This window comes from Pseudomonas sp. FG-3G, assembly GCF_901007645.1.
GTDB lineage: Bacteria > Pseudomonadota > Gammaproteobacteria > Pseudomonadales > Pseudomonadaceae > Aquipseudomonas > Aquipseudomonas rhizophila.
Genome location: NZ_CAAKGZ010000013.1, coordinates 163802 through 218320 on the forward strand (window position 1 = coordinate 163802; position 54519 = coordinate 218320).

The 54519-nt window shown below is 59.8% G+C and carries 55 protein-coding genes and 1 tRNA gene (2 of these 56 only partly in view); 35 read left to right on the top strand and 21 right to left on the bottom strand.

The window, feature by feature from the left end; all coding sequences use genetic code 11:
• From PSEUDOMOFG3G_RS06830 to PSEUDOMOFG3G_RS06855, 6 genes are all read left to right on the top strand, one after another.
• Positions 1-845, top strand: the 3' portion of a protein-coding gene (locus PSEUDOMOFG3G_RS06830) for a PLP-dependent aminotransferase family protein (RefSeq protein ID WP_047228229.1). It extends 595 nt beyond the left edge of the window; the window shows 845 of its 1440 coding nt (coding positions 596-1440); its start codon lies beyond the left edge, outside the window; it ends in the stop codon at positions 843-845.
• 89 nt (positions 846-934) lie between these two features.
• A complete protein-coding gene (locus PSEUDOMOFG3G_RS06835; protein WP_047228230.1) occupies positions 935-1411 on the top strand; it encodes a hypothetical protein in 477 nt (158 codons plus the stop codon).
• Between the two features lie 138 nt (positions 1412-1549).
• A complete protein-coding gene (locus tag PSEUDOMOFG3G_RS06840) occupies positions 1550-1804 on the top strand; it encodes a YkgJ family cysteine cluster protein (protein WP_047228231.1) in 255 nt (84 codons plus the stop codon).
• Between the two features lie 37 nt (positions 1805-1841).
• Complete coding sequence (locus PSEUDOMOFG3G_RS06845) at positions 1842-2450, top strand: START domain-containing protein (RefSeq protein ID WP_047228232.1); 609 nt, start codon at positions 1842-1844, stop codon at positions 2448-2450.
• A gap of 138 nt (positions 2451-2588) precedes the next feature.
• Complete coding sequence (locus PSEUDOMOFG3G_RS06850; RefSeq protein ID WP_047228233.1) at positions 2589-2825, top strand: hypothetical protein; 237 nt, start codon at positions 2589-2591, stop codon at positions 2823-2825.
• Between the two features lie 201 nt (positions 2826-3026).
• The gene (locus tag PSEUDOMOFG3G_RS06855) at positions 3027-3368 is read left to right on the top strand and encodes a ribonuclease E inhibitor RraB (RefSeq protein WP_047228234.1); all 342 of its coding nucleotides are present in this window, start codon (positions 3027-3029) and stop codon (positions 3366-3368) included.
• 95 nt (positions 3369-3463) lie between these two features.
• Here the strand turns inward: PSEUDOMOFG3G_RS06855 and PSEUDOMOFG3G_RS06860 are convergent, their stop codons facing one another.
• Positions 3464-4276, bottom strand: a complete 813-nt coding sequence (locus PSEUDOMOFG3G_RS06860) for a cytochrome c (protein WP_139049475.1) — start codon at positions 4274-4276, stop codon at positions 3464-3466.
• 617 nt (positions 4277-4893) lie between these two features.
• Here PSEUDOMOFG3G_RS06860 and PSEUDOMOFG3G_RS06865 point away from each other — a divergent pair.
• The 3 genes from PSEUDOMOFG3G_RS06865 (at position 4894) to PSEUDOMOFG3G_RS06875 (ending at position 9094) form a co-directional block, all read left to right on the top strand.
• Complete coding sequence (locus PSEUDOMOFG3G_RS06865) at positions 4894-6099, top strand: acetyl-CoA C-acetyltransferase (protein WP_139049476.1); 1206 nt, start codon at positions 4894-4896, stop codon at positions 6097-6099.
• Between the two features lie 25 nt (positions 6100-6124).
• Positions 6125-8269: a 3-hydroxyacyl-CoA dehydrogenase NAD-binding domain-containing protein gene (locus tag PSEUDOMOFG3G_RS06870; protein WP_139049477.1), complete on the top strand. Its 2145-nt coding sequence runs from the start codon at positions 6125-6127 to the stop codon at positions 8267-8269.
• A 90-nt stretch (positions 8270-8359) separates the two neighbouring features.
• Positions 8360-9094, top strand: coding sequence for an amidotransferase (locus PSEUDOMOFG3G_RS06875; RefSeq protein ID WP_139049478.1), 735 nt, complete (start codon positions 8360-8362; stop codon positions 9092-9094).
• A gap of 99 nt (positions 9095-9193) precedes the next feature.
• Here the strand turns inward: PSEUDOMOFG3G_RS06875 and PSEUDOMOFG3G_RS06880 are convergent, their stop codons facing one another.
• The 3 genes from PSEUDOMOFG3G_RS06880 to PSEUDOMOFG3G_RS06890 form a co-directional block, all read right to left on the bottom strand.
• A complete protein-coding gene (locus PSEUDOMOFG3G_RS06880) occupies positions 9194-10165 on the bottom strand; it encodes a magnesium and cobalt transport protein CorA (RefSeq protein WP_047228239.1) in 972 nt (323 codons plus the stop codon).
• Positions 10166-10379: 214 nt separating this feature from the next.
• Entirely contained in the window at positions 10380-11102 is a 723-nt protein-coding gene (locus PSEUDOMOFG3G_RS06885) for a 1-acyl-sn-glycerol-3-phosphate acyltransferase (protein WP_076383849.1), read from the bottom strand.
• 214 nt (positions 11103-11316) lie between these two features.
• The gene (locus PSEUDOMOFG3G_RS06890) at positions 11317-12006 is read right to left on the bottom strand and encodes a crotonase/enoyl-CoA hydratase family protein (protein ID WP_047228241.1); all 690 of its coding nucleotides are present in this window, start codon (positions 12004-12006) and stop codon (positions 11317-11319) included.
• 307 nt (positions 12007-12313) lie between these two features.
• Here PSEUDOMOFG3G_RS06890 and PSEUDOMOFG3G_RS06895 point away from each other — a divergent pair.
• Positions 12314-12403: transfer RNA gene (locus PSEUDOMOFG3G_RS06895), tRNA-Ser, on the top strand.
• Between the two features lie 269 nt (positions 12404-12672).
• A complete protein-coding gene (locus PSEUDOMOFG3G_RS06900; RefSeq protein WP_230682628.1) occupies positions 12673-13173 on the top strand; it encodes a nuclear transport factor 2 family protein in 501 nt (166 codons plus the stop codon).
• A gap of 76 nt (positions 13174-13249) precedes the next feature.
• Here the strand turns inward: PSEUDOMOFG3G_RS06900 and PSEUDOMOFG3G_RS06905 are convergent, their stop codons facing one another.
• The 4 genes from PSEUDOMOFG3G_RS06905 to PSEUDOMOFG3G_RS06920 form a co-directional block, all read right to left on the bottom strand.
• A complete protein-coding gene (locus PSEUDOMOFG3G_RS06905) occupies positions 13250-14317 on the bottom strand; it encodes an alpha/beta fold hydrolase (RefSeq protein ID WP_047228243.1) in 1068 nt (355 codons plus the stop codon).
• Positions 14318-14496: 179 nt separating this feature from the next.
• Entirely contained in the window at positions 14497-14973 is a 477-nt protein-coding gene (locus PSEUDOMOFG3G_RS06910; protein ID WP_139049479.1) for a GNAT family N-acetyltransferase, read from the bottom strand.
• Between the two features lie 104 nt (positions 14974-15077).
• The gene (locus PSEUDOMOFG3G_RS06915) at positions 15078-15428 is read right to left on the bottom strand and encodes a hypothetical protein (RefSeq protein ID WP_139049480.1); all 351 of its coding nucleotides are present in this window, start codon (positions 15426-15428) and stop codon (positions 15078-15080) included.
• Positions 15415-16515, bottom strand: a complete 1101-nt coding sequence (locus PSEUDOMOFG3G_RS06920; RefSeq protein WP_139049481.1) for an FAD-binding oxidoreductase — start codon at positions 16513-16515, stop codon at positions 15415-15417. The genes PSEUDOMOFG3G_RS06915 and PSEUDOMOFG3G_RS06920 overlap by 14 nt, the downstream gene beginning before the upstream one ends.
• Before the next feature lie 77 nt (positions 16516-16592).
• Between PSEUDOMOFG3G_RS06920 and PSEUDOMOFG3G_RS06925 the strand changes: the two genes are divergently transcribed.
• From PSEUDOMOFG3G_RS06925 to PSEUDOMOFG3G_RS06940, 4 genes are all read left to right on the top strand, one after another.
• Positions 16593-17048, top strand: a complete 456-nt coding sequence (locus PSEUDOMOFG3G_RS06925) for a GNAT family N-acetyltransferase (protein ID WP_107322037.1) — start codon at positions 16593-16595, stop codon at positions 17046-17048.
• A 138-nt stretch (positions 17049-17186) separates the two neighbouring features.
• On the top strand, positions 17187-17762 hold the full coding sequence (locus PSEUDOMOFG3G_RS06930) for a GNAT family N-acetyltransferase (RefSeq protein ID WP_139049482.1): 576 nt from the start codon (positions 17187-17189) through the stop codon (positions 17760-17762).
• Positions 17763-17837: 75 nt separating this feature from the next.
• Positions 17838-18239 (top strand): PaaI family thioesterase, encoded by a 402-nt coding sequence (locus tag PSEUDOMOFG3G_RS06935; protein ID WP_047228246.1) that lies wholly within the window; start codon positions 17838-17840, stop codon positions 18237-18239.
• A gap of 106 nt (positions 18240-18345) precedes the next feature.
• Positions 18346-18711 (top strand): VOC family protein, encoded by a 366-nt coding sequence (locus PSEUDOMOFG3G_RS06940; protein ID WP_139049483.1) that lies wholly within the window; start codon positions 18346-18348, stop codon positions 18709-18711.
• 56 nt (positions 18712-18767) lie between these two features.
• On the opposite strand, the gene PSEUDOMOFG3G_RS06945 is transcribed toward PSEUDOMOFG3G_RS06940, so the two are convergent.
• The gene (locus tag PSEUDOMOFG3G_RS06945; RefSeq protein ID WP_139049484.1) at positions 18768-19505 is read right to left on the bottom strand and encodes a GntR family transcriptional regulator; all 738 of its coding nucleotides are present in this window, start codon (positions 19503-19505) and stop codon (positions 18768-18770) included.
• Positions 19506-19672: 167 nt separating this feature from the next.
• Here PSEUDOMOFG3G_RS06945 and PSEUDOMOFG3G_RS06950 point away from each other — a divergent pair, with 167 nt between their 5' ends.
• Both PSEUDOMOFG3G_RS06950 and PSEUDOMOFG3G_RS06955 read left to right on the top strand, forming a co-directional pair.
• A complete protein-coding gene (locus tag PSEUDOMOFG3G_RS06950) occupies positions 19673-20497 on the top strand; it encodes an amidohydrolase (RefSeq protein WP_139049485.1) in 825 nt (274 codons plus the stop codon).
• A gap of 34 nt (positions 20498-20531) precedes the next feature.
• Positions 20532-21830 carry an SLC13 family permease gene (locus PSEUDOMOFG3G_RS06955; protein ID WP_139049486.1) on the top strand — a complete coding sequence of 433 codons (1299 nt, stop codon included), beginning with the start codon at positions 20532-20534 and terminating at the stop codon, positions 21828-21830.
• A gap of 266 nt (positions 21831-22096) precedes the next feature.
• Here PSEUDOMOFG3G_RS06955 and PSEUDOMOFG3G_RS06960 read toward each other — a convergent pair whose 3' ends face one another.
• Complete coding sequence (locus tag PSEUDOMOFG3G_RS06960) at positions 22097-22258, bottom strand: DUF2986 domain-containing protein (protein WP_139049487.1); 162 nt, start codon at positions 22256-22258, stop codon at positions 22097-22099.
• Positions 22259-22359: 101 nt separating this feature from the next.
• A complete protein-coding gene (gene glcC, locus PSEUDOMOFG3G_RS06965; protein WP_047228250.1) occupies positions 22360-23133 on the bottom strand; it encodes a transcriptional regulator GlcC in 774 nt (257 codons plus the stop codon).
• A 251-nt stretch (positions 23134-23384) separates the two neighbouring features.
• Between glcC and glcD the strand changes: the two genes are divergently transcribed.
• The 6 genes from glcD to PSEUDOMOFG3G_RS06995 all read left to right on the top strand — a co-directional run bounded on the left by glcD (position 23385) and on the right by PSEUDOMOFG3G_RS06995 (position 31786).
• A complete protein-coding gene (gene glcD, locus PSEUDOMOFG3G_RS06970; protein ID WP_139049488.1) occupies positions 23385-24884 on the top strand; it encodes a glycolate oxidase subunit GlcD in 1500 nt (499 codons plus the stop codon).
• A gap of 5 nt (positions 24885-24889) precedes the next feature.
• Entirely contained in the window at positions 24890-25948 is a 1059-nt protein-coding gene (gene glcE / locus PSEUDOMOFG3G_RS06975) for a glycolate oxidase subunit GlcE (RefSeq protein WP_171061339.1), read from the top strand.
• 2 nt (positions 25949-25950) lie between these two features.
• Positions 25951-27168 (top strand): glycolate oxidase subunit GlcF, encoded by a 1218-nt coding sequence (glcF, locus tag PSEUDOMOFG3G_RS06980; protein WP_047228252.1) that lies wholly within the window; start codon positions 25951-25953, stop codon positions 27166-27168.
• Between the two features lie 12 nt (positions 27169-27180).
• Positions 27181-27582: a heme-binding protein gene (locus PSEUDOMOFG3G_RS06985; RefSeq protein WP_047228253.1), complete on the top strand. Its 402-nt coding sequence runs from the start codon at positions 27181-27183 to the stop codon at positions 27580-27582.
• A gap of 79 nt (positions 27583-27661) precedes the next feature.
• Positions 27662-29839, top strand: a complete 2178-nt coding sequence (locus tag PSEUDOMOFG3G_RS06990) for a malate synthase G (protein WP_139049489.1) — start codon at positions 27662-27664, stop codon at positions 29837-29839.
• Between the two features lie 249 nt (positions 29840-30088).
• Positions 30089-31786 (top strand): L-lactate permease, encoded by a 1698-nt coding sequence (locus tag PSEUDOMOFG3G_RS06995; protein WP_047228255.1) that lies wholly within the window; start codon positions 30089-30091, stop codon positions 31784-31786.
• 140 nt (positions 31787-31926) lie between these two features.
• Here PSEUDOMOFG3G_RS06995 and PSEUDOMOFG3G_RS07000 read toward each other — a convergent pair whose 3' ends face one another.
• The 3 genes from PSEUDOMOFG3G_RS07000 to PSEUDOMOFG3G_RS07010 all read right to left on the bottom strand — a co-directional run bounded on the left by PSEUDOMOFG3G_RS07000 (position 31927) and on the right by PSEUDOMOFG3G_RS07010 (position 33491).
• Positions 31927-32205: a short-chain dehydrogenase gene (locus PSEUDOMOFG3G_RS07000; protein WP_139049490.1), complete on the bottom strand. Its 279-nt coding sequence runs from the start codon at positions 32203-32205 to the stop codon at positions 31927-31929.
• Positions 32206-32469: 264 nt separating this feature from the next.
• The gene (locus PSEUDOMOFG3G_RS07005) at positions 32470-33234 is read right to left on the bottom strand and encodes a Fic family protein (RefSeq protein WP_139049491.1); all 765 of its coding nucleotides are present in this window, start codon (positions 33232-33234) and stop codon (positions 32470-32472) included.
• Positions 33231-33491 carry a hypothetical protein gene (locus PSEUDOMOFG3G_RS07010; RefSeq protein WP_139049492.1) on the bottom strand — a complete coding sequence of 87 codons (261 nt, stop codon included), beginning with the start codon at positions 33489-33491 and terminating at the stop codon, positions 33231-33233. Before PSEUDOMOFG3G_RS07010 ends, PSEUDOMOFG3G_RS07005 begins: the two co-directional genes overlap by 4 nt.
• A 392-nt stretch (positions 33492-33883) precedes the next feature.
• On the opposite strand from PSEUDOMOFG3G_RS07010, the gene PSEUDOMOFG3G_RS07015 reads away from it, so the two are divergent.
• The 6 genes from PSEUDOMOFG3G_RS07015 to PSEUDOMOFG3G_RS07040 all read left to right on the top strand — a co-directional run bounded on the left by PSEUDOMOFG3G_RS07015 (position 33884) and on the right by PSEUDOMOFG3G_RS07040 (position 39149).
• The gene (locus PSEUDOMOFG3G_RS07015) at positions 33884-36076 is read left to right on the top strand and encodes a response regulator (RefSeq protein WP_139049493.1); all 2193 of its coding nucleotides are present in this window, start codon (positions 33884-33886) and stop codon (positions 36074-36076) included.
• 680 nt (positions 36077-36756) lie between these two features.
• Positions 36757-37173, top strand: a complete 417-nt coding sequence (locus PSEUDOMOFG3G_RS07020) for a glycine zipper domain-containing protein (protein ID WP_047228264.1) — start codon at positions 36757-36759, stop codon at positions 37171-37173.
• 193 nt (positions 37174-37366) lie between these two features.
• Positions 37367-37534, top strand: a complete 168-nt coding sequence (locus tag PSEUDOMOFG3G_RS07025; RefSeq protein ID WP_171061338.1) for a hypothetical protein — start codon at positions 37367-37369, stop codon at positions 37532-37534.
• A gap of 69 nt (positions 37535-37603) precedes the next feature.
• A complete protein-coding gene (locus PSEUDOMOFG3G_RS07030; protein ID WP_139049494.1) occupies positions 37604-37807 on the top strand; it encodes a hypothetical protein in 204 nt (67 codons plus the stop codon).
• A gap of 90 nt (positions 37808-37897) precedes the next feature.
• Entirely contained in the window at positions 37898-38257 is a 360-nt protein-coding gene (locus tag PSEUDOMOFG3G_RS07035) for a hypothetical protein (protein ID WP_139049495.1), read from the top strand.
• Positions 38258-38453: 196 nt separating this feature from the next.
• A complete protein-coding gene (locus PSEUDOMOFG3G_RS07040; RefSeq protein ID WP_047228267.1) occupies positions 38454-39149 on the top strand; it encodes an HAD-IA family hydrolase in 696 nt (231 codons plus the stop codon).
• Between the two features lie 210 nt (positions 39150-39359).
• Here the strand turns inward: PSEUDOMOFG3G_RS07040 and PSEUDOMOFG3G_RS07045 are convergent, their stop codons facing one another.
• From PSEUDOMOFG3G_RS07045 to PSEUDOMOFG3G_RS07055, 3 genes are all read right to left on the bottom strand, one after another.
• Positions 39360-40088: an aspartate/glutamate racemase family protein gene (locus PSEUDOMOFG3G_RS07045; protein WP_139049496.1), complete on the bottom strand. Its 729-nt coding sequence runs from the start codon at positions 40086-40088 to the stop codon at positions 39360-39362.
• Positions 40089-40150: 62 nt separating this feature from the next.
• Positions 40151-41680, bottom strand: coding sequence for an NCS1 family nucleobase:cation symporter-1 (locus PSEUDOMOFG3G_RS07050; protein WP_139049497.1), 1530 nt, complete (start codon positions 41678-41680; stop codon positions 40151-40153).
• Between the two features lie 453 nt (positions 41681-42133).
• Complete coding sequence (locus PSEUDOMOFG3G_RS07055; RefSeq protein WP_139049498.1) at positions 42134-42877, bottom strand: phosphoadenylyl-sulfate reductase; 744 nt, start codon at positions 42875-42877, stop codon at positions 42134-42136.
• Positions 42878-43050: 173 nt separating this feature from the next.
• Between PSEUDOMOFG3G_RS07055 and thrH the strand changes: the two genes are divergently transcribed.
• A complete protein-coding gene (gene thrH, locus PSEUDOMOFG3G_RS07060) occupies positions 43051-43668 on the top strand; it encodes a bifunctional phosphoserine phosphatase/homoserine phosphotransferase ThrH (RefSeq protein WP_047228272.1) in 618 nt (205 codons plus the stop codon).
• A 138-nt stretch (positions 43669-43806) separates the two neighbouring features.
• Here the strand turns inward: thrH and pabB are convergent, their stop codons facing one another.
• The 4 genes from pabB to PSEUDOMOFG3G_RS07080 form a co-directional block, all read right to left on the bottom strand.
• Entirely contained in the window at positions 43807-45150 is a 1344-nt protein-coding gene (pabB, locus tag PSEUDOMOFG3G_RS07065; protein ID WP_076383860.1) for an aminodeoxychorismate synthase component I, read from the bottom strand.
• Between the two features lie 277 nt (positions 45151-45427).
• Entirely contained in the window at positions 45428-46414 is a 987-nt protein-coding gene (locus PSEUDOMOFG3G_RS07070) for an alpha-L-glutamate ligase-like protein (protein WP_047228274.1), read from the bottom strand.
• The gene (locus PSEUDOMOFG3G_RS07075) at positions 46414-47946 is read right to left on the bottom strand and encodes an inactive transglutaminase family protein (protein ID WP_047228275.1); all 1533 of its coding nucleotides are present in this window, start codon (positions 47944-47946) and stop codon (positions 46414-46416) included. The genes PSEUDOMOFG3G_RS07070 and PSEUDOMOFG3G_RS07075 overlap by 1 nt, the downstream gene beginning before the upstream one ends.
• 5 nt (positions 47947-47951) lie before the next feature.
• Entirely contained in the window at positions 47952-48488 is a 537-nt protein-coding gene (locus tag PSEUDOMOFG3G_RS07080) for an ATP-dependent zinc protease (protein WP_092458841.1), read from the bottom strand.
• A gap of 283 nt (positions 48489-48771) precedes the next feature.
• Between PSEUDOMOFG3G_RS07080 and PSEUDOMOFG3G_RS07085 the strand changes: the two genes are divergently transcribed.
• From PSEUDOMOFG3G_RS07085 to prpF, 5 genes are all read left to right on the top strand, one after another.
• Positions 48772-49485, top strand: a complete 714-nt coding sequence (locus PSEUDOMOFG3G_RS07085) for a GntR family transcriptional regulator (protein ID WP_139049499.1) — start codon at positions 48772-48774, stop codon at positions 49483-49485.
• A complete protein-coding gene (prpB, locus tag PSEUDOMOFG3G_RS07090) occupies positions 49482-50366 on the top strand; it encodes a methylisocitrate lyase (RefSeq protein WP_047228278.1) in 885 nt (294 codons plus the stop codon). The genes PSEUDOMOFG3G_RS07085 and prpB overlap by 4 nt, the downstream gene beginning before the upstream one ends.
• A 42-nt stretch (positions 50367-50408) precedes the next feature.
• Positions 50409-51536 (top strand): 2-methylcitrate synthase, encoded by a 1128-nt coding sequence (gene prpC / locus PSEUDOMOFG3G_RS07095; RefSeq protein WP_047228279.1) that lies wholly within the window; start codon positions 50409-50411, stop codon positions 51534-51536.
• Positions 51537-51732: 196 nt separating this feature from the next.
• Positions 51733-54324 carry a Fe/S-dependent 2-methylisocitrate dehydratase AcnD gene (acnD, locus tag PSEUDOMOFG3G_RS07100; protein ID WP_139049500.1) on the top strand — a complete coding sequence of 864 codons (2592 nt, stop codon included), beginning with the start codon at positions 51733-51735 and terminating at the stop codon, positions 54322-54324.
• Positions 54325-54367: 43 nt separating this feature from the next.
• Positions 54368-54519, top strand: partial view of a 2-methylaconitate cis-trans isomerase PrpF gene (prpF, locus tag PSEUDOMOFG3G_RS07105; protein WP_107322049.1) — the start only. The gene runs 1042 nt beyond the window's last position; 152 of the gene's 1194 nt are visible here — the first part of the coding sequence; it begins with the start codon at positions 54368-54370; its stop codon lies off the right edge, out of view.

Sequence of the window (54519 nt, forward strand, 5' to 3'; positions counted from 1 at the left end):
CCGCCGAGTCGCCGACCTACTACGGCTTGCTGCAACTGGCGGATCTGCTGGGCCTCAAGGTCATCGAGATCCCCAGCGACCCGGTCACCGGCATGAGCCTGGAAGCCCTGCAACTGGCGGCCAATCAGTGGTCGATCAAGGCGCTGGTGCTGACCACGCGCTTGAGCAATCCCCTCGGTGGGACGATGCCCGAGGAGCGGCAAAAGCAACTGTTGCGCCTGGCCTCGGATTTTGACATCCAGATCGTTGAAGACGATATTTATGGCGAGTTGATGTTCGAGCAGGGACGCACCAAGGCGCTCAAGGCCTATGACCGGTTGGACCGAGTCATTTACTGTTCGAGTTTTTCCAAGACGTTGTCACCGGGCGTGCGCATTGGTTGGATGATTGCCGGTAAATTCCAGCAGGAAATCCAACGGCTCCAGACCTTCAGCACGCATTCGGCATGCAGCGTCACGCAGATGGGCATCGCGGCGTACCTGGAAAATGGCGGCTATGATCGGCACTTGCGTTATATCCGCCAGGAGTACCGCAAAAACCTCAGTGCCTTTCAGTTGGCAGTGCAGCAATACTTTCCCGAAGGTACGCAAATGAGCCGGCCTAATGGAGGCTTCATTCTGTGGGTCAGTCTGCCGGGGCGGGTCAACACCCAGGAGTTGCATGTACGGGCGTTGCAGCAAGGTATCAGCATTGCACCAGGGCTGATTTTCAGTAACACCGAACAGTTCAACCATTGCATCCGCCTCAATTGCGGCACGCCTTGGAACCGCGAGGCTGAACGGGCCTTGATGACGCTAGGCCTGCTGGCCACCCAACTGTGCCAGGAGACCGCCAGCGGTTTTTGATAGAAACTGGCGGCTCCTGCCTGATGTGCTTGTCAGCGGCTGAGTAACAGGCGAGCATGGGGATCTCTGCCGTAAGTGCCGTAGTGTCTATGAAAGCCATTGCTCCTGCCGCCTGGGTTTTGATCGGCCTGTTGACTGCCTTCCATTCGGAAGGTGTCGTGGCTGCGTCGGCGCAGGAGAAACCGGCCGCCAGTGCCACTAAAAGCGCCTCGAAGAAAAAACCGGCAGTTGTTAAAAAAGCGCCGGCTAAAAAAGCTGCGGTAGCGAAGAAAAAACGGGCCCCTGTCGCCTCCAAGAGTCAATCTGCCCGCGAGGTCGCCAAAACCCGGTTACCGCCGGCCAAGCTGGATTTGAGCCTGCCTCAAGACATGGTCGAGGATCTGCAGCCTCCGGGGGCGGTGCCGTTACCCAAGCGTGAGCCTTTGTTGCCCTCCATGTTTGGGGAAAAACCGGGCCCGTTCCAACTCAATGGCCGTTTGCTGAGCAATGAAATGCAATTGCCGTTGCGCAATCAGGAGCGCAATGAAGTCGAAGGCGCGGCGCTGGATTTCGAATTCAAGCAGTAATCCTCCCATCTCGCCGCTGACTGTAAGGTCATCCTGGCGTACAAGAAAAAACACACGGACGGTAATTTAAAACGAGTGTTTTAGCCGTTACTCTGTGTTCTGTTACCAATCATTACTTGTCGTGAGGATGTTGTCGTCATGAAATGCCGCGAAGGCTGTGGCGCCTGCTGCATCGCCCCCTCCATCAGTTCGCCGATTCCTGGCATGCCCGACGGCAAGCCGGCGGGCGAACGTTGCGTGCAGCTGTCAGTCGATAACCTGTGCCAGATATTCGGCCAGCCGGAGCGACCGAGGGTGTGCTCGGCGTTCGAGGCCGACATCGAGGTCTGCGGCAACAGCTCTGAAGATGCCATCCGGCTGATCGGTTGGTGGGAGCAAATCACGGCAGCGTAATGGGCCAGTTCGGAACTTCGATAACAAGGAAAAAACTATGGGTTCGCTGCATCGTATGGCTGTGTTGTGTGGTTTGACCGTGCTGCTGGCAACGGCTACCGCCCAGGCAGAAGACTGGAAAGTCGCCAAGGAAGAGGATGGCATCAAGGTTTCCCTCAGTGAAGTGGCCGGTTCCAAGTACAAGGCCTACCAAGGCGTGACCGTCATGAAAACCACCATGGCCAAGCTGCAAGCGCTTCAGGAAGACGTTTCGGCTGCCTGTGCCTGGATTCACGAATGCAAGAGCCAGGAGCTGCTCAAGCATGAAGGGGACCAGAGCTGGACCTACACCCAGTTCAACACGCCCTGGCCGGTTACCCCGCGGGACTCGGTGTTGCAAGTGACCACCGTCAAAGGTGCCGATGGCAGCCTGACCCGCAACCTCAAGGGCGTGCCAACCTACCGGCCTGAAAAAAAGGGTTTTGTGCGGGTCACTCAAGTTGAAGGCTTCTGGAAATTCACGCCCAAGGACGCCGGTCAGGTCGAAGTAATCTATCAGGTCCACACCGAACCAGGTGGCGATGTTCCTTCCTGGCTGGCCAACAAGTTCGTGGTGGATGCGCCGTTCAATACGTTGAAAGCCTTGAAAGCACGTGCCGAGAAATAATCGCCGACGCTGCATGAAAAACCGCCCGTGAGGCGGTTTTTTTTATGGCAGCCGTCCAACGACTGAGCGGAACGATTGTTCAGCCCTGAATGTCGAGATAGAGGTAAGCCAGGCCCTGAATTGATCGAGGAGACACCGATGCAAAAGTGGGAAATCACTTTCGTTGATGATCACGGCGAAGCCATCGCCGAGCGGTTCGACTATGAACAGGAGCCCACGATGGAGCAGGCTGCGCAGTTGATTCGCCAAAAGCTGCTCCCCGTACCCGCCAAGCTTGATCTCAATGACCTGGAGGGCCGCACCGCAGACCCTACGGTCAAGAATCTCAAATCCCAGCACAGTATCGAAATCATCAGCATTACACCGATTTCATGAAGTCACTGCCTGGCCCCGCTTGGCAGTGACCACTACTTGCAGCTACTCTGCAATTGAGATCAGCGAAAGGATCGCTTAGGTCCGGTCTTGTCAGCTACATGCTTGTGTCCCGACGGTAATTTGATGCCGTATCGCTGTAACCCAAGGGTTGCCCGCACGGGAAGACGGAAAGTCTATCCATCGGTTTGAGGAGGACGTTTCATGAGCACAGCCTATCAAGAAGACATCAGCACCAGTGTGCTTCGCCGCATGAAAGAAGGCGGTTTCGATTTCTCACAATTCCATCCCATCGAGTTCTACGCCATTTTCCCGGATGAGGAGCGGGCGCGCAGGGCGGCAGGTCAATTTCGGGGTGAGTCATTGAATGCACAGATCAGCGCACGGGATGACGGCGCCTGGTCATTGGAGTTGAGCCGGGTGATGTACGCCACCTACGATGACATTGGAGACTTCGAACAAAACTTCGAGGCGGTGGTGGAGCCTTTGGGTGGCATCATCGAGGGTTGGGGTGTCAAACAGGAAATACGGCGCCTGCACGCCTGACCGTTCATTCACGCAACCCGAGCAACGGCTGACCCATGTGTCGGCCGTTTTCATAGGTGTGCTCCCACCAGATTACTTCAGGCACAAAACCGACTTCATGGGGCCAACGGCTGTTTACGCCCCGCCATGTGCTTGAGATACCCCACCAGCAGATCCAGCTCCGCATCCGGCAGCACCGTGGCCGAGAACGCCGGCATCTTCCCTTGGGGCCAGCGACGCAGGCTTTGTGGGTCGCGGATATAGCGCTTGAGGAAATCCCCGGAAAAGTACTCGGTAGGATTGAAGGGGATGTTCAGGTCCGGGCCAAACTGCGCGTCGCCTGCGCCGTTGAGCCGATGGCAAGCCAGGCAGTTTTTCTGGAACAGTTCAAAGCCCTTATAGACCGGGTCAGCCTGAGTCACCGTGGGCGCTGGCAGCAGGGCAGGGAAGCGCTCGGCTACCGCTGACAGGCGCTTGATCGTCGCCACCGCGTAAGGCCATTGTTCGGGGCTGATGTGGCCTGCCTGGGGGTTGGTCCAGACCAGATAGAAGGGCCCGGCGCTGCCCTTGCCTTCACCCAGTGGGGGCCAGGGGTGGGCCGGGTCTTCGATCGCCAGCCAGGCTCGCGCGCCGTTTGTGTTGAGTAACGGTGCCGCGGGCAATTCGGCGGCAAATCCGTCCAGCGCCACGGCCTGGAGATGGTCGTCGGGCTCGACGCCAGTCAACAGCGCTGTCAGCGGCACGGCGCGATAATTCATCGGTTTTTTGTAGGAAACGTCTTCAGCGATCTGGATCGTTCGGGTTTCAGGATGCTGGAGCAGTTCTTCGGTCTGCCAGGTGCGGGCAGTCGTGCCCAGCTCCAGCACCAGCTGCGCGGCAAACAAGGGCGTGCTGAGCAGCAGCGCGCCGAACACAATGAGAGCTTTCACGAGGGTCGTCTTCCATGTCGAGGGAGTGCCGCAAAGGTTGGCACAGCCACCGCGACTCGAACAACGAACTCGTCACATTTTTTGATGATACAAGCGCTACCGCTTGCCGATGGTACAGGCACCCGCGCGCCGGATTCAGCCGATCACCTTGGTGATATTCGGCACAATCAACAGCAGCGTCGTGGCGAAGAGAATGAGTCCGGCTTGGCGAACTTTCGAATGTTTGAACATGGCTGACCCGCCTTTTTTGTTATTTCCTGAGGCCAGCCTGCATATCTCCTGACGGCTGGCGTTGCACTTCCTGTCTGACAAGCGCCTCGGCAAAACCCGACGACTATCTTGTACAAGGATTACATTAGGGGCCGCAGCCGCCTTGGCTTAGATCCAATTCGTATTAGTTTGCTGCCGTCCGCTCTTAAAGTGATATGAGGCCTAGTGCCACCTTCGTGAAGGCCCTTTTGCTAGACACTTTGCTCACCTGAATCGGTTAACCCGATAGCATGCTACCGTTCGTCTGAGCGTGGCCGTCAACGTCGTTGAGCACTGCGGTCATTGAATCTCGGGCCGCTGGGCTTATGGTTGGAGCCATTGCATTGTCCCAGTGGTTTGAGGATGTCATGACCGAAGCTTTGATTTTTGACGCATTACGTACCCCTCGTGGCAAGGGCAAGGCCGATGGCGCTTTGTACAGCGTCAAGCCGGTGAACCTGGTGGGCGGCCTGCTCACCGCCCTGCAGCAGCGCATGGGCCTGGACACCAGTCAGGTTGACGATATCGTGCTCGGTTGCGTGACGCCGATAGGTGATCAGGGCGCCGACATCGCCAAGACCGCCGCGCTGATCGCCGATTGGGATGTCAGCGTGGCAGGTGTGCAGCTCAACCGGTTCTGCGCCTCGGGCCTGGAAGCGGTAAACCTGGCGGCGATGAAAGTGCGCTCCGGGTTCGAGGATCTGGTGGTGGCCGGAGGTGTCGAATCCATGTCTCGCGTGCCCATGGGCAGCGACGGCGGCGCTTGGGCGCTGGATCCTCAATCCAACCTGCAGGGCCACTTCACACCTCAGGGCATCGGTGCTGACCTGATCGCAACCCTGGAGGGCTTCAGCCGCGAGGACGTCGATGCTTTCGCGCTGCACTCCCAGCAAAAGGCCGCCCGGGCCCGGGCCGACGGTTCGTTCAACAAATCCCTGGTGGCGGTGCGGGACCAGAATGGCATCGTGCTGCTGGATCACGACGAATTCATCCGTGCGGACTCGACTCTGGAGGGCCTGGGCAAGCTCAAGCCGAGTTTCGCAGCCATGGGCCAGATGGGCTTCGACGCTACGGCCCTGCGGGTCTACAGCCATGTGGAACGGATCAATCATGTCCACACGCCGGGCAACAGTTCCGGCATCGTTGATGGGGCGGCGCTGATGCTGATCGGTTCCGAAGCCAAGGGGCAGGCGCTGGGGCTGCAACCGCGGGCGCGGATCGTCGCCACGGCTGTCACCAGCACCGATCCGACCATCATGCTCACCGGCCCGGCGCCGGCTACCCGCAAGGCTCTGGTCAAGGCTGGGCTGCGGGTGGAGGACATCGACCTGTTCGAAGTCAACGAAGCGTTCGCCTCAGTGGTGCTCAAGTTCATCAAGGACATGGCCATCGACCCCGCCAAGGTCAACGTCAACGGCGGCTCCATCGCCATGGGGCATCCCTTGGGGGCTACAGGCTGCGCAATTCTCGGCACCTTGCTCGATGAGTTAGAGGCGCGTCACCTGCGCTATGGCCTGGCGACGCTGTGTGTCGGCGGCGGCATGGGCATTGCCACCGTTATTGAACGTCTCTGAGCCCCGATTTCAAGGAATACTTTTCATGAGCGATGCCATCCGTTACGAAACCGGCCAGGACCGGATCGTCGTCCTGACCCTGGACATGCCAGGCCAGAGCGCCAACACCATGAATGCGACGTACCGCGAGGCCATGGCTGCCTGCGTCGCTCGGTTGACCGCCGAAAAAGACTCGATTGCCGGGGTGATCATTACCTCGGCCAAGAAGACCTTCTTCGCTGGCGGTGACCTCAACGAACTGGTCAAGGTCGGTAAACCCCAAGCCAAGGCATTCTATGAAATGGTGCTCGGGCTCAAGGCGCAACTGCGTGCCCTGGAAACCCTGGGAAAACCGGTGGTGGCGGCCATCAATGGCGCGGCCCTGGGCGGCGGCTGGGAAATCTGCCTGGCTTGCCATCATCGTGTGGCGCTGGATCACCCGTCGGTGCAGATTGGCTTGCCGGAAGTCACCCTGGGCCTGTTGCCAGGTGGCGGCGGGGTGGTGCGGATGGTGCGGTTGCTTGGCTTGGAGAAAGCCTTGCCGTATTTGCTTGAGGGCAAGAAGGTGCGCCCGCAACAGGCACTGCAGGCCGGTCTGATCGATGAGCTGGCGGTGGATCGCGAGGACCTGCTGAGCAAGTCCAGGGCCTGGATTCTCGCCAACCCCAGCGTGGTCCAACCTTGGGATGCGAAAGGCTATCAGATCCCGGGTGGCACGCCGTCTCACCCGAAAGTCGCGCAAATGCTGGCGATAGCACCTTCCATCCTGCGCAACAAAACCCAGGGTTGCCTGCCCGCGCCGGAGAAAATTCTCTGCGCGGCAGTGGAAGGTGCCCAGGTGGATTTCGACACCGCCCACGTGATCGAAACCCGCTACTTCACTGAGCTGACCACTGGCCAGGTGGCCAAGAACCTGATCGGCACTTTCTGGTTCCAGCTCAACGAAATCAAGGCCGGCGGTTCGCGCCCGCAGGGCTTTGCACCTTATCTGACCCAACAAGTCGGAGTACTCGGTGCCGGCATGATGGGGGCAGGTATCGCCTACGTCAGCGCCATGGCCGGGATTGCGGTGGTGCTCAAGGACGTCAGCCTTGCCGCCGCCGAGAAAGGCAAGGCCCGCACGGCGGCGCTGCTGGATAAGAAGATCGCCCGCGGGCAGCTCACCGTCGAGCAGCGCGAAGCCACGCTGGCGCGGATTCAAACCACTGACAGCGACGCGGACCTGGCCGGTTGCGATCTGGTCATTGAGGCGGTGTTTGAGGATCGCGCCCTGAAAGCCAGCGTCACAGCCGCTGCCCAAGCGGTTGTTGGGGCGGACGCGGTGCTCGCCTCCAACACCTCGACCCTGCCCATCACCGGCCTGGCGACGGCTGTACCGGATCAGACGAAGTTCATCGGCCTGCATTTCTTCAGCCCGGTGGAGAAAATGCCTCTGGTGGAAATCATCAGGGGCGCCCGCACCAGCGACGAGACCCTGGCACGAGCTTTCGATTTCGTTCTGCAAATCAACAAGACGCCGATCGTGGTCAACGACAGTCGTGGTTTCTTCACCTCCCGGGTATTCGGCACCTTTACCAACGAAGGCATCGCCATGCTGGGTGAGGGCGTGAGCGCGCCGATGATCGAGACTGAGGCGCGCAAGGCCGGGATGCCGGTAGGGCCTCTGGCGATCTCTGACGAAGTTTCCCTCAGCCTGATGAGTCATATCCGCGCGCAAACCGCCAAAGACCTGCAAGCGGAAGGGCAAACGCCGATCGAGCACCCGGCGTTCGCCGTGATTGACCTGCTGCTCAACGAATACAAGCGGCCAGGCAAAGCCGCCGGGGCCGGTTTCTACGAGTATCCGGCCGACGGGCAGAAACACCTGTGGCCGGAGCTCAAGCATCGTTTCGAGAAAGCCGACGGGCAGATCTCGCCACAGGACATCCGCGATCGCCTGCTGTTCATCCAGGCTCTGGAAACCGTGCGCTGCGTAGAGGAGGGCGTGCTCACCTCCACGGCGGACGCCAACGTCGGCTCGATCTTCGGTATCGGTTTCGCCGCCTGGACCGGCGGTGCGTTGCAGTTCATCAACCAGTACGGCCTGCGGGATTTTGTCGCCCGCGCTCAGTATCTGGCCGAGCAGTATGGCGAGCGATTTTCACCACCGGCCTTGTTGCTGGAGAAAGCCGCCAGGCAAGAACTGTTCTGACTGACAGGGGAAGGGGCTTGCCTTGGGACGGTATTTCAAGGCACGCTCAGGGGGTGTGCAATATTCCCATCATCGTGTCAGGTATTTTTTATGTCGCTGCGCATCTGCATTTTGGAAACCGATACCCTGCGTCCGGAACTGATCGACCAATATCAGGGTTACGGGCAGATGTTCCAGCGCCTGTTTTCACAACAGCCCGTCGCGGCTGAGTTCATTGTGTACAACGTGATGCAGGGGCAATACCCCAACGATGATGAACCGTTCGACGCTTACCTGGTAACCGGCAGCAAAGCCGACTCCTTCGGCACCGACCCCTGGATTCAAACCCTCAAGACCTTCTTGCTGGATCGCTACCAGCGAGGCGACAAGTTGCTGGGCGTGTGCTTCGGTCATCAACTGCTGGCGCTGTTGCTGGGCGGCAAGGCCGAGCGCGCCACTCAAGGCTGGGGCGTGGGCACCCACCGCTACAAGCTCGCGGCCAAGGCGCCATGGATGAGCCCGGTGATGGAAGAGCTGACCCTGCTGATCAGTCACCAGGACCAGGTCACCGAGCTGCCGGAAAACGCCACGGTGATCGCGTCCAGCGATTTTTGCCCGTTCGCCGCCTACCACATCAACGATCAGGTGCTGTGCTTCCAGGGCCACCCGGAATTCATCCACGATTACTCCCGGGCGCTGCTGGAGATCCGCCAGCAACACCTTGGCGAGCAGATCTACCGCCAAGGCATGGCCAGTCTTGAACAGGCGCATCACGGCACGACAGTGGCTGAGTGGATGATGCGTTTCGTCGCGCACAAGCCTGAAACCGCAGCGGCCCAAGACTAAAACACCATCGCCCCCACACTTGATAGACAGGTAATCAAGTGTGGGAGCGAGCCTGCTCGCGATGAATGTCACGCCAGCCTCAACCGCCTACAAGCGCGCTTACAACCACCCCGAGCGCTTGAAGCTCCCCCACAACGCGGTACAGCCCACCGCGATAAACCCCAGCACCAGAAAGTACCCGTAGTGCCAGGTCAACTCCGGCATGTTCTCGAAGTTCATCCCATAGATTCCGGCTACCGCCGTGGGGAACGCCAGGATCGCCGCCCACGCCGCGAACTTGCGCTGCACTACGCTCTGGCGCGACGCTTCGAGCAGCACGCCGACTTCAATGGTCTGGCTGGCGATGTCCGCCAAAGTCGCCAGGTCTTCCATCTGCCGCGTGACATGAATCTGCACATCGCGGAAGTACGGGCTCATGTTTTTGTCGATGAAGGGAAAGTCCAGTCTTTGCAGTTCTTCGCTGATTTCCACCATCGGTGCTGCATAACGGCGCAGGCGTAATACGTCACGGCGCAAGCTGTGCAAGTTCTGAATATCCCGCTCGTTCAGGGAGCTGCACAGTACGTTGCGCTCCAGTTCATCGATCTCGGCGTGAATGGCTTCACCCACCGGCTGGTAGTTTTCAATGACGAAATCCAGGATGGCATAGAGAACGAAATCTTCCCCGTGCTCCAGCAGAATAGGCCGCGCCTCACAGCGTTGTCGCACGTGGGCGTAGGACGCCGAGTGGCCATTGCGGGCGGTGATGATGTAGCCGTTGCCGGCGAAGATATGAGTCTCGATGAACTGCAGCTTGCCGTCCTTGCGCACCGGCGAATACGTGACGATAAACAGTGCATCGCCAAAGGTCTCCAACTTGGGGCGACTGTGCTTCTCCATCGCGTCTTCAATCGCCAATTCATGCAGGTTGAATTGACGTTGCAGGTTGGTCAGTTCCTGGGCACTGGGCTCTTCCAGGCCGATCCATACAAAGTGGCCCGGTTTGGCTGCCCAGGCGCTGCCTTCGTCGAGGGTGATGTTGGTGACTTTCTTACCGGCGCTGTAAACCGCAGCAGCAACGACTCTACCCATGATGGTGGTTCACTTCTTCTTGGAAAATGGCAGTGGCAGGCAATCTGTAGCTTAGTGTGCCCTGCTGCTTGAGAGTCAGCAAAATCCACCGAGTTCGCCGGTGGAGTCAAATGCCCTACAGGTGGAATCAGAATCGTGCGGGTTTTTGTGGTGAGGGGATAAACCCCCTCGCCACAGGGTTATGTGCCCGGCTGGCTATTGTTTAACAGGCTCGTTAAACAGCCTGCACCTGCCGGTCCATCACCGCGATGCACTCGCGCATTTGCTCACGGCACTGGGCGATGAGCTGGGGCATGTCATCCAGGCTCAACCCAGCCGTGGGAATGGCCGGTAGCGAGCGTATGAGGATGTCGCCGCCTCGCCAGCGATTGAGGCGCATGTGCTTTATGTAGCTGCTGACGCACACCGGAACAATCGGCACCCCGGCGGCGATCGCCATCTGGAACGCGCCTTTCTTGAAGGGCAGCAGATCCTCGCCAAGATTGCGCGTGCCTTCCGGGAATACCCAGATCGATGTGTCCTCGTGCTGCAACGTGTGAGTGGTGGTCAACATCGACTGGCGCGCCTTGATCGCGTTACCCCGGTCAATCAGCACATTGCCCGCCAGCCAGAACAATTGCCCGAACAACGGCACCCACTTCAGGCTCTTCTTACCGATGCACACGGTGCGGTAGGGCACCACGTTACCGAACACGAACAGGTCATAGTTGGACTGGTGGTTGGCAATGATCACGCAGCTCTGGGACTTGTTTACCAGCGTGTCGACCTCGGCCTTCACCCGCAGACGCAAAATGCACATAGCGGGCCACGCATACAATCTGGCGCATAAACGGCTGTTGTCTGGATTGAACGGCCGACACAACCCCAGGATCACCCCGAGCACACCCGCCAGCACAAAATGCACACCCATCAACAACATACGCAATAAAAACAGCATCTACAGGCCCCGTCGGGACAAAAGGTGGCGCAGTGTACGGATGTGCACTGTTTTCGGCAATTGCCGCTATAGAGGTAGGAGATGGGCGATGTTTGAGCGCATGTTTCCGATTAACGTGTCAGAAGCAGGCTAGAGCGGTTGTCGGTTTTTAAACGGAGCATGTAAGAAAAAGCCCGACACAGCGGTCGGGCTTTTCGTTTTGCGCTGAGGCAAGTTAACCCATGTGCTCCTGATCCAGCAGAATTGCACTGTCCAGCGTCTCCAGCAGGGCCTTGCGCACTTTCAGCTTGGTGTTCTTGTGGGCGGTCATGTTGATTTTCTTCAACTGACGCGCGGCCTCCAGCGCCGCACCCTGCAGCTCATCGGTCGACACCACCTTGTCGAGGAAGCCGGCGTCCACCGCGCTCTGCGGGTTGAACATCTCGCCATTGATCACCGAGCGATGAAACGCGGATTTGCGCAGGCGATCGCGGGCCAGCTCGATACCGGCGTGGTGCATGGTCATGCCGATCTGCACTTCGTTCAGGCCAATGCTGAACGGTCCATCGACACCGATGCGATAATCCGCCGACAGCAGCAGGAACGCTCCCTTGGCCACCGCATGCCCTGGGCACGCGACAACGACGGGGAAGGGGTGCGACAACAGGCGACGGGCCAGGGTCGAGCCGGCCGTGACCAGACTCACCGCTTCCTTGGGACCGGCGGTCATCACCTTCAAATCATAACCACCGGACAGAATCCCCGGTTGCCCGGTAATGATCACCACCGCCCGATCCGTCACAGCCTGATCCAGCGCAGTGTTGAACGCGGCAATCACATCCGGCGAGATGGCATTGACCTTGCCGTTGTTCAAGGTCAGGGTCGCGATACCGTCTTCGAGATGGTAGGCAATCAGGTCGCTCATGGCGCTATTCCTTGTAAGAGAAGTGACGCAGACGTTACCCACCGCCGCAGGCCAGGTAAAGCGCTGTGACTGACTCACCGGTCAGCCCCCAGCCCCGACAAACCGCCTGACCGCCCCATCGCCCGCGCCTTGCTCCATGGAACACTGCACACACAAACCCGAAGATTGGCCGGTTTGCCATGCCCGGACGCGTTTGAAATGCCCGACCACCTTAACCGCATGAAAATTCTGAAAAAAACCTTTGCCATCGGAAAAGCTTTCGACTACATTAGCGCGCCTCGACAGACTGAACAGTTTGCCGAGACACGGTGAAGTGTCCGAGTGGCTTAAGGAGCACGCCTGGAAAGTGTGTATACAGGAAACTGTATCGAGAGTTCGAATCTCTCCTTCACCGCCACATTCTGCAAACACAAACCCCTGATTTTCCTAGAGAAAGTCGGGGGTTTGTGGTTTTTGGCGTCTGGAAAAAGGCGATATGGGGCCGGCGGGCGACTTCCCGCGTGCTGGCGGCAACCACGCATAGGAGCCAGGCTCAGGTGCCCACGCCGTTCCACCAAACAGCATCGGGCAATCTCACAGCAGTATCGAGCAAAAGCTTCCGAGCCCATGCCGTTAAGGTTCCTCTTGAAGAGGTTCCTATCAACGTATTGTTGTGAGAGAAAGATCATGACCCCATGGATGAGTTTGGCTGTGCGCCTTCAGGCTGTCGCGCTGTGTTTGGTGCTTTCAACGAACACGGTTTCAGCGTCGCAAGCCGCTGACCAAAACATCAATACCGACCTGGTGCGCCAAGCATTTACCAACTGGCAACAAGGCCAAGGCACGGTTTTCGATCTGCTGGCGCCCGACGCAACGTGGACCGTATCTGGATCAAGCCCGGTTTCTGGTGTGTATAACAGCAAGACGGATTTAATCGAACGAGCCGTACGACCGATCACCGCTCGGCTGGCAACGCCCATTTCCCCTACCGTGCAAAGCATTGTGGCTGAGGGCGATGTCGTAGTGGTTCTCTGGAAGGGAGAGGCCATGGCCCTTGACCGCAAGCCCTACAACAACACTTACCTGTGGCACATGACACTCAAGGATGGCCAGATCACAGAGGTAACAGCCTTTCTGGACACCTACGTGTTGAATGACCTTATGCGTCGGGTTGATCCTGTTCGGTAATAGCCCGCAAAAAGACGGCTCGTTGAATAAACGAGCCGTTTTTTATGCCGGTGTTATCAAGGCAAGGGGCTGGCTATCAAAGATGATCCGCATCAATCACAGCCTTGGCAAACGCTTGCGGATCTTCCTGCGGCAAGTTGTGGCCGATGCCGCCGCTGATCAACCGGAATTCGTATTTGCCGGTGAAGCGCTTGGCGTAATCCTCGGGGGCTGGGTGCGGCGCGCCGTTGGCATCGCCTTCAAGGGTGATGGTCGGCACGCTGATGGGAGGCGCCGTCGCCAGTTTCTGTTCCAGGGCGTCGTACCGGGTCTCGCCCTGGACCAGACCGAGGCGCCAACGGTAGTTGAATACGGTGATCTCGACGTGGTCGGGGTTTTCCAGCGCCTTGGCGCTGCGGTCGAAGGTGGCGTCATCGAATGCCCATTTTGGCGACGCCAGTTGCCAGATCAACTTGGCGAAGTCGTGGGTATTTTTCTCGTACCCGGCGCGGCCACGGTCGGTGGCGAAATAAAACTGATACCACCACTGCAACTCGGCCTTGGGTGGCAGCGGGTTCTGACCGGCGGCCTGGTTGCCGATCAGATAGCCGCTGACCGCGACCAGCGCCTTGACGCGCTCCGGCCACAGGGCCGCGACGATGTCCGCCGAACGTGCGCCCCAATCGTAGCCACCGAGCACGGCTTGCTTGATTTTCAGCGCATCCATGAAGTCGATCACGTCACTGGCCAGCGCGGCTGGTTGACCGTTGCGAAGCGTTTTTTCGGACAGGAAATGCGTATCGCCGTAGCCCCGGGCATAGGGCATCAGCACGCGGTATCCCTTCGCTGCCAGCAAGGGCGCGACTTCGTCATAGCTATGAATGTCGTACGGCCAGCCGTGCAACAGAATCACCACCGGCCCATCGGCGGGGCCGGTTTCGGCGTACGCCACGTCCAGCAGACCGGCCTTGATATGCTTCAGCGCACCGAATGGGGAGGGCGTTGTATGCGTGACGCCGGACTTGTTCGCGGTTGGCTGCGCGGCGCTGGTGGATTGCCCGTGGGCTACCCCGAGCGCGCCGAACAGACTGAGAGCGAGGATGGATGAGCCGAGCAGGCGGCGATGGGTTTTACCGGTTTTGCTGTGCTGCAGTGCCGTTTTCATGGTGATGCCTCCATTGCGAGCCATGGGTCAGGGGCTCTGGTTGATGCCCTTGAAACCTTGGGTGCATTTGAACGGGGCAACGTATCCGGGCTGTGTCGAATGGGAGGTAAAAGTGCAAGGTTATGTAGCGATGTATCCTCGGGATACACGAGGATACATCGCAGCAAGATTGCCGGCGGCTAACGATTTTGGCCAGCTGCAGGACCATTCTGTCGCAGATAATAATTGTCGAACTCGCCGCTTTCGATGAGTTGGAAACCGTGGCGAATGTAGAAGCTATTCGACGCGCTTTCTTTGAGAGCGCCCACTCGTAATGGCAGCGCAGCGGCATCCGCCTCTTTGAATATTTGGCTGAGAACAGCAGAGCCTATTCCTGATCCCTGCGCGTCAGGGCGCACGTACAAGTGGTCAAGCAAGAGTTCATTGTCGTGACGTTTGATGACTACGAACCCCACTCTCTGTCCTGTTACCACGATGTGGCGTGTGCAGTCTGGTTCAAAACCGCCTAGAAATCGCTCGCGTGCGCGCACGGGATCAAATCGCCCGACACGCTCAAGACTTTCGCGCATGGCTTCGATTCTGACGGCTACCAGATCGTCCAGGTCGCTGTTTTGAGCGGGGACCAAGGTGACAAGCGAATGGGGTGTGAGGGGCATTATTTCGTGCTCTATCATTTTGCCGAAAGACGTTGATCAGTGTGAGATTGTTGCCTGACGAGTGCGGCATCCTGGGCGCGCGAGGGGCCGGATAAAAACCGGGATCAGGCATATCCCGGTGGAAGCCGGGTCGCCACATGGTTCCAACATCTGGCGATCTCCGCAGCAATGCTGCCGCCGCGTTTTCGGACCTCAAGTTGATCATTTATCGTGAGATGCTCCAGCAGCCACTCATCCGTCCATCCCGCCCATTCGCCTGCGACGGACCTGAGGTTGGCTTCCAGGACCGGGAACACTTCATTCCATAGGATGCTGTGGATTACCTTAGGTGAATAGCCGGTTTCAAGGATCACGCGAGCGATGTAGTCGTAGGTTAATTCGTCGATCTCGGTGTCGAGAAAAAGTGATGAAAGGGCTTGCCAGATTTTCAGGCGGTTGGGGTCAGCGGCTTTCATGCTTTGTCCTCTGCGGGTTTGGGAAAAAGCGGTCTGGACGACATGGGGCAAGGGCAGAAGAGGTCTTCTTATCGATTATCTCCTCGCAGACAAGACGACCCACTATCGCTGCCAAGGTGACTCCCGGATGCATCGCGCAAACATACATGCCGCCGATATCGGGTAGATAGCCGATGATCGGGATACCGTCGATAGGAATGGGTCTGAGTCCGATACAGGCCGACTCTGGTCGAATGGAAATAACCCCGTGTAATTCGTTCTGAATGACCCTGGCGGTCCTAAGCGCCATTTCCCCTGGCTGGTTTTCCAGAGCGTCGTCCAAGTAGTCTTCTGCTGCGACTAACGTACCGTTTGCGCTTTGTCGGGCTTCCATTTCAGGGCTTGAGATGATGGTGTGCACGAGGTTGGGTTGTGATGTGTAACGGATGAATATTGCAGGGGATGCCTCTATTGGAAGGGACACTTTTAGCGTCTCTGTCAGCTTCGCGATACCCGTCCCAGCTGCCAGTACAACTATGTCGGCATCGATGATGCCCCGTGTGGTTTCTACGCCCGTTACCTTTGTCTTCTGAGTTGTAAAGCCAATGACCCGAGTCTGAGTCAGAACTTTCGCTCCATGAGCCTGAGAGCCTGCGATCAACGCATGGGTTGCTTGCACTGCGTCCAAAGCGCCTTCTTCAGCGTTATACAAGGCCTGTTGAGGGGGATTTTTGAGATTTGGCTCAAGGTCGAGAATTTGCGAACGGGATACCAAGGTGGCCGAAGCTCGATTCGCTGAGGCTTGCCGCACTCCATCCGGGCTCGTGCCATAGGCCAGAGAGCCAGTCCATTGCACCTTCAGGTCCGGCAGCTCCGTTTCGAGTCGGCGGTACTCCGTGATGGCTGCACCTCGCAATTGCGCGACTGGGTCGTGCCCGCTGTGTGAGGTGTTGATCCATGCGAATGAGCTTCCAGTCACTCCAGACGCTATATCTTGAGCTTCGAGCAGGGTGACATTCGCACCTTTGCCCGCCAGATGATATGCCAGGGATGCGCCCACGATGCCCGCGCCAATGACAACAACTCGTGTATCTACAGCAATGGCCATATCAACTTCCTCCCTGTCGACCGCACGATGGTACAACAGCTGCATTGATCGCTGATCACTCGGAGCAAGAACTCAAGATGCAAGCCCACATTCGTCTCGCAACCCCTGAGGATGCAGAATCGATAAGCAACGTAGTGATCAGCGCCCTGCGTCAATCCAACGCCAACGATTACCCACCCGAGGTAATCGCCCAGGTTGAGCGCAGCTTCTCTGTTCAGGCAGTTCAGCTATTGATGGAGCAACGTCGGGTTTATGTGGCGTCTGTCGATCAATGTGTCGTCGCGACGGCCAGCCTCGACGGAGGTGTCGTCAGAAGTGTTTTTGTCGAACCGCGGTGCCAGGGAGAAGGCATTGGCAAGCAACTAATGTCCGTCATTTGTTCGGCCGCTCTCAACAGGGATCTGGACGTTTTGCTCGTGCCTTCCTCCATCACGGCAGAGGGCTTTTACGCAGCGCTGGGATTTCAGAAAGTACGTGATGAACTTCACGGCGCCGAGCGCACGATTATCATGCGCAAATTGTTGTTGAAGTAGTGCCTGCTCAATCCCTGACTCGGTTGGAACAGCCCATCGCTTTTCAATACATCGGTGATCAGTGCTACAACATGTTCAGCTTTGTCCCTAAGGCAGGATGGTTTCGGGACGCCATAACATTTGAAAAGGAACTTCACTATGGAAACCATCCCCACGATTCAGACCCGCCGTCTTATCCTCACGCCTTTACAACTGGCCGATGCACCGGCTATCCAACAGCTGTTTCCTCATTGGGAAGTGGTGCGTTATCTCGACAATCGCGTGCCATGGCCCTATCCGGAAGACGGCGCGCTGACGTACGTTCGCGACCATGCGCTTCCCGCCATTGCGGCCGGGCGCGAGTGGCATTGGATGATCCGCACTTGCGAAGATCCGGCACATTGCATCGGCAGCATCAGCCTGTACGATCAACCGGGCAACAACCGAGGCTTTTGGCTGGCGCCTCAATGGCAGGGAAAGGGCTACATGCGCGAGGCCTGTGAGGTTATCAACGCCTATTGGTTTGAAACCCTGGGGCGTCCCGTCATGCAAGTCCCCAAGGCGGTGGGCAATCATGCTTCGCGTAAAGTTTCGGAACACGAAGGCATGCGCATGATTGCAACGCGGCAGGGTGATTTTGTCTGTGGGTCGTTGCTAAAGGAAGTTTGGGAAATGACGCGGGAGGCATGGCTTGAGAAAAAAGCGGCTTTGGGGCCATTGAGCAGGGAGCAATGAGTCTGGTCGCTTTTGACGATCATTAATTACAGTCGCCGGACCTGAATATGCCTACAGGGTAAAGGAGTGAAAAAAATGGATATTCCACAGGATTTCAAACCGTTATTTCGGAGCAGTCCTTTTCTTGATCTACTGGGCCCTTTCTACTATCGGGAAAACGCCGAAGGATTCACCGTTGGGATTCGGGTCGAGGAGAAACACACCAATGCGCGTGGACTCGCTCACGGAGGGTTGTTCATGGCGCTGGCTGACATTGCTTTGGGCTACAGCGCTGCCTTCTCGAAAGATCCGCCCCTCAAGCTCGTGACGACCACAATGACCACTGATTTCGCAGGCTCCGCTAAGGTCGGTGATTGGTTGGAGGCGGCTGTCGATATTCAAAAGTCCGGTAGCCGACTGGTTTTCGCCAATACCTATATAAGCGCTGGGGAGGAGCGCGTGGTACGAGCCAGTGCGTCTTTTCTTGTGGTTGGTTGAAAGCATCTGGAGACGCACTACAAACGTCGAGCTTTGCATCCAAGCCCCGCTGCGATGATGCACAGCGTGCTTAGTTTCACCGTCAGCAGTGATCAAGGAAGAACACATGGAACCGACACTTAATCGAATCATGCTGTACGTACGGAACGTCCCGGCAACCTGCGCTTTTTATGAGCAACATTTCGGCTTTTTCAGTGAAAAGCATGCCGATGATCGCGTCACGGAATTGAAGCCTGCAAACGGTGGCGCGATTCTGATGGTTCATGCGGCAGGGAAGAGCGTTAAAACGGGACAAGTCACAGTCAAGCTGGTTTTTGATACCCGGGATGTTGAGGGCTTCAAGGAGAAGTGCATGGCCCAAGGCTTGAAGTTTGGCGCCACCCACAAGGCCGACGGCTATTCATTCGCCAATGCCAAAGACCCTGATGGCAACACCATCTCTATTTCCAGTAGAGCGTTTGCATGCCGCTGAACTTTCACAAAATGCACGCCAACGGCGATGATTTTGTTGTCGTGGACGCGCGAAACTCAGCAAATCTCCACCTGATAGCGAAAAGTGTCGGCTGCGCCGCGCGACAGTCGGTATTCCAGGGGTTGACGGTCGTAGCCCAGGGCCACCCGTTCAACTACCACCACTGGGCTGCCGGCGGTGACTCCCAGCGTGGCGGCCAGTGGCTCATCGGCCGAGGTGACGGTGAGGGTTTCCCGGGCTGATGCGACGCGCATGCCGCAGCGTTCTTCGTAGAAGGGGTAGAGCAGGGTGCCGAAGTCGTTCAGGTCGGTGTCGAGCAGGGCGCCGAATTGAGCGGCCGGTAGCCAGATCTGCTCGTGGAACAGCGGCCGGCCGTTCATGAGGCGCAGGCGCTCCAGGCGGATGGTGGCGTCGTGCTCGGTCAGATTCAGCGCCTGGCGCACGTGGGTGTCCGGGGTTTCCTGGGTGCGACTCAGGATGCGGCTTTGCGGCACTTGCGATTGACCGCTGGCATCGACCTGTCGAAAGAAACGAAACAGTGAACCGTCGAAGTTGGGCCGGCGCACGAACGTGCCACGGCCCTGGACGCGCAGCAGCAACCCTTCCCCGACCAGCGTTTCCACCGCTTTGCGTACCGTGCCTACCGCAACGCCATAGTGGCGGGTCAGTTCTGCCTCGGTGGGAATGGCTTCACCGGGCAGCCATTCGCCTGCGGCGATTTTCGCCAGCATCTCTTCACGCAGTTGTTGATAGAGCGGCAGTCGCTCGTCATGTCCAAGGTGTGTAAGGGCCATACCGTCAATCCAAATCCAAGCAATGCGCCACTTTACCTCACTGGGCGCGTTGACAGGGATGGTTGTTTATAGATATGGTCATCCAGTCATCTATATGAATTTCAGGTCTGTAATCACCTTACATGCCTGGCGGGCTCCCACAAAAAATCAACAAAGGCAGCTTCCTGATGTCCCTGTCGTTCGAAGGCATAGATACTCACGCCCACATATTCCGACATGACTTGCCCATGGCGAGTGATCGGCGCTACAGCCCTGATTACGACGCCTTGGCCGAGCACTATCTGGGGCATCTGGATCGCTGCAACCTTGCCCAGGGCGTGCTCATCCAGCCGAGCTTCCTGGGAACCGACAACCGTTTCATGGTCGAGGCCCTGCAACGTTATCCGCAACGTTTGCGAGGCATCGCGGTGGTCGAACCGGACATCGAGGATGCACAGCTCCAAGCTTTGGCCAAGGCTGGCGTGGTAGGCATTCGCTTGAATCTGATCGGCAAGGCGCCGCAGGACTACATCGATGCACGCTGGCAGACGTTTTACCAGCGACTGGCCCGACTTGGCTGGCAGGTTGAAATCCAGTGCGGCTTCGACGCCTTGGTCCTGGTTGTACCGTTCGTTCTGGCGAGCGGTGTCACGGTGGTCGTGGACCACTTCGGTCTTCCGTCCAACGGTATCGACCCGAGTAACCTCGCCCATCAGGGCTTTCTGGCCTTGCTCGGCGAGGACCGGCTGTGGGTCAAGTTGTCTGCCGCCTATCGCAGTCAGTCAGACCTGCCCCGCGCGGCTTGCGTGTTGGCGCAATTGCGCCAGGCGTGTGGCGGTATCGATCGTTTTGTCTGGGGCAGCGATTGGCCCCATACCCAGTTCGAGTCGCGCACCGGCTATGACGCGCAATTGGCCTTTGTGCATGCCTTGTTTCCCGACCCGGTGGAGCGCCGGCAGGTGTTGGTGGATAACCCCACAACCCTGTTCGGCTTTGCTGCGTCGACGCGTTGAACTCCCCATAACAAAATAATACGGAACACACATCATGATGAGCCTGTACGTCGTCGCCGCGATCGTTCTTGCTGTCGCGCTGGGATACACCACCAAAATCAACATCGGCCTGTTCGCCATCGCCTTTGCCTATCTACTGGGCTGTTTCGGCATGGGCTTGAGTCCTTCCGAAATCATCGCCATGTGGCCGCTGAAGATTTTCTTCATCATCTTCTCGGTCTGCCTGTTCTACAGCTTCGCCATCGTCAACGGCACGCTGGAGAAACTGGCCGAACACCTGCTCTATCTCTGTCGTAACGTGCCGCACCTGCTGCCTTATGCGGTGTTCCTGACCGCTTGCCTGATTGCCGGGCTCGGCGCGGGTTACTACACGGTGCTGGCTTTCATGGCCCCGCTGACGCTGCTGCTGTGCCAGCGCACGGGCATGAGCCTGATACTCGGTGGCATGGCGGTGAACTACGGGGCCCTGGGCGGTGCCAATTTCGTGTCCAGCCAGAGCGGTATCATTTTCCGAGGCCTGATGACCGGCCTGGGTGTTCCTGAAAGTGAAGCCTTCATCAATGGCCTGGCGATCTTTGCCAGCACCATGGTCATTCCGCTGGTGGTCATCACCGCGTTCGTATTCTTCGCCGGCCACGGCCGAGCGCTGAAGAATGCGGCGGTCGCGATCGAGACGCCGAGCCCGCTCAACCGTGAGCAGAAAATCACCTTGTGGCTGACCTTGCTGATGATGCTGATCGTGTTGGCCGGTCCCATCGCGCACATCCTGTTCCCGGACAATGCGACGGTGACGTTCGTCAACTCGAAGGTGGACATCGGCCTGATCGCCAGCGTGTTCTCGGTGATTGCGCTGATGCTCAAGCTGGGCGACGAGCGCAAAGCCATCGCCTCGCTGCCTTGGGGCACGCTGATCATGATTTGTGGCGTGGGCATGCTGATCTCAGTGGCAATCAAGGCCGGCGCCATCGACGCTTTGGCATCGTGGATTGGCGGCAATATCCCACCGGTGCTGGTAGCCTTGGTGTTCGGTGTCGTCGCTGCGCTGATGTCGATTTTCGCCAGCACCTTGGGAGTGGTTACACCCGCACTGTTCCCCATGGTGCCGCCGCTGGCCGCCGCCATGTCGATCGACCCCATGGTGCTGTTCATCAGCATCGTGGTTGGCGCCCAAGCCACCTCCATCTCGCCGTTCTCCTCCGGCGGCAGCCTGATCCTGAGCTCCTGCGCCGATGAGCAGAGCCGAACCCGGCTGTTTCCCCAATTGCTGCTGCGTGCCGCGCCCATCGGCTTCGTCGCGGCGATGCTGTTTAACCTTGCGCTGACTTTTATCTGAAGAGTTCGCTTTGGTAGGTCTGGGAAGTTGATCGTTCCCACGCTCTGCGTGGGAATGCATCCCGTGACGCTCTGCGTCATCTTCCAGAAGCGGAACGCGGAGCGTCCCTGGCGACATTCCCACGCAGGAGCGTGGGAACGATCGAGGTGCGATTCACTCAAGACCTGCCTGAACCACTGTGGCGAGGGAGCTTGCTCCCGCTGGGCTGCGCAGCAGCCCCACTTTCACCGCCATTGCTGATGCGACTGGCGCTTAAGATCGAAGACTCAGCTCTCAGGGGTTATGACTGAATCCGGAGCGGGTTCGGCAGCCAGCTTCAATCGGTCAGCCTTGCTGATGTATTTGGATTTCTTCGGCGGGGCCAGTTTGGCACTCGCCTTTTTTGCGTGAGCTTTCAGTAACTGATTTATTTTTTTACGACGATTCATACTTTTCTACTCGGTTTGCAAAGTCTTGGATGATGGTGAAAGTCTGGTGTGAAGCCAGGCATTGATTTTGCGCTTCCCAGCCGGCCCCGCTACCCAGAAACCTACCCCCAACCCTCAAGCCGCATGGTTGCACGTACCAGGCGTTGCTCTTCCTGTTCGATTTCCTTGAGGTTGTCGCGGATGCTGTGGATGTGTTCGCGCGCAGCGCGCTGAGCTTGTTCTGGCAGGCGCTCGATGACGGCGTGATAGAGCCGGGTGTGCTGGCGGTCGATCTGGCGCTTTTGCATCGGGCGATGGTAGAGGTTGTTGACCGAGGCGAACACCGTACTGAGCATCAAATCGGTCAACGACTGCAGGGTGTGCAGCAACACCGGGTTGTGCGAGGCCTCGCAGATCGCCAGGTGGAAGGCGTGGTCGAGGCGGGCATGTTCGCGCGGCTCGGCAGGTACGGGTTGGCTGTGGGCGGCGAGCATTTCTTCGTAGCGCCGGGTGAGCAGGACAAAGTCTGCATCGGTGCCGCGCAAGGCGGCCAGGCGTGCTGATTCGGCTTCCAGCAGTGCGCGCACTTCCAGAAGATCAAACAGGGTGCGCGGCTGCGAATTGAACAGGTGCATCAGTGGGCTGGCATCGCGGTTCCCGTTCAGCGTGGCCACCCGTGAGTCACGGCCTTGGGCGGTCTCGATAATGCCGCGCCCGCGTAGCACTTTCAGCCCTTCACGCAGGGCCGAGCGGGATATTCCCAGTTTCTCGCACAGGCGGCGCTCCGAGGGCAGCGCCTGGCCCACCTTGAGCACGCCATCGACGATCAATCGTTCGATCCGCTCGGCGACCACATCACTGACCTGGCGGCGAACGGCGGATGTTTCTTCGAGCATGTCAGGGGCCTCGGCTAACTGGTAGTACCAGTTTTATATGGTCATTTACGCTACGCCCAATATAGCCACTAACCCCTTTATAAGTAAGGCCCTTGGCAAAGACGGGTTAGAGGCGGGCTTGAATAAACTGGTCATACCAGTTCATCCGGTGATAGACGACCACCCTGCAAGGCTCTACATATAGCGCATAACAAGCAGCCCGGCTCGCTACCGGCGCGGCACAAAAGAACAATAAAGCGAGAAAGCCTGCCATGAGTATTTTGTACGACGAGCGCGTTGATGGGGCGCTGCCTGAAGTGGACAAGTCAGCGCTGCTGGCGGAACTGCGCCAGCAGCTTCCTGACCTGGAAGTGCTGCACACCCAGGAAGACCTCAAACCCTACGAGTGCGACGGCCTCTCTGCCTACACCACCACGCCGATGCTGGTGGTATTGCCGGAGCGCATCGAACAAGTCGAACGCCTGCTCAAACTCTGTTATCAACGCCGTGTGCCCGTGGTGGCACGCGGGGCAGGGACGGGCTTGTCCGGTGGTGCACTGCCATTGGTCCAGGGGATTTTGCTGGTGATGGCGCGCTTCAAGCACATCCTTGAAGTCAATCCAGAAGGGCGCTTCGCTCGTGTTCAACCGGGCGTTCGTAACCTGGCCATCTCCCAGGCGGCCGCCCCTTACGACCTGTATTACGCACCGGACCCATCCTCGCAGATCGCCTGTTCGATTGGCGGTAACGTCGCCGAGAACGCCGGAGGCGTGCACTGCCTCAAATATGGCCTGACCGTGCACAACCTGCTCAAGGTGGAAATCCTCACAGTTGAAGGCGAGCGCATGACCTTGGGCAGCGAGGCCCTGGATTCGCCCGGCTTCGACCTGCTCGCCTTGTTCACCGGCTCCGAAGGCATGCTGGGGATCATCACTGAAGTCACGGTCAAGCTGCTGCCCAAGCCGCAGGTGGCCAAGGTGTTGCTGGCCAGCTTTGATTCGGTGGAGAAAGCCGGGCGCGCGGTGGGTGAAATCATTGCGGCCGGCATCATCCCCGGCGGCCTGGAGATGATGGACAACCTGGCCATTCGCGCCGCCGAGGACTTTATACACGCCGGTTATCCGGTGGACGCCGAGGCCATCCTGCTGTGCGAACTGGACGGTGTGGAGGCCGACGTGCACGACGACTGCGAGCGTGTCCGCTCGGTGCTGGGCGAGGCCGGCGCCACCGAAGTGCGCATGGCCCGCGATGAGGTTGAACGGGTCAAGTTTTGGGCCGGGCGCAAGAATGCCTTCCCGGCCGTCGGGCGTATCTCGCCGGACTATTACTGCATGGACGGCACCATTCCACGTCGCGAACTGCCCGGGGTGCTCAAGGGCATCAGTGAGCTGTCCGAGGCGTTCGGCCTGCGTGTGGCCAACGTGTTCCATGCCGGTGACGGCAATATGCACCCCTTGATTCTGTTTGATGCCAACCAACCCGGCGAGCTGGAGCGGGCAGAGTCCCTGGGCGGCAAGATTCTCGAACTCTGCGTCAAGGTGGGCGGCAGCATTACCGGCGAACATGGTGTGGGGCGCGAGAAGATCAATCAGATGTGCGTTCAGTTCAACAGTGACGAACTGACCCTGTTTCACGCGGTGAAAGCAGCTTTCGACCCGCGCGGCCTGCTCAACCCCGGCAAGAACATTCCGACCCTGCACCGCTGCGCCGAATTCGGCGCCATGCACGTGCACCACGGCCAACTGCCCTTTCCTGAACTGGAGCGCTTCTGATGGTGATGCAGCACGACTGCGACGCCAGCGAGGCGTTGCTGGAACAAGTCAATCACGCCCTCAACAGTGCTACGGCGTTGCGCATTCAGGGGGGTAACAGCAAGGCGTTTCTCGGTCGCAAGGCCGAAGGCGAAGTGCTCGATACCCGTGCCCACCGCGGCATCGTCAGCTACGACCCGACCGAGTTGGTGATCACCGCCCGCGCCGGTACGCCGCTGGTTGAGCTGGAGGCGGCGCTGGACGCGGCCGGGCAGATGCTCACCTGCGAGCCTGCGCAATTTGGTGGCGCCGCGACCCTCGGCGGGATGGTTGCGGCAGGTCTGTCGGGCCCGCGCCGGCCCTGGTCAGGCGCGGTTCGTGACCTGGTTTTGGGCACCCGCTTGATCACCGGAACGGGCAAACACCTGCGCTTTGGCGGTGAGGTGATGAAGAACGTCGCCGGCTACGACCTGTCGCGGCTGCTGGCCGGTAGCTTTGGCTGCCTGGGGGTGATTACCGAGGTGTCGCTCAAAGTGCTGCCCAAGCCGCGTCAGTGCCTGAGTCTGCGGCTGGAGATGGATGCCGCCCTGGCCTTGCGCAAGCTGGCCGAGTGGGGTCAGCAACCCATTTCGCTGAGCGCCGCCAGCCATGATGGTCAGGCTTTGCACCTGCGCCTGGAAGGTGGTGAAGGCTCGGTCGCAGCGGCCCGCGAGCGTCTCGGCGGTGAGCTGCTTGAGAGCTCGTACTGGGTTGACCTGCGCGAGCAACGCCTGGATTTCTTCGCAGACCCGCGCCCGCTCTGGCGATTGTCGGTGCCGACCAACACCGACGTGTTGGCGCTGCCCGGTGAGCAACTGATCGACTGGGGAGGCGCCCAACGCTGGCTCAAGTCCGATGCCGATGTCGCGCTGATCCGCCAGATCGCCGCCCAAGCCGGTGGCCACGCCACCTGTTTCACCGCCGGCCACTGCGACAGTCCATTCCATCCGCTGGCCACCCCGTTGCTGCGCTACCACCAACAGCTCAAAACCCAGCTTGACCCCCAGGGCATTTTCAACCCTGGCCGAATGTATCGCGAGGTGTAGTTGTGCAGACCCATCTGAGTGAACAGGCCAAGCACCTGCCGCGCGCCGAGGAAGCCGAACGCGTCCTGCGCAGCTGTGTGCATTGCGGCTTTTGCAACGCCACCTGCCCGACCTACCAGCTTATCGGTGATGAGCTGGACGGCCCGCGCGGGCGCATTTACCTGATCAAGCAAGTGCTGGAAGGCAACGAAGTCACGGCCAAGACCCAACTGCACCTGGATCGCTGTCTGAGCTGTCGCAACTGTGAGACCACCTGCCCGTCGGGCGTGCAGTACCACAATCTGCTGGATATCGGCCGCGCGGTAGTCGATGCCGCCGTTCCGCGCCCGCTGGCTCAGCGCGTATTGCGTCAAAGCCTGCGTGCCGTGGTGCCTCATGCGCGGCTGTTCAAAGGGTTGATTGAGGTTGGCCAGGTTTTCCGTCCGCTGTTGCCGGCCAGCCTCAAGGCCAAATTGCCGCGTACTGCCAGTGCCGCCAAACCCCGCCCCGAGCCACGCCATGCACGCCGTGTGCTGATGCTTGAGGGCTGTGTGCAGCCTGGCCTGGCACCTAACACCAATGCCGCCACGGCGCGGGTGCTCGATCGCCTCGGCATCAGCGTCACGCCGATCAATGAAGCCGGTTGCTGCGGCGCAGTGGACTACCACCTCGACGCCCAAGAGCAAGGCTTGCAGCGTGCGCGGCGCAACATCGATGCCTGGTGGCCCGCCATCGAGCAGGGCGCCGAGGCCATTGTGCAGACCGCCAGCGGCTGCGGCGCCTTCGTCAAGGATTACGGCCATCTGTTGGCGCAGGACCCGGCCTACGCCGAGAAAGCCAGGCGCGTCAGTACGCTGGCCAAAGACCTGGTTGAAGTGCTCAGCGTCGAACCTCTGGAGCAACTGGGTGTGCATGCCGACAAGCGCGTGGCTTTCCATTGCCCCTGCACTCTGCAGCATGCGCAGAAGCTGGGGGGCGCCGTGGAAAGCGTGCTCGCTCGCCTCGGGTTCGGTTTGACGGCTGTGCCCGACAGTCACCTGTGTTGCGGCTCCGCCGGGACCTATTCGTTAACCCAGCCGCAGCTGTCCAGGCAGTTGCGCGACAACAAACTCAATGCCCTGGAAAGCGGTAAGCCGCAGGCGATTGTCACCGCCAACATCGGCTGCCAGACCCACCTCGACGGCGCCGGTCGCACCCCTGTGCGGCATTGGATCGAACTGGTCGAAGAAGCCCTGAATTAACCGGAGAACAGCATGCTTAGCAAAGCCGTATTGAGCCAGACCGAAGTCAGCAAAATCCTCGCCGCTGCCCGCAGTGAAGCGGAGAAAAACCACTGGGCCGTGAGCATCAGCGTGGTCGACGACGGCGGGCATCCGCTGGCCCTGGAGCGCCTGGATGGCTGCTCACCGATCGCCGCCTACATCGCCGCCGAGAAGGCCCGCAGCGCCGCCATCGGGCGTCGTGAAACCAAAGGTTATGAAGACATGGTCAATGGCGGGCGTAGCGCGTTCCTGTCCGCGCCGCTGCTGACTTCGCTGGAAGGTGGTGTGCCGGTGATTGTCGACGGCCAGGTGATTGGCGCGGTGGGCGTTTCCGGGGTCAAGGCCGATCAGGACGCCCAAGTGGCCAAAGCCGGTATCGCCGCATTGGGCTGATTACAAGGGCTAGGCGCCTGTTCAGTGAGCCGCGCTGACACCTGACGTCGGCCACCTACTGTTTTTTTGGAGAGTGAAAATGACTGATCGCGTGAACTGCCAGCGCCTGCAAGTGGCCGTCAACCTGCAACGTTTTGTCGACGAGCAAGTGCTGCCCGGCACCGGGATTGAACGCGAGGCGTTCTGGGCCGGCTTCGACGCCCTGGTGCATGACCTGGCGCCGCACAATCGTGCGCTGCTGGCCGAGCGCGATGCGCTGCAGGCGAAGCTGGACAGCTGGCACCGCGCGCACCCAGGCCCGATCAGCGACATGCCGGCCTATCGCGATTTTCTCGAGTCCATCGGCTACCTGTTGCCGCAGCCAGACACGGTACGGGTCAGCACCGCCAACGTTGACAGCGAGATCACCCACCAGGCCGGTCCACAGCTGGTGGTGCCGATGATGAATGCCCGCTACGCGTTGAACGCCGCCAATGCGCGCTGGGGCTCTTTGTACGATGCGTTGTACGGCACCGATGCCATCGCTGAAGACGGTGGTGCTCAAAAGGGCCCGGGTTACAACCAGGTGCGTGGTGACAAAGTCATCGCCTTCGCCCGTGCGTTTCTCGATCAGGCCGCGCCTTTACGCATGGGCTCGCATGCCGACTCGGTCAATTACCGGGTCAGTGAGGGGCAACTGCAGGTGGCCCTGGCTGACGGCACCCAGACCGGTTTGGCCCAGGCCGACAAGTTCGTCGGTTATCAGGGCCAGGCCAGCGCGCCGACAGCGGTGCTGCTGAAAAACAACGGTCTGCACGTGGAAATCCAGATCGATGCCGGCAGCTCGATCGGCGCCAGCGATAGCGCAGGGGTCAAGGATCTGCTGGTGGAGTCCGCGCTGTCGACCATTCTCGACTGCGAAGACTCCGTCGCAGCGGTCGATGCCGCCGATAAAGTGCTGATCTACCGCAACTGGCTCGGCCTGATGAAAGGCGACCTCAGCGAAGCGCTGGAAAAGGGCGGCAAGTCTATCGTGCGCCGTCTCAACCCGGACCGCGAGTACACCGCTGCCGCTGGCGGTGCGTTGAAGCTGCACGGCCGTTCGTTGCTGTTTGTGCGCAACGTCGGGCACCTGATGAGCAACCCGGCGATCCTCGACGGCGAAGGCCTCGAGATCCCCGAAGGCATCCTCGACGGGGTGATGACCAGCTTGATCGCCCTGCATGACCTCCAGCGCCACGGTAACTCGCGTACCGGTAGCATCTATATCGTCAAGCCGAAGATGCACGGCCCGGCTGAAGTGGCCTTTGCCGATCAGTTGTTCACGCGCATCGAAGACCTGCTGCACTTGCCCCGGCACACCCTGAAGATGGGGATCATGGACGAAGAGCGCCGCACCAGCATCAACCTCAAGGCGTGTATCGCCAGCGCGGCGGCGCGGGTGGCCTTCATCAACACCGGCTTCCTCGACCGCACCGGTGATGAGATGCACACCGCCATGGAGGCCGGCGCGATGCTGCGCAAGGGCGACATGAAGAGCAGCGCCTGGATCCAGGCCTACGAGCGCAACAACGTGCTGGTTGGCTTGAGCTGCGGTCTGCGTGGTCGGGCGCAGATTGGCAAGGGGATGTGGGCCATGCCGGACCTGATGGCCGCCATGCTCGAGCAGAAGATCGCCCATCCCCAGGCCGGCGCCAACACGGCCTGGGTCCCGTCGCCGACCGCCGCCACCTTGCATGCCTTGCACTACCACCAAGTGGATGTGCAGGCGGTGCAGCGCGAGCTGGAAGCCATCGACCTCAACAGTCAGCGCGACGACCTGCTCAATGGCCTGCTCAGCGTGCCGGTGGTGGCCGAGCCTGACTGGAACGCCAGCCAGATCCAGCAAGAGCTGGACAACAACTGCCAGGGCATCCTCGGTTATGTGGTGCGCTGGGTCGAGCAGGGCGTGGGTTGCTCCAAGGTGCCGGATATCCACAACGTCGGCCTGATGGAAGACCGCGCCACCCTGCGTATTTCCAGCCAACACATTGCTAACTGGCTGCACCACAACGTCGTTAGCCAGACTCAGGTGCGCGCAAGCCTTGAGCGCATGGCCAAGGTGGTCGATCAGCAGAACGCTGGCGATCCGCTGTATCGCCCCATGGCCGATGACTATGCGGCCTCGATGGCGTTCCAGGCCGCCTGCGACCTGGTGTTCAAGGGCCGCGAGCAACCCAGCGGCTACACCGAACCGCTGCTGCACGCCTGGCGTCTGCGGTTCAAGCAACAGGCCTGAGGGAGACACGCTCTTCAATCGTCGAGGGGCTGCGGTGTGCGTCGTGACCGCAACCCCGAAAGCCGCTGCTTTAGCGGGGGCGCAATACAACAGGCCCCGACAGCCCATGGCTGCCGGGGCCCTTGAGCATGAGCGCGGCGACGGGTGATCCCCTGTCGACGCGGTTCGCGGAGCACCTGTGCTCTGGATGCGTGGCGCCGGATACCCCCGGCAAACTGTGGTTCACAACAATAAAAAGGAACCAAAACCATGAGTCAAACACTGCTGTCCATCCTGGCCTTCGTGCCGCTGGTACTGGCGGGCGTGTTACTGATCGGCTTTCGCTGGCCAGCCAAATACGCCATGCCCGTGGTCTTCGTACTGACGGCGCTGATCGGCCTCGGGGCCTGGGACATGACGTTGAATCGGGTCCTGGCGTCCTCGCTGCAGGGCCTCGTCCTGACGGCGGCGATTCTGTGGATTGTTTTCGGTGCCATTCTGTTGCTCAACACCCTCAAGCATTCCGGCGGCATCAGCTCCATTCGCCGTGGCTTTGCCAATATCAGCCCGGACCGTCGGGTCCAGGCGCTGATCGTGGCCTGGCTGTTCGGCTGCTTCATCGAGGGCGCTTCGGGCTTTGGCACACCTGCGGCGGTAGTCGCGCCGTTGATGGTCGCGTTGGGCTTCCCGGCCATGGCCGCGGTGGTACTCGGCATGCTGGTACAGTCCACTCCGGTGTCTTTTGGTGCCGTCGGTACGCCCATGGTGGTCGGGGTCACAGGCGGCCTTGACCAGACCGGTCTTGGCGCGCAACTGGCTGCTGTGGGCAGCAACTGGGACGTGTTCTTCCATTTGATCGTCTCGCGGGTGGCGATCATCCATGCCCTTTGCGGGATTCTCATGCCGCTGATCATGATCAGCATCATGACCCGCTTCTTCGGCAAGAACCAATCCTGGCGCGAAGGCCTGGTCATGGCACCGTTCGCGATCTTCACCGGACTCGCCTTCGTCATTCCTTACGCGGCCGCCGGAGTGTTCCTCGGTCCGGAATTCCCTTCGATGATTGGTGCCCTGGTGGGCCTGAGCATTGTGATCCCGGCTGCCAAAGCGCGCTTCCTGTTGCCCAAGACCACCTGGGATTTTGCCCCGGCCAGCGAGTGGCCAGCGGAGTGGATGGGCAGGATTGAGATGAAGCTCGACGACATGGCCGGCAAAAAAGCGATTTCCGTCCCCATGGCCTGGGCACCCTATGTGCTGCTGGCCGTGTTGTTGGTGCTGTCGCGCAACATTCCACCGCTCAAGGCCTGGCTGCTGTCACTGAGCTTCGGGGCCAAAGACATTCTGGGTGAGACGGGCGTGTCCGCCAGCCTGGAACTGCTCTACCTGCCAGGTGGTTTGCTCTGCGTGGTGGCGCTGATGACATTCTTCTTGCACCGCATGCGCGCCAGCGAACTGGTGGCGGCCGTGAGTGAATCGAGCAAAACCTTGCTGGGCGCCGGTTTCGTGTTGATCTTCACCATCCCGATGGTGCGTATCCTGATCAACTCAGGGGTGAACGGATCGGACCTGGTGTCGATGCCGGTGGCAATGGCGCGTCTGGTCGCAGACAGTGTCGGCAGCGTGTACCCGTTCTTCGCCCCGGCGGTGGGCGCACTGGGCGCATTCATCGCCGGCTCCAACACCGTGTCCAACCTGATGCTGGCGCAGTTCCAGTTCAACACCGCGCAACTGTTGGGCATCTCTGGCGCGCTGATGGTGGCGTTGCAATCGGTAGGCGCGGCGGCCGGTAACATGATCGCCATCCACAACGTGGTGGCGGCGTCGGCGACAGTCGGCCTGCTGGGTCGCGAAGGCATCACCCTGCGCAAAACCATGCTGCCGACGCTGTACTACATCGTCCTGGCCGGTATCATCGGCATGATCGGCTTCTATCTGCTGGGTATCAGCGATCCGCTGACGAAGTCCTGAAACCTGCAGGCTGCCCGCCGATGGGGCGGGCAGCTTCGGTCAGGCGAGTCCACCGGAGCTAAACCAGCGCATCTGTTGACAGGTTGTAAATGAAAGCCCCTGATTCGTGATGAATCAGGGGCTTTGTAGTGTCTGGCGTTTTATAGAAGGGTACCCGCCGGCGCCGCATCCAGTCGCCTGGCAATCACATCCATCACGTCGCAACCGTCACGCAGCGGAATGCAGCAAAGCTGTGCCAAATCCTGAAGAGTCGCAGGGTCGACGCTCTGCTCATCGCGCATCGCAAAATTCTCAAGGAACTGAGTAGCGGCACGGATTCGGTAGGCGGCTGCATCGAGCAGGATGTGTAGCGGGGCGCAAGTATCGACGTAGAGGGGTTGGTCGTCGGCGTTGCTGGTAAGGCTCATGTATTGGTTCATATCAATTCCCTGTGTTGGTGAAGGAATTGTGTCAATCGAGTCGCCAAACCCGGTCGCCATTTGGGCGACGCCCAGACTATAGGTGCCACCGCAAAAACTACGCAAGGGATTGATAGGGAAGGGGATTCCCAATCATTTGTAGGACGGTGCCTTGGTTGTATGTGTCTGGGCTACACGTCTTACAACTCAGCCCCTAATCGAAGCAATCGCTCCGGCTGCCTGGATCTGTGAAAGCAACTATGCCCGAGTCGGTTTGCGGTTTTTTCAGTCATCCGAGTCAGGAAAGGCCTGAGAATTGATTGGCTGTGCCCGGTACGTCTTGTAGATCTGCTGTACTTGCGGGTTGTCGAGGCTTGCGTAAGTGATGTCTTCCTTATCCAGGCCATCCAAGCCTCTGATGCCGTTGATCGTTTCTGGCCACTCATCACGACTGGATATTTCCATTATGAACGGCTTCAGATAGTGATCGAGATGCCCCTTGAAAGGCTCTCGAATTTCGTCGCTGAGTGCCCGCAGGTAGTCATCCTTGCTTGTATTTGACCAGTCGATGGCAAATTTGGCTCGATAGGAGAGTTCCATAAAGACCAATAGAATCGTGCGGCCGTTGCCGTCCAGGAAGGGGTGTGCGAAAGCCAGCTGGCCCATCACCTCGCCAGGGCGATCTCTAAAGCGCTTTGTATCGGCTGCCAGCTTCAGCGCATAGTCAACGGACATTTTGATGAGGTCCGGGCGCTCGAAGGCGGTGCTGCGGGGATCGTGGTGTGACCCCTTGAAGACTGCAAGGTGAGGTACAAGCTCGTACCTATCTTGCCCTGCCCACGGGTAAAAGCCCGAGAAGAGGATCTTGTGAACGTTGAGTACTGACTTGTAGTCGATGGGCCTTTTCTTCGCCAAATAGGCAAGGGCGTCTTCGATACTCGACTCAAACGAAAGATGTTCGGATTCTTTTACTTCAAGGGGATCCTTGAGCTGTAGCGAGTTTCGCAGATACCCAGCCGTTTCGAAGTCGCCAAACGGATCAAAACTCATGCGCTCAGTTTCTTGGAACGCCTCTTCTCTTGAAGATAGCGTCCTTGGAGCGTCAATATCTCAGATTTGCTCAGAATACCCTTTCTCTTTAGATTGACGAGCAACTGTTCAATTGCGTCGAGCGTGACGCCATCCCCAGCCAAGCGGGTGATAGTCACGGCCATACGACTGATGCCATCAATTTCAGTCGTGACCTTATGGGCTTTAGCAAGCCTACGGACCTGATTCGCGACGCTGTCAGCAGTTGTTTGGATCATCGGAAAGTCCTCTACTTACAGCCAAACCATAGCATGGAGTGGTTTTTCTGTCTTCACCGGCCGCCAAGCCAATATCAAACCGAATCCGCCATGTCGATTGCATTAATGTTGCCGAGGATCCGCCGGGCCCCGTCTCACTCACAACCGCTCGGAATTCATGTGGAAAGACACCGGCACAATTCGTGCGAGCGCCTTGGCGAGAGGTTTCCCAATCACATGTGGGATATTTCCGTAGCTCAATCAGCCAATTCCGCCATTCCACCCCCATTTACAGCCCTACACGTCCCACAATCCAATCGCGCATTCCCCTCCGGCGCGGGATAATACGGCCCGGCTTGGGGTCACAACCGCTTCCCCCTGATTGTATTGGCGGCTGAGAAGGATCGATCGCAATGACAGACTGGCTGCAAAGCTATGGAGAGATGGCTGAACGGGTACGCGCCCACGATTGGGACGCCAGTCCGCTCGGGCCGCCGAAGCAGTGGCCCGATGTGCTGAAGACCACCGTAGCGTTGAGCCTCGCCTCGCATTTCCCTCAGGCCATCGTGTGGGGGCCGGACCTGATCACGTTGTACAACGATGCCTTCGTGCCCATCCTCGGCAATAAACCCCAAGCGCTGGGTCGGCGGTTCGATGAGGTGTGGAAGGAAGTCTGGAGCGACATCGGCCCGATTGTGCGGGCGGCCTTCGAGGGGCAGGCGACTTATATCGAGAATTTCCCCCTGATCATCGAGCGTGGCGGCGGCCTGGAACAGGCGTATTTCACGTTCTGCTACAGCCCCATCCGTGATCAGTTCGGCAAGGTCGTGGGCATGCTGGACACCGTCACCGAGACCACTTCCACGGTGTTCATGACCCAGCGCCTGGCGGTGCTGGATGCCATTGGCAATGCCGTGGCGAATGCCACCGACCCGCAGGCCATCATGGCCACCACCACGCGAATTCTGGCGGCGCACCTGAACCTGTCCAATTGCGCCTATGCGGATATGGATGAGGACGAGGATGGCTTCACCATTCGCGGTGATTGGGCTCGGGCGGGGTCACCCAGTATTGTCGGGCATTACCGACTGGCGGATTTCGGTCGGCTGGCGGTTGCCAACCTGCGCGCTGGCAAACCCCTGGTGGTCAACGATAACCTCAAGGAGCTGGCGCCCGAGGAAGCGGCGACGTTCCAGGCGATCGGTATCGCCGCGACCATTTGCGTGCCGCTGATCAAGAACGGACGTTTGACCGCATTGATGGCCATCCACGACAAAACGCCGCGGGTCTGGTCCAGCAACGATCTGGCGCTGCTGATGGAAGTGACCGAACGATCCTGGGCTCACATCGAGCGGACCCGCGCGGACGCCGCCGTGCGTGAGGGGCTCGCGGCCCTGGCGGAACTGAACGCGACACTGGAGGAGCGGGTCGAGGAACGCACCACGCGCCTGAAACAGACCGAAGCGGCCCTGCGCCAGTCGCAGAAATTGGAAGCCATCGGCCAGCTCACCGGCGGGGTGGCCCACGACTTCAACAACCTGCTGACGATCATTCGTTCCTCCGTCGACTTTCTGCGCATGCCTAACCTCTCCGATGAGCGGCGCAACCGCTACATGACGGCGGTTTCCGAGACGGTGGAGCGTGCCGCCAAGCTGACCAGCCAGTTGCTCGCCTTCGCCCGGCGTCAGCCGTTGAAACCGCAAGTCATCGATGTGGGCAAGCAGGTGCAAAGCCTCGGCGACATGCTGCAGACCGTCACGGGGGCGCGGATTCAGGTCAAGGTCGAGCTGAGCGACCGGCCTTGTTACATCCGCGCTGACTTGAGCCAGTTTGAAACGGCGCTGATCAACATGGCCCTCAATGCCAGGGATGCCATGGATGGGCAAGGCACGTTGTCGCTGCGGCTCATTGGCGGTGCTGGCATGCCGCCGATCCGAGGTCACGCGGGAGCCGGGCAGTCTTTTGCCGCCATTGCCCTGGCGGACACCGGCACCGGTATTGCGGCAGAAGTCCTGGAGCATATTTTCGAGCCGTTCTTTACCACCAAGGAAGTGGGCAAGGGCACCGGGCTGGGGTTGTCCCAGGTGTTCGGCTTTGCCAAACAGTCTGGCGGCAACGTGGATGTTTCGACCGTGGTCGGGGAGGGGACGGTGTTTACCTTGTACCTGCCGGAAGTCGAGCCCGAAGAGATTGATGAGCCCAACCGGGAGGAAACAACGCCCCTGCTGCTGGAAAAGGGCAAGCGTCGGGTGTTGATCGTGGAGGACAACCTGGAGGTCGGGCGTTTTGCCAATCAGATCCTGCAGGATGTGGGCTACGAAACGGCCTGGGCGACCAACGCCGAGGAGGCTCTGGACATGGTTGGCCCGGATGCGATGGCGTTCGACGCGGTATTTTCCGACGTCGTCATGCCCGGCATCAGCGGCATTGCCCTGGCCAAGGCACTGCGCCGGCGCCGCCCGGATCTGCCGGTGGTCCTGACGTCGGGTTATAGCGAGGAGCTGGCCCACCGTGGCCATGAAGATTTCGAGTTTCTATCCAAGCCCTATTCGGCCGATCAGGTTTCCCGGATCTTGAGCCGCGCGATGGCGGGGCGGATTGAATAAAGCGGTCCGTGGGCAAGTCACGCAGCTCCATTCGTCGGCCAGACGCTTGCCTGAATAATCAGTCCTTTGATGACCGACTAGTCTGAAAGTCGTGAAGGCCTATATTTTTCAGGCAACGGGTTGTTGCCGGTGTGGGTCTCGACGAAAAGGGGAAAGGCGATGGGAGCACCGTACAGCGAGGATAACGGAGCCGCATATCCGATCAATGAAGGTTTGCAGTGTGGGCAATCGGCCTATAGGGCGGACTTTGGCGACGAGCCGATCAAATCCATCAGGACCAAGGTGTCCAAAGTGCCGCGAGGGGAAAAGGCCAAGTTCCTGCCCAGGGTCCCGGTCAGGAAGTAACGTTGCAACTCTACAATTCAGTCCTGTCATCGTGGCGAGGGAGCAAGCTCCCCGCCACGACACCATTCCAGCCTCTGGCATAAATATTTTTCATCTTTTTTTTTCGACGGTTTCTTTCACGTTTCTTTCACAAGCGGGCGCGTAATCTTGGCTCATCCGTTAGAAAGCAGTAACCGCAGTACCTGCCCGTTTCCCCAGCGGGCTTTTTTTTGCCTGTCATAAAACTACCTCTCCGTTTGTTGTCCAAGTGACATGGCCCGACGCTATCTGGCGTAGACTGACGCCCGCGCGTACCGGCCATCTTTCCCCGATGCGGCATTCTTGAGGTTTCTATCATGCGTTTGACTTTATCCACCTTGGTGCTTGGGCTTGTGGTTGCTCAAGGCGCGATGGCTGCCGGTGACGGTACTGCTGCGGTTGGCGGTGGTCTGGGCGGTGCGTTGGGTAACGTAGTCGGCCAACAGATGGGCGGCAGCACAGGCGCGGCCATTGGCGCCGGTGTCGGTGGTGCAGCCGGCAGTGCGGTGGGGGCGCGTAAGGGCAGCCGTACGGAAGCGGCCATTGGCGGTGGTTTGGGGTCGGCCGGCGGTTCGATTGTCGGTAACAGCCTGGGCGGCTCGACGGGCTCCACCATCGGCGCAGGTATTGGTGGCGCGGCGGGTGGTGCATTGGGTAGCAACCTGTCCAATGACAACGATGGTCATTCGGGTGGTAAGAAGCACAAGCACAAACATAAGAACAAACATCGTTAAGCGCATGTTTGGATGAGAAAGACCCGGCCTGTGAGCCGGGTTTTTTGTTCTCCATGGGTTTGCGGCTTATCTGCTCACAGGGTTGTCTGGCCACAGGGCTGTCCGGCGTTTTCTTTACCGGGTTATTTACCCGGAACGTTTCCCCTCTGCGCACCTCGAACTCATACATCCATCAGCAATTGCGAGGTGCGTCATGACGCCGGAAACCGAAGGTACGGAAGAAAAAGGCCCGTCGGGCGTTCCTTTCGTCAATGATCCGGGCAATGAAGACCCCGGCTCGCTGATGGACGATGCCCAGGTGCCCTTGATCGAGGGTGAAGAGGTGGAAGACGCTGAGATCGAGGACGAGTCCTACGATTGAGGTCGCTCAAGCTGACCGCCCGTGTTCTCAAAACTGCATGACGTGTTGTCCCGTCATCAGGAGGTTGCCATGACTGTCGATTCGCCTGTCCCTGACGACGATGAAACCCCGGAATACCCGCTGCCCTCGCCAACCGACTCGCTGAGCCGGGACCAGCGCCCGCCTGACGACGACGCCGGGGTAGAGCAGGTGCCGAGTGACGATGAGGATATCGAGGCGAGCCCGGACGATCCGGACATTGCCGGTAACGACGCCTCCGGCGAACCGAGCTGATTGCCGGTTCCGCCCGTCGATTTATCGGCACCATCGGCCATTCACGATTGCCACACATCAGGTAGGTAACCTTAAAAAGGGAGACTCACCATGATGAAATCAAATGTGACCGCGCTGACCCTGGCCGGGATTCTGTCGGTCAGCTCCATGGCGGTTTTCGCCCAGTCTTCGGGCGGCAATCCCCCCGTAGATAAGGGCGGGATGCCACCTTCCACCGAGATGGAAGCCGGCACGCCATCGGGCACGGGAGGCGCTTTGCCGCCGGGTTCCGTGGAGGGCGGTAATGGCAGCGACGCCAGTGGCAGCAGCACCAGTCCCGGTACGGGCAGCGGCTCAATGAGCGGCGGCAGTTCCATGGGGGGCGATGCCTCCAGCAGTGGAACCGGGGCCGGAACCAGCGACAGCGGTGGTAGCTCCGATGACGGCGGTTCGAGTGGTTCCAGCCAATAACGCATTGCTCATCATCTGAAGCTGATCCTTGTTGCGGCGAGGGGGCAAGTGCCCTCGCTGCAACAGTCGCCCACACAGATTTCCCGTTGCCTGTGCCAAGCCACTCTCGTTATCCTGCTGAATCCTTTAAGGTGAACACGTTGCTCTGGCCAAACCTGAGCCATCTCTGGAACCTTGTGATAACGGATCAGATGCGATGAAAGCACCGCTGCAAGAGCTTGGCCCGATCAAAGCTGTGATATTCGACATGGATGGGCTGTTGCTGGACACCGAGGGCATTTACACCGAGGTGACCTCCATCATCGCCGAGCGTTACGGGCGCACGTTTGATTGGAGCGTCAAGCAGAACATCATCGGACGTGGGGCCGGGGATCTGGCCCGCTATGTCGTTCAGGCGCTGGAGTTGCCGATCACCCCGGAAGAATTCCTGGTGATCCGCGAGCCCTTGATGCGCGAACGCTTTCCGCACGCCCTGGCGATGCCCGGTGCAGAAGAACTGGTGCGGCATTTGAAGGCCCATGACGTTCCGATTGCCGTGGGCACCAGTTCGTCGAGCCAGTCGTTTGCACTGAAAACCACGCTGCACCGGGACTGGTTCGCGTTGTTCGATTTCATCGTCACAGCGGATGACCCGGAGGTGGGCGCGGCGAAGCCGGCACCGGATATCTTCCTCACTGCCGCCCGACGCCTGGGCGTTGCACCCCGCGATTGCCTGGTATTCGAAGATTCACCGTTCGGGGTGACTGCGGCGAAAGCGGCGGGAATGACTGCCATTGCCATTCCGGATTCGGCCATGGCCGACGAAAAATACGCCCATGCCGACGCGATCATTCGTTCCCTGAAGATCTTCCAGCCAGGCCTGTGCGGTTTGCCAGAGCTGGAGTGGGCCTGACGACACATCGCGGCACAACAGAACGCCGGTCATGGTATTACCCATGACCGGCGTTTTTTTATGGCCTGGATCAGGCGCCGAACCCCCCCATCGCGAGCAGGCTCGCTCCCACATTGGTTTTGTGGCGACCGCACATGTTGCGACCACCCAAAATCCCTGTGGGAGCGAGCCTGCTCGCGATGGGGGGCGATGTGATTCAGAGCTGTGAATTCACCGCCCAAACCGCCCCGGCCAGCCAATAATGGTCTTGGGCCGAGGCGTGGCATAGGTGCGCACTTTCGAGGTGGACAAGCCCAACCGCACCAGGGCTTCGGCAATGGTCACCGCCGCCGTCACGCCATCGACCACCGGCACCCCGGTGCGCTGGCGGATCTGCTCATCGAGCCCGGCCATGCCGCCGCAACCCAGGCAGATCACTTCGGCCTTGTCCTGACTGACTGCCAGTTCTGCCTGCTGCACGATGGCTTCCACCGCCCGTTGCGGATCTTGCTCAAGCTCCAGCACTGCCAGGCCACTGGCGCGTACCGAGGCGCAGCGATCGAACAGGCCGGAGAGCTTTAGGCGGTCCTCGATCAGCGGCACGGTGCGGTCCAGGGTGGTGACCACCGAATAGGCGTGGCCCAGGAACATCGCGGTGCTGGCGCCCGCGTCGGTGATGTCCACCACCGGTACATTGAGCAGTTCCTGCAAGCCTTCGCGCCCATGTTCGCCGTAACCGGCCTGGATCACCGCATCAAACGGCTGATCGTAGGCCATCACCCGATCCATCACCGCGATGGCGGCCAGGTAGCTTTCGAAATTGCCTTCGATGGAGTCGGCGCCGAAGTACGGCGTGAGCCCGACGATCTCGGTGCCCGGCGCGGCCACGGCCTGGGCTTGTTGGGTGATGGCCCGGGTGATGGATTCGGTGGTGTTGACGTTGACCACAAGAATTCGCATGAGCTGTCCTCCTTAACGCAGAGTAAATAAGCGGCCCGCACCGGGCGGGCCGTTTTGAATCATCAATGACTGACGTTATCCACGGCGATGGACTCACCGCTGACGTCTTCGTAAAAGGGCTGGCGCTTGGCGATGATCAGGTACAGCAGCCCTGCAATCGAAGCGCCAATCAGCCAGGAGAACGGGGAAACGCTGTCGAAACCGGGCACCAGCGCCAGGACAATCGCGATCAGCGCTGCGGGAATAAACGCCGCCACGGCACGCAGATTGACCCCGTTGCTGTAGTAATACGCACCATTAGGGTCTTCGCTGTACAACTGCGGCACGTTGATACAACCTTTTCGCAACAGCCAGTAGTCGACCATGATGACGCCGTACAAGGGCCCGAGCAGGGCGCCGAGGCCGGAAAGGAAATACACAATCACCAGCGGGCTGTTGTAGAGATTCCACGGCAGAATCAGCACGGCAATGGCGGCGCTGATCAACCCGGCGCGGCGGAAGGTCAGGTACTTGGGCGCCAGGTTGCTGAGCACAAAGGCTGGGGCGACGAAATTAGCCATGATGTTCACCGCCACCGTGACAATCAAAAATGCCAGGCAGCCAAGCACCAGGAAAAAGGTGTTGGGGATCGAGGCGATGACTTGGGTCGGGCTTTCGATGATTTGCCCGTTGATCTGGAACTGCGCACCGCAGAGCAGGATGGTAATCCCGGCAAACACCAGAATATTGACCGGCAGCCCCCAGAAATTGCCCACGACGATGGTCCGGCGACACGGCGAGGAGCGAGCGAAGTCGCAGAAGTTGAGCACCAGCGTGCCGTAGATCGCCAGCCACAACGCGCCGCCGGCAAAGATGTTGCGCCACATTTCGCCACCGGTCAGAGGCTCGCGAATCGACCAGGCGATGTTTGCACCAGCCTGGGTGTACATCCAGCCGGCCAGCGCTGCGACAGTGACCAGAATCACCGGTCCGGCAAAACCTTCGTAACGGCGCACCATTTCCATGCCGTAGGCCAGGATCATCAGTTGCACGAACCAGATCGCCACGAAACACACCCAGCCCAGGCTCGACAGGCCCAGGATCGCGTCGCGGTCGTAGTCGGCGAAGCCTGGGTGTATCGCGATCAGCAGCACGCGCAAAACCACGGACGCCAGATAGGTCTGAATGCCAAACCAGGCGATGGCGATGACGGCCCTGATCAATGCAGGAATCTGCGCTCCGTGAATACCGAAACTGATCCGGCTGATCACCGGGAACGGTACCCCGGTTTTCTGCCCCATGTAGCCGGACAGATTCATAAAGCCGTAGACCAACGCTGCGCCGATCCCCAGGGACAACAGAATCTGCCAGCCACCGAGGCCCAAGGCATACAGGCCAATGGCAAAGGAATAGTTGGCGATGTTGTGTACGTCGTTGGTCCACAGGGCAAAGATGCTGTAGCGACCCCAGCGCCGCCCCTCGGCCTTGGTCGGCGCCAGGTCCTTGTTGTGCAGTCTTGGACTCAAGGTCAGCGTGGCGGCGGGTGCGCCATCAACGGCAGTGGGTGAGGAGGGCAGATCCAGCGCAATGTTATTGGAGAGACTTGTACGCATTCCGGCAGGCTCCTGATTCTCGATGCCACGATGACTGTGCATGAGCGAAGGGCTCGACAAATCTTCGTCGCGGCGAGGTGAGCATCATTGGTTACGGGGCATCTGCAGCCTGTACGGGATAGGGCGCTTCAGGCTTGCGGATCTAAAAGTGTGTGTATGTTTTATTTAGGTTGTATACAAAACACTTGTCGACTAAAGCCAGATTTATGCCAGTTTCTTAACTAATCCCTGGGCACCTAATTTCCTTTTGTTATGTGGATTTAGTAAGTGACTGAAAAATCGCCGTTATAAATTGACCGTTTGAACAGGTATTTATTTTTTAGGCTGGGCGTTGAAAAGGAGGGGGATAGCAGGAGGGGGAACCAGCGTGTAACTTTTCAGGGCATTGGAGGAGTAACTGCACACAAAAATGGCACCTGAGGTGACATTTTTGTGTACAGGACAGGGGCGGCTCTACAGCGCCTTGGTTTTAGTGATGATATTGCCGGCGTGCAGCCCGCATTCTTTCTGCGTGGCTTCTTCCCACCACCAGCGGCCTTCGCGTTCGTGCTGGTTCGGCAGCACCGGGCGGGTGCAGGGTTCGCAGCCGATGCTGATGAAGCCGCGTTCATGCAGGCTGTTGTAGGGCAATTCCAGCATGCGGATGTAGCCCCAGACTTCTTCGCTGGTCATCTGCGACAGCGGGTTGAATTTGTACAGGGTGCGTTCTGGAGTGGAAAATGCCGTGTCGATTTCCAGTGCGGCCACCTGGCTGCGGGTGCCGGGGCTCTGATCGCGACGCTGGCCGGTGGCCCAGGCGCGGACATCGGACAGCTTGCGCCGCAGCGGTTCGATCTTGCGAATGCCGCAGCACTCACCGTGACCGTCCTTGTAGAAGCTGAACAGGCCTTTTTCCTTCACGAAAGGCTCGAGTTTCGCAGGGTCCGGCGAGATCAGTTCGATATCGATCTTGTAGTGTTCGCGCACCTGTTCGATGAACCGATAGGTTTCCGGGTGCAGGCGACCGGTGTCGAGGCTGAACACCTTGACGTTCTTGTTCAGCTTCCAGGCCATGTCCACCAGCACCACGTCTTCGGCGCCGCTGAAAGATATCCACAGGTCATCGCCGAATTCGGCGAAGGCCAGTTTGAGGATGTCCTGTGGGGACTTGTTGGCATAGGTCGTGGCGAGTTCCACGACGTCAAACGATGGGCTCATCAGGGCGGCTTCCTACAGGTCGGTGGCGCTGGGCGCTCTATATGGGGCTGATGGTAACAAAAGCTGTCGGGGCTGGCGCGCTCCTGTGCGTTGCGCAGGCATCGGCGAATGGCTAGAGTCGGCAGTCCTTTTGTTCGCTCAACCGATAAACATCAAAAAAATGGGAGTGTCTTGTGGAAATTGCCTGTCTCGACCTGGAAGGTGTGCTGGTCCCGGAAATCTGGATCGCCTTCGCTGAAAAAACCGGTATTGAATCCCTCAGGGCGACCACGCGGGACATTCCCGACTACGACGTGTTGATGAAACAACGGTTGCGCATCCTCGATGAGCATGGCCTCAAGCTCTCCGATATTCAGGAAGTCATCGCCACCCTCAAGCCGCTGGACGGCGCCATCGAGTTCGTCGACTGGCTGCGCGAGCGTTTCCAGGTGGTGATTCTTTCCGACACCTTCTACGAATTCTCCCAACCCCTGATGCGCCAGCTGGGTTTCCCGACGTTGCTCTGCCATCGTCTGATTACCGATGACAGCGGACGGGTAACCGGATACCAGCTGCGTCAGAAAGATCCCAAGCGCCAGTCGGTATTGGCCTTCAAGAGCCTGTACTACCGGGTGATTGCGGCGGGGGATTCCTACAATGACACCACGATGCTGGGTGAAGCCGATGCCGGGATTCTGTTCCATGCGCCGGACAATGTGATTCAAGAGTTCCCGCAGTTCCCGGCGGTGCACAGTTTTGCTGAGTTGAAGCAGGAGTTCATCAAGGCTTCGAACCGTAATCTAAGCTTGTAAACCCAATCCCCCTGGGGGAGCGAGCCTGCTCGCGATAGCGTTGGTCAGCAGCATTTGAGCCAACTGGCACACCGCTATCGCGAGCAGGCTCGCTCCCACAGGGTTCTGGGCCTGGTCAGGGGCTTGCCCACGATGCTTTTAAAGGTTCTGCAAAGTTTCGAGCAACACCCGCACCTTGGTAATCGACTCCTGATACTCCGCCTGCCAATCCGAATCCGCGACAATCCCGCCGCCGCCCCAGCAACACACCTGTCCATCCTTGACCAGCAAGCTGCGGATGGCGATGGAACTGTCCATCTCTCCGCGTACGTCCAGGTACAGCAACGAGCCGCAATACAGCCCGCGGCGGGTCGGTTCGAGTTCGTCGATGATCTGCATGGCGCGGATTTTCGGTGCGCCGGTGATCGAGCCGCCGGGGAAGCTGCCCGCGATCAAGTCCAGCGCATCCTTGGCGTCGGCCAGCTCGCCGGTCACGCTGCTGACCAGATGGTGGACGTTGGGGTAGCTTTCCAGGCTGAACAACTCCGGCACGCGCACCGAGCCGATGCGGCAGGTACGGCCCAGGTCGTTGCGCAGCAGATCGACAATCATCAGGTTTTCCGCCCGGTCCTTGGGGCTGGCCAGCAACTCGGCGGCGTGTGCGGCGTCTTCGTCAGGGGTTGCGCCGCGTGGACGGGTGCCCTTGATCGGACGGGTCTCCACATGACCTTCGCTGACCTTGACGAAACGCTCGGGTGACAGACTCAGCACCGCGCCGCCGTCGGGCAAGCTCTGGAAGCCGGAAAACGGCGTCGGGCAAGCCGCCCGCAGCGCCTGATAGGCGGCCCAGGCATCGCCTTGGCACGGGGCGCGGAAGCGCTGGGCAAAGTTGACCTGGTAGCAGTCGCCGGCCTGGATATACGCCTGGATCCGCTCGAAGGCCAGTCGATAGGCATCGCTATTGAGGTCGGGCGCCATGGGCGCTTCGAGGCTGAAGGCGGTCACAGGCGCTGAGGTCGGCTGGTTGAAGAGCGCAATCAGGCGTTGGCGTTCGCTGTCGGCGCAGTGAGGGTGAAACACCAACTGGCTGGTCCCGGCCTGATGGTCGGTGACCAGCGCCCAGTCGTACACACCGAACCGCGCGTCGGGCAGGTGCAGATCGTCTTTGGCGTGGGACGGCAGGGTTTCGAGATGTCGGCCGAAGTCGTAGCTCAGGTAGCCGATCAGGCCGCCAGCGAAAGGCAATTGCACCGAGGCCGGCAGTACAGCACTCCCCAGTTGCGTCAGATGAATACGCAAGCGTTGCAGGAAATCGGCACCGCTCTCGTCTGACAGCACCGCCAACTGCTCCAGCGGCCAGGCACTGAGCAAATCATAGCGCCCGCGTTCGGCACTCGGCCGGCCGCTGTCGAGCAGCACACTGCCCGGGGCATGGCGGATCACCGCGAAATACTCGGCGGGGTTGGCGCGGTAAGGCAGCGGGTGTACAGAGCAGGTTGACATGGGCGGGGTGGGTCAGCCGTTCAGGCGGGGTGGCGATTGTAATCCCTCTGTAGGATTTGCTCCTAGAGGGATGTCGGAGATGAGTAAGTATGGGGCCATCGAAACATTTGGCTGTGAACACCTTGTGGCGAGGGGATTTATCCCCGCTGGGTTGCGCAGCAACCCTAAAACTTACCACCCCGGTGTATCAGGCTGACTGCATCTGCCTGTTTGGGGCTGCTTCGCAACCCAGCGGGGATAAATCCCCTCGCCACAGGGGTGTTTCAGCCTTCAACCCTCAACCCTCAACCGGCGGAATATGCCCAAACAACTCCTGGGCAAACGCCACGCGCTCCTCGACGGTTTCCACCACGCCACGGGCCTTGAGTTCTTCCAGGCGGGCTTCCACCGCGTGGGTGCGCAGAGTCAGGCCGCAGTCGTTGGCGATCTGGATGTTCAGCCCCGGTCGGGCGTTGAGCTCCAGGATCAACGGACCTTTTTCCTGGTCCAGCACCATGTCCACGCCGATGTAGCCCAGCCCGCACAGTTCGTAGCAACCGGCGGCCAGTTTCATGAAGCCGTCCCAGTAGGGCAGCTGCACGCCGTCCACCGCGTTGGTGGTGTCAGGGTGTTTGGTGATGATGTTGTTCAGCCAGGTACCGCGCAGGGTCAGGCCGGTGGCAAGGTCGACACCCACGCCGATGGCGCCCTGGTGCAGGTTGGCCTTGCCGCCGGACTGGCGGGTCGGCAAGCGCAGCATGGCCATCACCGGATAGCCCATCAGTACGATGATGCGAATGTCCGGTACGCCTTCATAGCTGATGCTCTTGAAGATCTGGTCCGGGGTCACGCGATATTCGATCAGCGCCCGGTCCCGGTGGCCACCCAAGGAGTAGAGACCGGTAAGGATGCTGGACACATGGTGTTCGATTTCTTCATGGCTGATGATCTTGCCGGACACCGTGCGATAGCGGCCCTCGAAGCGGTCGGCAATGACGATGATGCCGTCGCCACCCGCGCCCTGGGCCGGCTTGATCACGAAGTCGGTGCGCCCGCCGATGATCTCGTCGAGCTTGTCGATTTCCTTCTCGGTGGAGATCACCCCGTATAGCTCCGGTACATGGATGCCGGCAGCGATGGCCCGTTCCTTGGTGATGATCTTGTCATCGACGATCGGGTACAGGCTGCGCTTGTTGTATTTGAGCACATAGTCGGCGTTACGCCGATTGATGCCCATGATGCCCCGGGCCTCCAGGGCCTTCCAGGTCTTCCACAGGCCGAACATTATGAGTCAGCCTTGACGAAGGCCTTGAACCGCACCAGCTCGGTCAGGCGGTAGCCGCGGTAGCGACCCATGGCCAGCATGAAACCTACCAGAATCAGCAGGATGGCCGGGAAGGTGAACACGAAGTACACCAGCTCCGGCACGCTCATGATCAGGTGCGCCAGGGCGGCGGCGAACAGGGTGCCGATGGCCACCTTCATGGCGTGGCTGGCGCCGCGTTCTTCCCAGGTAATGGACAGGCGTTCGATGGTCATGGTCAGAATCACCATCGGGAACAGCGCGACCGACAGCCCGCGTTCCAGGCCCAGCTTGTGGCTGAACAGGCTGATGGCGGCGATCAGCACCACCACGAACGTCAGCACCACCGAAAGCCTTGGCAGCATTTGCAGCTTGAGATGTTCCAGATAGGAGCGCAGGGACAGGCCCAGCGTCGTGATGACCGTGAACAGGATGATGCCGAAGCCCAGCTGGGTTTCGCGGAAGGCCAGGGCGATCAACACCGGTGTGAACGTGCCCAGGGTCTGCAGGCCGATCAGGTTGCGCAGCACCAGAATCACCAGCACGCCGATCGGGATCATCACCATGATCATGAACGTCTGCTGGGTTTGTAGCGGCAGGCCGTAGAGCGAGTATTCGAGGAAGTTGGCGTCGGTGTTTTCGTCCGTCAGCTTGGCCAGGCGAATGGCGTTCATTTCGCTGTTGTTCATGGTGAAGGTGACGGTGGCTTTTTTGCCGCCATCGACGGTGATCAGGTTTTCATCACCGGTCCACCACAGCAGACGGTCGCTGGGCAGGCCCCGCTCAGCGGTATCCGGGTTGAAATACAGCCAGTCGGTGCCGTTGAAACTGCGCAGCCACAGTTCAGGCGACTGCGGTTGGTCGGCAACCAGGCGGATGGTATGGACCTTCTCCACCGGCACGTGGGCGATAGACAGCACCAGTTCGACGACTCTGGCCTTGCTGGCTATGGACGGATCGCCAGCCAGCAGCAACTTGACGTTGTCGTCGTTGGGGTTGTTGACCCGTTTGATCGCTTCACTGATGAAGGTCTCGACGTCGGCCGAGTGCTGGCGGATCGGCGCGAGCAGGGCTTCGGCGGCCAGCTTCTCGGGGCCCTCGACGGCGATGCTGTCGCGGAAGGTCGGGCCCTTGATCTTGGATTTTTCCGAGGTGTAGCGCTTGGTCAGCACCAGGCGGTAGTACAGGGTCTGGTTGCCCTTGGCCCGACGGGCCGACCACGTGACCTTGCGGTTACCGTCCACCCGGTTCACCGCCACACCGTAGTTATTGGAGATGAAGCTCTCGTTGAGGCTGACATAGTCCATGCTCAGCGGCGGCACGAACATCTGGATCTTCACCGGATCCTTGGCATTGGGGACGAACTCGATCTTGGCATCGATGTTCCACAAGTCGTCGGTGGCGTCTTCGGTCACCGGGATGCCGAGCACGAAAATCTGATAGGCCGTCACCGACAGGCCCAGCACCACCAGGATGGCGATCAGCATTTTCAAATGGAGGGTAAGAGAGCGCATTGGAATTACTCTGCGGTTTGAGCGGCATTGGCGCAGGCGGGTTTGCCGGCAGCGTATTTGAGACTGGGGTCGACCAGCGCGTCGAAGCGTTTGAGGGCTTCGGAGCCGATCAGTAGCGGGTATTGGAAAGCGCTGCGGTCGGTGAGGTTCACTTCGATGCTGCGCAGGGCCGAGCCCATGCAGATGTCCAGCTCGATGACCGGCCGAGCCGTGTAGTTCTTGCCTTCTTCGGGGTCATAGTCACCGGCGCGGCGTTTGATCTTGCTGACCCGGGCCAGCGGACGTTCGATAGGGTGCGAATGCGCCGCGTCGATGGCCAGGTAAAAACGCACCCAGGATTCGCCATCGCGTTTGAAGCGCTTGATGTCCCGGGCGCTGAGCGAAGCGGTTTTGGCCCCGGTGTCCAACTTGGCGGCAACCTCCAGGTCGATGCCCTGCAGGGCGGCGTATTCATTGAGGCCGTACACGGTTTTTTCACCCGCCAGGGCAAGCCCCGGCAGGCACGTGAAACAAAGGACAGCAGTTAAGGGCTTGAGTGTCATAAATCCTGATGCACAGTGTTCCGTTCGTCGGTTCAGGCCCTGGCATTGCTGCACAAGCTCCCTGGGTTGCCTTCTCTTATAGATGCAGAGCGGCAAATTGCGGCGGCATTCTAGCACGGTGGTTTTCTGACGCCACCGCCGCCCGGACGCAACCGCTTACCCGACGCACTTGGTTATGGAGGAGGCCCTTATTAGACAATTGTCGACAATATCTAATTTTACTTTGACGAAAGCGCAGTGATTGGTTAGTTTTTGCCTTATAGATTTATAAGGTGTCGACAATATGCTCGATCAGCTCGAATCACCGGTCTTGGCCCAAGAGGAATCGGAAACCCTTTCCGAGAACGTCTTCCGGCGTATCCAGGCCGCAATCGTGCGAGGCGATATCGCGCCTGGCAGCAAGATCTCCGAGCCCGAACTGGCACGCACCTACGGCATCAGCCGCGGCCCGCTGCGCGAGGCCATCCATCGCCTGGAAGGCCAGCGCCTGCTGGTGCGGGTGCCTCACGTGGGCGCCAGGGTGGTATCCCTGAGCCACGCCGAGTTGCTGGAACTCTATGAAATCCGCGAGTCCCTGGAAGGCATGGCCTGCCGACTGGCGGCCGAGCGCATGACCCTGGAAGAAATCGACGAGCTGCGCCGGGTCCTGGAAACCCATGAGCGCGACGCGGCGTTCCAGGCCGGTGTCGGCTATTACCAGCAGGAAGGCGACTTCGATTTCCATTACCGGATCATCCAGGGCAGCGGCAACCGCACCCTGACGCAAATGCTCTGCGGCGAGCTGTATCAGTTGGTGCGCATGTACCGCATCCAGTTTTCCACCACGCCCAACCGTCCGCGCCAGGCCTTTGCCGAGCACCACAGGATTCTCGATGCCATCGCCGACCGTGACGGTGAACTGGCTGAATTATTGATGCGCCGGCACATCGGCGCTTCCAAACGCAACATCGCGCGTCATTTCCAGGACAGCGCCGCCACTGAACGAGGTGAGTCATGAGCAACAGCACTCCAGGCCAGCGTTTTCGCGATGCGGTCGCCAACGAGCATCCGCTGCAAGTGGTGGGCACGATCAACGCCAACCACGCGCTGCTGGCCAAACGCGCCGGTTTCAAGGCGATCTACCTGTCGGGCGGCGGCGTGGCGGCCGGCTCCCTTGGCGTGCCGGACCTGGGCATCACAGGCCTGGATGACGTGCTGACCGATGTGCGCCGTATCACCGACGTCTGCGACCTGCCGTTGCTGGTGGACGTGGATACCGGGTTTGGCTCCTCGGCGTTCAATGTGGCCCGCACGGTCAAGTCGATGATCAAGTTCGGCGCGGCGGCCATTCATATTGAAGACCAGGTCGGCGCCAAGCGTTGCGGCCACCGTCCGAACAAAGAGATCGTCTCGCAACAGGAAATGGTCGACCGCATCAAAGCCGCCGTCGACGCGCGCACCGATGACAGCTTCGTGATCATGGCCCGTACCGACGCCCTGGCCGTGGAGGGCTTGGAATCGGCCCTGGACCGCGCCGCCGCGTGCATCGAGGCCGGTGCCGACATGATCTTTCCGGAAGCCATTACCGAACTTGAGATGTACAAGCTGTTCGCCAGCCGCGTGAAAGCCCCGATCCTGGCCAACATCACTGAATTCGGCGCGACACCGCTGTACACCACCGAACAACTGGCAGGCGCCGACGTGTCCCTGGTGCTGTACCCCCTGTCGGCCTTCCGCGCCATGAACAAAGCGGCCGAGAACGTCTATACCGCAATCCGCCGCGACGGTACGCAACAGAACGTCATCGACACCATGCAGACTCGCATGGAGCTTTACGATCGCATCGACTACCACACCTTCGAGCAAAAGCTCGATGCGTTGTTCGCGGCAAAAAAATGAACAGAGCGCAGCCTCTACAAATCTAAAAAATGGAGACAGCAAATGGCCGAAGCAAAAGTACTCAGTGGCGCCGGGCTCCGTGGCCAGGTGGCCGGGCAAACCGCATTGTCCACCGTAGGCCAGTCAGGTGCCGGCCTGACCTATCGCGGTTATGACGTCCGCGAGCTGGCGGCTGACGCGCAATTTGAAGAAGTGGCTTACCTGCTGCTGTATGGCGAGCTGCCGACCCAGGCGCAACTGGACGCCTACACAGGCAAACTGAGCCAATTGCGGGACTTGCCCCAAGCCTTGAAAGAGGTGTTGGAGCGCATTCCTGCCGACGCCCACCCAATGGACGTGATGCGCACCGGCTGCTCGTTCCTGGGCAACCTGGAACCGGAGCTGAATTTCTCCGAACAGCATGACAAGACCGACCGCCTGTTGGCCGCGTTCCCGGCGATCATGTGCTACTGGTATCGCTTCAGCCACGAAGGCCAGCGCATCGAGTGTGTGACCGACGAGACCTCCATCGGCGGCCATTTCCTGCACCTGTTGCATGGCAAGAAGCCGAGCGAGCTGCACGTCAAGGTGATGAACGTCTCGCTGATTCTGTATGCCGAGCACGAGTTCAACGCCTCGACCTTCACGGCACGGGTGTGTGCCTCGACCCTGTCTGACCTGTTTTCCTGCATCACCGCCGCCATCGGTTCGCTGCGCGGCCCGTTGCATGGTGGGGCCAACGAAGCGGCGATGGAGATGATCCAACGCTTCCAGTCGCCGGAGGAGGCGATCAAGGGCACCCTCGGGATGCTCGAGCGCAAGGACAAGATCATGGGCTTCGGCCACGCGATCTATAAGGACAACGACCCGCGCAACGAGGTGATCAAGGGTTGGTCGAAAAAACTCGCCGACGAGGTGGGTGACACGGTGTTGTTCCCGGTTTCCGAGGCCATCGACAAGACCATGTGGGAGCAGAAAAAACTGTTCCCCAACGCCGACTTCTACCATGCCTCGGCGTACCACTTCATGGGCATTCCGACCAAGCTGTTCACGCCGATCTTCGTTTGCTCGCGCCTGACCGGCTGGGCCGCCCACGTCTACGAACAACGTGCCAACAACCGCATCATCCGACCGAGCGCCGAATACACCGGCGTCGAACAGCGCAAGTTCGTGCCAATCGAACAACGCTGAACTGGAGGGTTTTAGCCGCCGGAACTGATTACCCCGAAACCCTGTGGGAGCGAGCTTGCTCGCGATTGCGTACTGATATTCAACATTAATGTGGACGGATACACCGCTATCGCGAGCAAGCTCGCTCCCACAGTGGCCGGGGGGGCTTTGAGGCTGGCGTCAACCTTCTGAAACCACCGTGACCCGAGTGCTGACGATGAACACAGAATTTCGCAAACCGCTGCCCGGCACTTCGCTGGATTATTTCGACGTTCGCGGGGCCGTGGATGCCATCCGGCCTGGCGCTTACGATGGCCTGCCGTATACCTCCAGGGTGCTGGCGGAAAACCTGGTGCGTCGCTGCGACCCGGCGACGCTGGGCGAGTCGCTGCTGCAACTGATCGAGCGCAAGCGCGACCTGGATTTCCCGTGGTTCCCGGCTCGAGTGGTGTGCCATGACATCCTCGGCCAGACCGCCCTGGTGGACCTGGCTGGCCTGCGCGACGCCATCGCCCTGCAAGGCGGTGACCCGGCGCAGGTCAACCCGGTGGTACCGACCCAACTGATCGTTGACCATTCCCTGGCGGTGGAAAGCGGCGGTTCCGACCCCCAGGCGTTCGCCAAGAACCGCGCCATCGAAGACCGGCGCAACGAAGACCGCTTTCACTTCATCAACTGGACCAAGAAAGCCTTCAAGAACGTCGACGTGATTCCGCCGGGCAACGGGATCATGCACCAGATCAACCTGGAAAAAATGTCACCGGTGATCCAGCAGCGTGACGGCGTGGCGTTCCCCGATACCTGCGTGGGCACTGACAGCCACACCCCCCACGTCGATGCCTTGGGCGTGATCGCCATCGGCGTTGGCGGCCTGGAAGCCGAAAGCGTGATGTTGGGGCGTGCCTCGTGGATGCGCCTGCCGGAAATCATTGGCGTCGAGCTGACCGGCAGGCTGCAACCGGGCATCACCGCCACCGACATGGTGCTGGCGCTGACCGAATTCCTGCGCAAACAAAAAGTCGTCGGTGCCTGGCTGGAGTTTTTCGGTGAAGGCGCCAGCGCCCTGACCTTGGGCGACCGCGCGACCATTTCCAACATGGCCCCGGAATACGGCGCCACGGCGGCGATGTTCTACATCGACCAACAGACTATCGATTACCTGAAGCTCACCGGCCGCGAAGACCAGCAGGTTCAACTGGTCGAGACTTACGCCAAGCAGGCAGGCCTGTGGGCCGACACGCTCAAGGGCGCGCAATACGAGCGCGGCTTGACCTTTGATCTGTCGTCGGTGGTGCGCAACATGGCTGGTCCCAGCAACCCCCACGCCCGCGTCGCGGTGTCGGATCTGGCCGCCAAAGGTATCTCCGGTCAGTGGGACGATGTGCCCGGGCAAATGCCCGACGGCGCCGTGATCATCGCCGCCATCACCAGTTGCACCAACACCAGCAACCCACGCAACGTGATCGCTGCCGGCCTGCTGGCGCGCAACGCTAATCGCCTAGGCCTGACCCGCAAGCCATGGGTCAAGTCGTCCCTGGCGCCGGGGTCGAAAACCGTGGCGCTGTACCTGGATGAAGCCGGTCTGACCAAAGAGCTGGAGCAATTGGGTTTTGGTGTCGTGGCCTTCGCCTGCACCACCTGCAATGGCATGTCCGGTGCGCTGGACCCGCTGATCCAGCAGGAAATCATCGACCGCGACCTGTACGCCACGGCCGTGTTGTCGGGCAACCGCAACTTCGACGGGCGCATCCATCCGTACGCCAAACAGGCGTTCCTTGCCTCGCCGCCGCTGGTGGTCGCTTATGCCATCGCCGGGACCATCCGCTTCGACATCGAGAAGGATGTGCTGGGCGTGGTGGACGGTCGCGAGATCCGCCTCAAGGACATCTGGCCGAGCGACGAAGAAATCGATGCGGTGGTCAAGGCCTCGGTGAAGCCGGAGCAGTTCCGTCAGGTGTACATCCCGATGTTCGCCATCCAGGAGGACACCGGGCCAAAAGTGACGCCGCTGTATGACTGGCGCCCGCAAAGCACCTATATCCGTCGCCCGCCGTATTGGGAAGGAGCGCTGGCCGGTGCGCGGCCGCTCAAGGGCATGCGTCCGCTGGCGGTGCTGCCGGACAACATCACCACCGATCACCTGTCGCCGTCCAACGCCATCATGCTCGACAGTGCCGCTGGCGAATACCTGGCGAAAATGGGCCTGCCGGAAGAAGATTTCAACTCTTACGCAACCCATCGGGGCGACCATTTGACCGCCCAGCGTGCGACCTTCGCCAACCCGAAACTGTTCAACGAGATGGTCCAGGAAAACGGCAAGGTCAAGCAGGGTTCTCTGGCCCGGGTCGAGCCGGAAGGCCAGGTCATGCGCATGTGGGAAGCCATCGAAACCTACATGGAGCGCAAGCAGCCGCTGATCATCATCGCCGGTGCCGACTACGGCCAGGGTTCGTCCCGGGACTGGGCGGCCAAGGGCGTGCGCCTGGCCGGTGTCGAGGCGATTGCCGCTGAAGGTTTCGAGCGTATCCACCGCACCAATCTGGTGGGGATGGGGGTGTTGCCGCTGGAGTTCCAGCCGGGCACCGATCGCAAGACCCTGGGCATCGACGGCAGCGAGGTCTATGACGTGATCGGCGAGCGCACCCCGCGTGCGACGCTGACCCTGGTCATCACCCGCAAGAACGGCGAGCGCGTCGAAGTGCCGGTGACCTGCCGTCTCGATACCGCCGAAGAAGTGTCGATCTACGAAGCCGGCGGCGTATTGCAGCGCTTTGCCCAGGACTTCCTCGAATCGGCGGTTGCCGTTTAAATCACAGCTGCGGGCACCCTTGCGGGCCCGCTTGAGGAGCATCATGGCTCACGCACCGCAAATCAGAATCCCCGCCACTTACATGCGTGGTGGCACCAGCAAAGGCGTGTTCTTCAGCTTGCAGGACCTGCCCGAAGCGGCCCGCGTTCCCGGCTCGGTCCGGGATGCTCTGCTGCTGCGGGTGATCGGCAGCCC

Excerpts from the sequence above, each read along its gene's own strand:
- PSEUDOMOFG3G_RS06835 (WP_047228230.1), top strand. The coding sequence starts at position 935 with ATGAAAGCCATTGCTCCTGCCGCCTGGGTTTTGATCGGCCTGTTGACT.
- PSEUDOMOFG3G_RS06840 (WP_047228231.1), top strand. The coding sequence starts at position 1,550 with ATGAAATGCCGCGAAGGCTGTGGCGCCTGCTGCATCGCCCCCTCCATC.
- PSEUDOMOFG3G_RS06845 (WP_047228232.1), top strand. The coding sequence starts at position 1,842 with ATGGGTTCGCTGCATCGTATGGCTGTGTTGTGTGGTTTGACCGTGCTG.
- PSEUDOMOFG3G_RS06850 (WP_047228233.1), top strand. The coding sequence starts at position 2,589 with ATGCAAAAGTGGGAAATCACTTTCGTTGATGATCACGGCGAAGCCATC.
- PSEUDOMOFG3G_RS06855 (WP_047228234.1), top strand. The coding sequence starts at position 3,027 with ATGAGCACAGCCTATCAAGAAGACATCAGCACCAGTGTGCTTCGCCGC.
- PSEUDOMOFG3G_RS06865 (WP_139049476.1), top strand. The coding sequence starts at position 4,894 with ATGACCGAAGCTTTGATTTTTGACGCATTACGTACCCCTCGTGGCAAG.
- PSEUDOMOFG3G_RS06870 (WP_139049477.1), top strand. The coding sequence starts at position 6,125 with ATGAGCGATGCCATCCGTTACGAAACCGGCCAGGACCGGATCGTCGTC.
- PSEUDOMOFG3G_RS06875 (WP_139049478.1), top strand. The coding sequence starts at position 8,360 with ATGTCGCTGCGCATCTGCATTTTGGAAACCGATACCCTGCGTCCGGAA.
- PSEUDOMOFG3G_RS06880 (WP_047228239.1), bottom strand. The coding sequence starts at position 10,165 with ATGGGTAGAGTCGTTGCTGCTGCGGTTTACAGCGCCGGTAAGAAAGTC.
- PSEUDOMOFG3G_RS06885 (WP_076383849.1), bottom strand. The coding sequence starts at position 11,102 with ATGCTGTTTTTATTGCGTATGTTGTTGATGGGTGTGCATTTTGTGCTG.
- PSEUDOMOFG3G_RS06890 (WP_047228241.1), bottom strand. The coding sequence starts at position 12,006 with ATGAGCGACCTGATTGCCTACCATCTCGAAGACGGTATCGCGACCCTG.
- PSEUDOMOFG3G_RS06900 (WP_230682628.1), top strand. The coding sequence starts at position 12,673 with ATGACCCCATGGATGAGTTTGGCTGTGCGCCTTCAGGCTGTCGCGCTG.
- PSEUDOMOFG3G_RS06905 (WP_047228243.1), bottom strand. The coding sequence starts at position 14,317 with ATGAAAACGGCACTGCAGCACAGCAAAACCGGTAAAACCCATCGCCGC.
- PSEUDOMOFG3G_RS06910 (WP_139049479.1), bottom strand. The coding sequence starts at position 14,973 with ATGCCCCTCACACCCCATTCGCTTGTCACCTTGGTCCCCGCTCAAAAC.
- PSEUDOMOFG3G_RS06915 (WP_139049480.1), bottom strand. The coding sequence starts at position 15,428 with ATGAAAGCCGCTGACCCCAACCGCCTGAAAATCTGGCAAGCCCTTTCA.
- PSEUDOMOFG3G_RS06920 (WP_139049481.1), bottom strand. The coding sequence starts at position 16,515 with ATGGCCATTGCTGTAGATACACGAGTTGTTGTCATTGGCGCGGGCATC.
- PSEUDOMOFG3G_RS06925 (WP_107322037.1), top strand. The coding sequence starts at position 16,593 with ATGCAAGCCCACATTCGTCTCGCAACCCCTGAGGATGCAGAATCGATA.
- PSEUDOMOFG3G_RS06930 (WP_139049482.1), top strand. The coding sequence starts at position 17,187 with ATGGAAACCATCCCCACGATTCAGACCCGCCGTCTTATCCTCACGCCT.
- PSEUDOMOFG3G_RS06935 (WP_047228246.1), top strand. The coding sequence starts at position 17,838 with ATGGATATTCCACAGGATTTCAAACCGTTATTTCGGAGCAGTCCTTTT.
- PSEUDOMOFG3G_RS06940 (WP_139049483.1), top strand. The coding sequence starts at position 18,346 with ATGGAACCGACACTTAATCGAATCATGCTGTACGTACGGAACGTCCCG.
- PSEUDOMOFG3G_RS06945 (WP_139049484.1), bottom strand. The coding sequence starts at position 19,505 with ATGGCCCTTACACACCTTGGACATGACGAGCGACTGCCGCTCTATCAA.
- PSEUDOMOFG3G_RS06950 (WP_139049485.1), top strand. The coding sequence starts at position 19,673 with ATGTCCCTGTCGTTCGAAGGCATAGATACTCACGCCCACATATTCCGA.
- PSEUDOMOFG3G_RS06955 (WP_139049486.1), top strand. The coding sequence starts at position 20,532 with ATGATGAGCCTGTACGTCGTCGCCGCGATCGTTCTTGCTGTCGCGCTG.
- PSEUDOMOFG3G_RS06960 (WP_139049487.1), bottom strand. The coding sequence starts at position 22,258 with ATGAATCGTCGTAAAAAAATAAATCAGTTACTGAAAGCTCACGCAAAA.
- glcC (WP_047228250.1), bottom strand. The coding sequence starts at position 23,133 with ATGCTCGAAGAAACATCCGCCGTTCGCCGCCAGGTCAGTGATGTGGTC.
- glcD (WP_139049488.1), top strand. The coding sequence starts at position 23,385 with ATGAGTATTTTGTACGACGAGCGCGTTGATGGGGCGCTGCCTGAAGTG.
- glcE (WP_171061339.1), top strand. The coding sequence starts at position 24,890 with ATGCAGCACGACTGCGACGCCAGCGAGGCGTTGCTGGAACAAGTCAAT.
- PSEUDOMOFG3G_RS06985 (WP_047228253.1), top strand. The coding sequence starts at position 27,181 with ATGCTTAGCAAAGCCGTATTGAGCCAGACCGAAGTCAGCAAAATCCTC.
- PSEUDOMOFG3G_RS06990 (WP_139049489.1), top strand. The coding sequence starts at position 27,662 with ATGACTGATCGCGTGAACTGCCAGCGCCTGCAAGTGGCCGTCAACCTG.
- PSEUDOMOFG3G_RS06995 (WP_047228255.1), top strand. The coding sequence starts at position 30,089 with ATGAGTCAAACACTGCTGTCCATCCTGGCCTTCGTGCCGCTGGTACTG.
- PSEUDOMOFG3G_RS07000 (WP_139049490.1), bottom strand. The coding sequence starts at position 32,205 with ATGAACCAATACATGAGCCTTACCAGCAACGCCGACGACCAACCCCTC.
- PSEUDOMOFG3G_RS07005 (WP_139049491.1), bottom strand. The coding sequence starts at position 33,234 with ATGAGTTTTGATCCGTTTGGCGACTTCGAAACGGCTGGGTATCTGCGA.
- PSEUDOMOFG3G_RS07010 (WP_139049492.1), bottom strand. The coding sequence starts at position 33,491 with ATGATCCAAACAACTGCTGACAGCGTCGCGAATCAGGTCCGTAGGCTT.
- PSEUDOMOFG3G_RS07015 (WP_139049493.1), top strand. The coding sequence starts at position 33,884 with ATGACAGACTGGCTGCAAAGCTATGGAGAGATGGCTGAACGGGTACGC.
- PSEUDOMOFG3G_RS07020 (WP_047228264.1), top strand. The coding sequence starts at position 36,757 with ATGCGTTTGACTTTATCCACCTTGGTGCTTGGGCTTGTGGTTGCTCAA.
- PSEUDOMOFG3G_RS07025 (WP_171061338.1), top strand. The coding sequence starts at position 37,367 with ATGACGCCGGAAACCGAAGGTACGGAAGAAAAAGGCCCGTCGGGCGTT.
- PSEUDOMOFG3G_RS07030 (WP_139049494.1), top strand. The coding sequence starts at position 37,604 with ATGACTGTCGATTCGCCTGTCCCTGACGACGATGAAACCCCGGAATAC.
- PSEUDOMOFG3G_RS07035 (WP_139049495.1), top strand. The coding sequence starts at position 37,898 with ATGATGAAATCAAATGTGACCGCGCTGACCCTGGCCGGGATTCTGTCG.
- PSEUDOMOFG3G_RS07040 (WP_047228267.1), top strand. The coding sequence starts at position 38,454 with ATGAAAGCACCGCTGCAAGAGCTTGGCCCGATCAAAGCTGTGATATTC.
- PSEUDOMOFG3G_RS07045 (WP_139049496.1), bottom strand. The coding sequence starts at position 40,088 with ATGCGAATTCTTGTGGTCAACGTCAACACCACCGAATCCATCACCCGG.
- PSEUDOMOFG3G_RS07050 (WP_139049497.1), bottom strand. The coding sequence starts at position 41,680 with ATGCGTACAAGTCTCTCCAATAACATTGCGCTGGATCTGCCCTCCTCA.
- PSEUDOMOFG3G_RS07055 (WP_139049498.1), bottom strand. The coding sequence starts at position 42,877 with ATGAGCCCATCGTTTGACGTCGTGGAACTCGCCACGACCTATGCCAAC.
- pabB (WP_076383860.1), bottom strand. The coding sequence starts at position 45,150 with ATGTCAACCTGCTCTGTACACCCGCTGCCTTACCGCGCCAACCCCGCC.
- PSEUDOMOFG3G_RS07070 (WP_047228274.1), bottom strand. The coding sequence starts at position 46,414 with ATGTTCGGCCTGTGGAAGACCTGGAAGGCCCTGGAGGCCCGGGGCATC.
- PSEUDOMOFG3G_RS07075 (WP_047228275.1), bottom strand. The coding sequence starts at position 47,946 with ATGCGCTCTCTTACCCTCCATTTGAAAATGCTGATCGCCATCCTGGTG.
- PSEUDOMOFG3G_RS07080 (WP_092458841.1), bottom strand. The coding sequence starts at position 48,488 with ATGACACTCAAGCCCTTAACTGCTGTCCTTTGTTTCACGTGCCTGCCG.
- PSEUDOMOFG3G_RS07085 (WP_139049499.1), top strand. The coding sequence starts at position 48,772 with ATGCTCGATCAGCTCGAATCACCGGTCTTGGCCCAAGAGGAATCGGAA.
- prpB (WP_047228278.1), top strand. The coding sequence starts at position 49,482 with ATGAGCAACAGCACTCCAGGCCAGCGTTTTCGCGATGCGGTCGCCAAC.
- prpC (WP_047228279.1), top strand. The coding sequence starts at position 50,409 with ATGGCCGAAGCAAAAGTACTCAGTGGCGCCGGGCTCCGTGGCCAGGTG.
- acnD (WP_139049500.1), top strand. The coding sequence starts at position 51,733 with ATGAACACAGAATTTCGCAAACCGCTGCCCGGCACTTCGCTGGATTAT.